The organism is Streptomyces sp. CG 926, from assembly GCF_003148825.1.
Lineage (GTDB): Bacteria > Actinomycetota > Actinomycetes > Streptomycetales > Streptomycetaceae > Streptomyces.
Genome location: NZ_QGGZ01000003.1, coordinates 392,066 through 448,487 on the forward strand (window position 1 = coordinate 392,066; position 56,422 = coordinate 448,487).

At 72.4% G+C, this 56,422-nt stretch carries 49 protein-coding genes, 1 tRNA gene and 1 pseudogene (2 of these 51 cut by a window edge); 22 read left to right on the forward strand and 29 right to left on the reverse strand.

Annotated elements, in window-relative coordinates:
• Positions 1-45: the 3' end of a PPOX class F420-dependent oxidoreductase gene (locus tag BCL76_RS10435; protein WP_109779201.1), read on the forward strand. Its footprint begins 366 nt before the window's first position; only the last 45 of its 411 coding nucleotides appear in the window; its start codon lies off the left edge, out of view; its stop codon occupies positions 43-45.
• Positions 46-60: 15 nt separating this feature from the next.
• On the opposite strand, the gene BCL76_RS10440 is transcribed toward BCL76_RS10435, so the two are convergent.
• The 9 genes from BCL76_RS10440 to pdhA (BCL76_RS10480) form a co-directional block, all read right to left on the reverse strand.
• Positions 61-825: a hypothetical protein gene (locus BCL76_RS10440; RefSeq protein WP_109779202.1), complete on the reverse strand. Its 765-nt coding sequence runs from the start codon at positions 823-825 to the stop codon at positions 61-63.
• Positions 826-969: 144 nt separating this feature from the next.
• Positions 970-1,560 (reverse strand): DUF4291 domain-containing protein, encoded by a 591-nt coding sequence (locus BCL76_RS10445; protein WP_109779203.1) that lies wholly within the window; start codon positions 1,558-1,560, stop codon positions 970-972.
• Entirely contained in the window at positions 1,557-2,114 is a 558-nt protein-coding gene (locus BCL76_RS10450) for a hypothetical protein (RefSeq protein ID WP_109779204.1), read from the reverse strand. Before BCL76_RS10450 ends, BCL76_RS10445 begins: the two co-directional genes overlap by 4 nt.
• A 13-nt stretch (positions 2,115-2,127) precedes the next feature.
• Complete coding sequence (locus BCL76_RS10455) at positions 2,128-6,753, reverse strand: putative T7SS-secreted protein (RefSeq protein ID WP_109779205.1); 4,626 nt, start codon at positions 6,751-6,753, stop codon at positions 2,128-2,130.
• Positions 6,753-7,310, reverse strand: a complete 558-nt coding sequence (locus BCL76_RS10460; RefSeq protein WP_109779206.1) for a hypothetical protein — start codon at positions 7,308-7,310, stop codon at positions 6,753-6,755. The genes BCL76_RS10455 and BCL76_RS10460 overlap by 1 nt, the downstream gene beginning before the upstream one ends.
• The gene (locus BCL76_RS10465; protein ID WP_309136820.1) at positions 7,310-7,663 is read right to left on the reverse strand and encodes an SseB family protein; all 354 of its coding nucleotides are present in this window, start codon (positions 7,661-7,663) and stop codon (positions 7,310-7,312) included. The genes BCL76_RS10460 and BCL76_RS10465 overlap by 1 nt, the downstream gene beginning before the upstream one ends.
• Before the next feature lie 236 nt (positions 7,664-7,899).
• The gene (locus BCL76_RS10470) at positions 7,900-9,318 is read right to left on the reverse strand and encodes a dihydrolipoamide acetyltransferase family protein (protein ID WP_109779207.1); all 1,419 of its coding nucleotides are present in this window, start codon (positions 9,316-9,318) and stop codon (positions 7,900-7,902) included.
• Between the two features lie 12 nt (positions 9,319-9,330).
• Positions 9,331-10,311 (reverse strand): alpha-ketoacid dehydrogenase subunit beta, encoded by a 981-nt coding sequence (locus tag BCL76_RS10475; RefSeq protein WP_109779208.1) that lies wholly within the window; start codon positions 10,309-10,311, stop codon positions 9,331-9,333.
• The gene (pdhA, locus tag BCL76_RS10480) at positions 10,311-11,513 is read right to left on the reverse strand and encodes a pyruvate dehydrogenase (acetyl-transferring) E1 component subunit alpha (RefSeq protein WP_030010543.1); all 1,203 of its coding nucleotides are present in this window, start codon (positions 11,511-11,513) and stop codon (positions 10,311-10,313) included. Before pdhA (BCL76_RS10480) ends, BCL76_RS10475 begins: the two co-directional genes overlap by 1 nt.
• Before the next feature lie 327 nt (positions 11,514-11,840).
• Here pdhA (BCL76_RS10480) and BCL76_RS10485 point away from each other — a divergent pair, with 327 nt between their 5' ends.
• Positions 11,841-12,503, forward strand: coding sequence for a response regulator (locus tag BCL76_RS10485; RefSeq protein WP_109779209.1), 663 nt, complete (start codon positions 11,841-11,843; stop codon positions 12,501-12,503).
• A 242-nt stretch (positions 12,504-12,745) separates the two neighbouring features.
• Here BCL76_RS10485 and BCL76_RS10490 read toward each other — a convergent pair whose 3' ends face one another.
• Positions 12,746-14,362 carry a protein kinase domain-containing protein gene (locus tag BCL76_RS10490; RefSeq protein ID WP_109779210.1) on the reverse strand — a complete coding sequence of 539 codons (1,617 nt, stop codon included), beginning with the start codon at positions 14,360-14,362 and terminating at the stop codon, positions 12,746-12,748.
• 229 nt (positions 14,363-14,591) lie between these two features.
• Here BCL76_RS10490 and BCL76_RS10495 point away from each other — a divergent pair, with 229 nt between their 5' ends.
• The 10 genes from BCL76_RS10495 to BCL76_RS10540 all read left to right on the forward strand — a co-directional run bounded on the left by BCL76_RS10495 (position 14,592) and on the right by BCL76_RS10540 (position 26,625).
• Complete coding sequence (locus BCL76_RS10495; RefSeq protein ID WP_109779211.1) at positions 14,592-16,256, forward strand: protein kinase domain-containing protein; 1,665 nt, start codon at positions 14,592-14,594, stop codon at positions 16,254-16,256.
• A gap of 187 nt (positions 16,257-16,443) precedes the next feature.
• Entirely contained in the window at positions 16,444-16,986 is a 543-nt protein-coding gene (locus BCL76_RS10500) for a hypothetical protein (protein ID WP_109779212.1), read from the forward strand.
• 118 nt (positions 16,987-17,104) lie between these two features.
• Complete coding sequence (locus tag BCL76_RS10505; protein ID WP_109779213.1) at positions 17,105-17,761, forward strand: PadR family transcriptional regulator; 657 nt, start codon at positions 17,105-17,107, stop codon at positions 17,759-17,761.
• Between the two features lie 25 nt (positions 17,762-17,786).
• On the forward strand, positions 17,787-18,551 hold the full coding sequence (locus BCL76_RS10510; protein WP_109779214.1) for an ABC transporter ATP-binding protein: 765 nt from the start codon (positions 17,787-17,789) through the stop codon (positions 18,549-18,551).
• 101 nt (positions 18,552-18,652) lie between these two features.
• Positions 18,653-21,409 carry an ABC transporter permease gene (locus tag BCL76_RS10515; protein ID WP_258309555.1) on the forward strand — a complete coding sequence of 919 codons (2,757 nt, stop codon included), beginning with the start codon at positions 18,653-18,655 and terminating at the stop codon, positions 21,407-21,409.
• Between the two features lie 107 nt (positions 21,410-21,516).
• A complete protein-coding gene (locus tag BCL76_RS10520) occupies positions 21,517-22,056 on the forward strand; it encodes a bacterial proteasome activator family protein (protein ID WP_030014634.1) in 540 nt (179 codons plus the stop codon).
• A 243-nt stretch (positions 22,057-22,299) separates the two neighbouring features.
• On the forward strand, positions 22,300-23,190 hold the full coding sequence (locus BCL76_RS10525; RefSeq protein WP_109779464.1) for an NTP transferase domain-containing protein: 891 nt from the start codon (positions 22,300-22,302) through the stop codon (positions 23,188-23,190).
• Positions 23,187-24,533, forward strand: a complete 1,347-nt coding sequence (locus BCL76_RS10530; protein WP_109779216.1) for a molybdopterin molybdotransferase MoeA — start codon at positions 23,187-23,189, stop codon at positions 24,531-24,533. Before BCL76_RS10525 ends, BCL76_RS10530 begins: the two co-directional genes overlap by 4 nt.
• Positions 24,521-25,621 carry a potassium channel family protein gene (locus BCL76_RS10535; RefSeq protein WP_109779217.1) on the forward strand — a complete coding sequence of 367 codons (1,101 nt, stop codon included), beginning with the start codon at positions 24,521-24,523 and terminating at the stop codon, positions 25,619-25,621. The genes BCL76_RS10530 and BCL76_RS10535 overlap by 13 nt, the downstream gene beginning before the upstream one ends.
• Positions 25,622-25,647: 26 nt before the next feature.
• Positions 25,648-26,625 (forward strand): NAD(P)H-quinone oxidoreductase, encoded by a 978-nt coding sequence (locus BCL76_RS10540; protein WP_109779218.1) that lies wholly within the window; start codon positions 25,648-25,650, stop codon positions 26,623-26,625.
• A gap of 137 nt (positions 26,626-26,762) precedes the next feature.
• On the opposite strand, the gene BCL76_RS10545 is transcribed toward BCL76_RS10540, so the two are convergent.
• The 3 genes from BCL76_RS10545 to pdhA (BCL76_RS10555) are packed head-to-tail and all read right to left on the reverse strand — an operon-like array spanning position 26,763 to position 30,276.
• Entirely contained in the window at positions 26,763-28,124 is a 1,362-nt protein-coding gene (locus tag BCL76_RS10545; protein WP_109779219.1) for a dihydrolipoamide acetyltransferase family protein, read from the reverse strand.
• Positions 28,124-29,092, reverse strand: a complete 969-nt coding sequence (locus BCL76_RS10550; RefSeq protein WP_109779465.1) for an alpha-ketoacid dehydrogenase subunit beta — start codon at positions 29,090-29,092, stop codon at positions 28,124-28,126. The genes BCL76_RS10545 and BCL76_RS10550 overlap by 1 nt, the downstream gene beginning before the upstream one ends.
• A 47-nt stretch (positions 29,093-29,139) precedes the next feature.
• A complete protein-coding gene (gene pdhA / locus BCL76_RS10555) occupies positions 29,140-30,276 on the reverse strand; it encodes a pyruvate dehydrogenase (acetyl-transferring) E1 component subunit alpha (RefSeq protein ID WP_030755153.1) in 1,137 nt (378 codons plus the stop codon).
• Positions 30,277-30,454: 178 nt separating this feature from the next.
• Here pdhA (BCL76_RS10555) and BCL76_RS10560 point away from each other — a divergent pair, with 178 nt between their 5' ends.
• Positions 30,455-31,030 (forward strand): Lrp/AsnC family transcriptional regulator, encoded by a 576-nt coding sequence (locus BCL76_RS10560; protein ID WP_109779220.1) that lies wholly within the window; start codon positions 30,455-30,457, stop codon positions 31,028-31,030.
• Positions 31,031-31,284: 254 nt separating this feature from the next.
• Here BCL76_RS10560 and BCL76_RS10565 read toward each other — a convergent pair whose 3' ends face one another.
• Together BCL76_RS10565 and BCL76_RS10570 are read right to left on the reverse strand one after the other, a co-directional pair.
• Entirely contained in the window at positions 31,285-31,887 is a 603-nt protein-coding gene (locus BCL76_RS10565; protein WP_109779221.1) for a TetR/AcrR family transcriptional regulator, read from the reverse strand.
• A complete protein-coding gene (locus BCL76_RS10570) occupies positions 31,884-33,467 on the reverse strand; it encodes a 3-hydroxyacyl-CoA dehydrogenase (protein ID WP_109779222.1) in 1,584 nt (527 codons plus the stop codon). Before BCL76_RS10570 ends, BCL76_RS10565 begins: the two co-directional genes overlap by 4 nt.
• 124 nt (positions 33,468-33,591) lie before the next feature.
• On the opposite strand from BCL76_RS10570, the gene paaN reads away from it, so the two are divergent.
• Positions 33,592-35,274: a phenylacetic acid degradation protein PaaN gene (gene paaN / locus BCL76_RS10575; RefSeq protein WP_109779223.1), complete on the forward strand. Its 1,683-nt coding sequence runs from the start codon at positions 33,592-33,594 to the stop codon at positions 35,272-35,274.
• Positions 35,275-35,347: 73 nt separating this feature from the next.
• On the opposite strand, the gene BCL76_RS10580 is transcribed toward paaN, so the two are convergent.
• Complete coding sequence (locus BCL76_RS10580) at positions 35,348-35,995, reverse strand: MerR family transcriptional regulator (RefSeq protein WP_109779224.1); 648 nt, start codon at positions 35,993-35,995, stop codon at positions 35,348-35,350.
• 100 nt (positions 35,996-36,095) lie between these two features.
• Between BCL76_RS10580 and BCL76_RS39640 the strand changes: the two are divergent.
• Positions 36,096-37,031 (forward strand): annotated as a pseudogene (locus BCL76_RS39640) (hypothetical protein); the annotation flags it as partial.
• Here BCL76_RS39640 and BCL76_RS10590 read toward each other — a convergent pair.
• The 3 genes from BCL76_RS10590 to BCL76_RS10600 all read right to left on the reverse strand — a co-directional run bounded on the left by BCL76_RS10590 (position 36,984) and on the right by BCL76_RS10600 (position 40,169).
• Positions 36,984-37,745, reverse strand: coding sequence for a TrmH family RNA methyltransferase (locus BCL76_RS10590; RefSeq protein ID WP_109779225.1), 762 nt, complete (start codon positions 37,743-37,745; stop codon positions 36,984-36,986). The pseudogene BCL76_RS39640 and the gene BCL76_RS10590 sit on opposite strands and share 48 nt — an antisense overlap.
• 586 nt (positions 37,746-38,331) lie before the next feature.
• Positions 38,332-39,510, reverse strand: coding sequence for an HTTM domain-containing protein (locus BCL76_RS10595; protein ID WP_258309557.1), 1,179 nt, complete (start codon positions 39,508-39,510; stop codon positions 38,332-38,334).
• The gene (locus BCL76_RS10600; RefSeq protein WP_309136821.1) at positions 39,507-40,169 is read right to left on the reverse strand and encodes a DUF5819 family protein; all 663 of its coding nucleotides are present in this window, start codon (positions 40,167-40,169) and stop codon (positions 39,507-39,509) included. The genes BCL76_RS10595 and BCL76_RS10600 overlap by 4 nt, the downstream gene beginning before the upstream one ends.
• 135 nt (positions 40,170-40,304) lie before the next feature.
• Here BCL76_RS10600 and paaA point away from each other — a divergent pair, with 135 nt between their 5' ends.
• The 6 genes from paaA to BCL76_RS10630 all read left to right on the forward strand — a co-directional run bounded on the left by paaA (position 40,305) and on the right by BCL76_RS10630 (position 45,314).
• Positions 40,305-41,366 (forward strand): 1,2-phenylacetyl-CoA epoxidase subunit PaaA, encoded by a 1,062-nt coding sequence (paaA, locus tag BCL76_RS10605; RefSeq protein WP_375137902.1) that lies wholly within the window; start codon positions 40,305-40,307, stop codon positions 41,364-41,366.
• Positions 41,363-41,647 carry a 1,2-phenylacetyl-CoA epoxidase subunit PaaB gene (gene paaB / locus BCL76_RS10610; RefSeq protein WP_030817166.1) on the forward strand — a complete coding sequence of 95 codons (285 nt, stop codon included), beginning with the start codon at positions 41,363-41,365 and terminating at the stop codon, positions 41,645-41,647. The genes paaA and paaB overlap by 4 nt, the downstream gene beginning before the upstream one ends.
• The gene (gene paaC / locus BCL76_RS10615) at positions 41,644-42,387 is read left to right on the forward strand and encodes a 1,2-phenylacetyl-CoA epoxidase subunit PaaC (protein ID WP_109779228.1); all 744 of its coding nucleotides are present in this window, start codon (positions 41,644-41,646) and stop codon (positions 42,385-42,387) included. The genes paaB and paaC overlap by 4 nt, the downstream gene beginning before the upstream one ends.
• Positions 42,381-42,887: a 1,2-phenylacetyl-CoA epoxidase subunit PaaD gene (gene paaD / locus BCL76_RS10620; protein WP_109779229.1), complete on the forward strand. Its 507-nt coding sequence runs from the start codon at positions 42,381-42,383 to the stop codon at positions 42,885-42,887. Before paaC ends, paaD begins: the two co-directional genes overlap by 7 nt.
• On the forward strand, positions 42,888-43,991 hold the full coding sequence (gene paaE / locus BCL76_RS10625) for a 1,2-phenylacetyl-CoA epoxidase subunit PaaE (RefSeq protein ID WP_109779230.1): 1,104 nt from the start codon (positions 42,888-42,890) through the stop codon (positions 43,989-43,991).
• Positions 43,992-44,171: 180 nt separating this feature from the next.
• The gene (locus BCL76_RS10630; RefSeq protein ID WP_109779231.1) at positions 44,172-45,314 is read left to right on the forward strand and encodes an acyl-CoA dehydrogenase family protein; all 1,143 of its coding nucleotides are present in this window, start codon (positions 44,172-44,174) and stop codon (positions 45,312-45,314) included.
• 12 nt (positions 45,315-45,326) lie between these two features.
• Here the strand turns inward: BCL76_RS10630 and BCL76_RS10635 are convergent, their stop codons facing one another.
• The 10 genes from BCL76_RS10635 to BCL76_RS10680 all read right to left on the reverse strand — a co-directional run bounded on the left by BCL76_RS10635 (position 45,327) and on the right by BCL76_RS10680 (position 55,456).
• Positions 45,327-45,671, reverse strand: coding sequence for a rhodanese-like domain-containing protein (locus tag BCL76_RS10635; protein WP_109779232.1), 345 nt, complete (start codon positions 45,669-45,671; stop codon positions 45,327-45,329).
• A 68-nt stretch (positions 45,672-45,739) separates the two neighbouring features.
• Entirely contained in the window at positions 45,740-46,501 is a 762-nt protein-coding gene (locus tag BCL76_RS10640) for a hypothetical protein (protein ID WP_258309559.1), read from the reverse strand.
• A gap of 335 nt (positions 46,502-46,836) precedes the next feature.
• Positions 46,837-48,237: a DUF2252 domain-containing protein gene (locus BCL76_RS10645; RefSeq protein WP_109779234.1), complete on the reverse strand. Its 1,401-nt coding sequence runs from the start codon at positions 48,235-48,237 to the stop codon at positions 46,837-46,839.
• Between the two features lie 57 nt (positions 48,238-48,294).
• A complete protein-coding gene (locus BCL76_RS10650) occupies positions 48,295-48,954 on the reverse strand; it encodes a response regulator transcription factor (RefSeq protein WP_109779235.1) in 660 nt (219 codons plus the stop codon).
• Positions 48,955-48,963: 9 nt separating this feature from the next.
• Positions 48,964-50,664: a sensor histidine kinase gene (locus BCL76_RS40300; protein ID WP_309136822.1), complete on the reverse strand. Its 1,701-nt coding sequence runs from the start codon at positions 50,662-50,664 to the stop codon at positions 48,964-48,966.
• 135 nt (positions 50,665-50,799) lie between these two features.
• A complete protein-coding gene (locus BCL76_RS10660; RefSeq protein ID WP_109779237.1) occupies positions 50,800-52,377 on the reverse strand; it encodes a YrhB domain-containing protein in 1,578 nt (525 codons plus the stop codon).
• Between the two features lie 18 nt (positions 52,378-52,395).
• The gene (locus BCL76_RS10665; RefSeq protein ID WP_109779238.1) at positions 52,396-54,030 is read right to left on the reverse strand and encodes a putative T7SS-secreted protein; all 1,635 of its coding nucleotides are present in this window, start codon (positions 54,028-54,030) and stop codon (positions 52,396-52,398) included.
• On the reverse strand, positions 54,030-54,671 hold the full coding sequence (locus BCL76_RS10670; RefSeq protein ID WP_109779239.1) for a hypothetical protein: 642 nt from the start codon (positions 54,669-54,671) through the stop codon (positions 54,030-54,032). The genes BCL76_RS10665 and BCL76_RS10670 overlap by 1 nt, the downstream gene beginning before the upstream one ends.
• Positions 54,668-55,156, reverse strand: a complete 489-nt coding sequence (locus BCL76_RS10675) for a hypothetical protein (RefSeq protein WP_181382502.1) — start codon at positions 55,154-55,156, stop codon at positions 54,668-54,670. The genes BCL76_RS10670 and BCL76_RS10675 overlap by 4 nt, the downstream gene beginning before the upstream one ends.
• A gap of 217 nt (positions 55,157-55,373) precedes the next feature.
• Positions 55,374-55,456, reverse strand: a tRNA-Leu gene (locus tag BCL76_RS10680).
• A gap of 293 nt (positions 55,457-55,749) precedes the next feature.
• Between BCL76_RS10680 and BCL76_RS10685 the strand changes: the two genes are divergently transcribed.
• Positions 55,750-56,422: the 5' portion of an FhaA domain-containing protein gene (locus BCL76_RS10685; RefSeq protein WP_109779240.1), read on the forward strand. 167 nt of this gene lie beyond the right edge of the window; only the first 673 of its 840 coding nucleotides appear in the window; it begins with the start codon at positions 55,750-55,752; its stop codon lies beyond the right edge, outside the window.

Below are 56,422 nucleotides of genomic sequence, written 5' to 3' on the forward strand. Positions count from 1 at the left end.
GTCCGCATCACCCCGACCAAGGTCCTCGGCAACGCGGCCAGGTAGGGCCCCGGTCACCTCTCAGGGGAGTTCGGGCCGGACCGCGGCCCAGGCGTCGACCGCCCGCGCCGAAGGGTCGGCGTCCGCGAGGTGGGGTCTGACGAGCACCAGCCACGGGATCAGGCTCTTGATCCGACGCAGATGCCGGATCCGGTGGTACGGAAGGTCCCGCCAGACCCGGCCCTGCGCCGCGGCCTGGTCCGGGCCCAGGTCCATCAGCGCCAGCAGCTCCCGGCACAGGGCGGCCGGGTCGCCGCCCCGGGCCGGTCCGAACTGCTCGATCAAGTAGACCTGTACGGAGGCACGTTCGGGCGCCCGCAACAGATCGGGCCCGCCTTCGGCCCGCGCGCAGCGGTGGGTGGCGGCCAGCGCGATCCGGCCCCAGCGCAGCCGGATCCCGTCCGGCAGCCGCTCGTCGCGCATCCGCACCCCGGCCAGGACGCGCAGGGTGCGCGGGTGCGGTTCGTCGCGCAGCGGTGGGTCGGTGGCCAGCCAGGCCTCCAGCTCCTCCAGCGCGTGTCCGTCGGGCGGCACCGAGGTCAGCACCTGCCCCCGGGTGAGCAGCGCGACCACGGCTCCCGCGAGGTGGACCTTCGCGATGTGCCCGGCGTCGAAGGAGCCGACGGCCCGGCCGCGGCGCTCGATGCGGCGCAGGGTGATCCTGGACTCCCCGGCGGCGTAGACCTGCCCGGCCCGTGCCACCCCGCCCACGCACCGGCCCACGCACACGCCGCCCGTGACGTCGGCCTCCTCGACGGAGTACACCTGCAATTCGGCGATGGACACCCGCGCCCCCTTCCCCGGGCGGAGATTACCTCCCGGGGCGGGCGAGGGGGCGACCTCGCACCGGACGCGGCCGGACGCCCGTCAGGACGCCCGTCAGATCGGGCGTCAGGTCGTGCGCCGGGTCATGCGCCTCGTCGTGGCGCGTCAGGCGATCCGCTCGACGAGGGCCGGGGGAAGCGGGTACACGCGCTCCTCGGGCAGCAGGGCCGCGGCCGCGTCGAGGTTCCCGCCCGTCACCGCGGCGTGGATCTCGTGCGCCGTGGCCGTGACGTCCCGGATGCCGCTGATCCAGTTCTCCACGTACCGCTCGACCGCGGGTCCCGAGAGGCCGATCTGGATCGCGCGGTGCGACAGCGGATTCAGGTGCAGATCCCGCTCGGGATCCCATTGGACGCGCACCGGGCTGGAACGAACGGCGGCGCGCCACTCCTCGACCGTCGAGAAGTGCGTCCTGTCGAAGTGGCTGAGGCAGGCGAGGGAAAGCGCCTCTTCGAATCCCTCCCGCGTGATGTCGATCGCCAGGACGCGCTCCTGATCGCTCTTCGTGGCCCATCCGCAGCGGTACATCATCCACAGGAACGACGGCTTGATCCACGTCATCCTGCCGCGCTTGAACGGATCCACGAAGGTGCCGGCCTCCAGGGCCGGTTCGGCGATGCGTGCCGGGTACGCCTGATAGACGGTGATGGTCCCGTCGTCGAACCGCGCCCGGACCTCGTGCGAAGCGCCGCTCATACGGCCGGCTCGCCGGCCCAGACCGGCGACTTGGCGATGACCGGGTCGGCCACCGTGCGCGCCCCACAGGCGTGCAGGAGCCAGCGCAGGTCCTCCCAGGCGAAGAAGGGCTCGCCCCAGGTGTCCGCCCACAGCCGCAGCCGGTCGGTCCCGCCGTCCGGCCGCGTCAGGTCCCACCAGGCCCAGCCCCGGACCTCCAGGTCCGGATCGAAGCGCGAGAGCCAGTTCTGCAGGTCCCAGGGCTCGCCGCCGGTGCGCTCGCGGTAGCGGTCCCGCCCCTCGGCCGCGAAGGCCTGCGGGGAGGCGCCGCCCCGGCAGACGGCGGGGAACCACGCGGGAATGCCGTCGACCGGCAGCTCGTCGTCGTCGAAGGACTCCGAAGCGGCGATCCCCAGAACGGCGTCCATGACGGCGCGCAGCCTGCCGGCGTACTGCTCCGGGTCCCCGTCCACCGTCACTTCGAAGAAGGCCAGGACCGGGGGCGCGGAATCGGCGTCCGGCCGGGCGGACACCCGGGCCCTCTCCTTTTCGAGGTCTTCGATTTCGTGCAGCATTCCGTAATCCTCACTAATGATCTTGTACGATCCTACCAGAGCCGGGAATGATGGCTTTTCGCATTTTCTCGATCACCTCACCCGGCAGTCCGTACAGGTCCGTCCCCCTGGTGGGGTCGGAGATTTCCGGATAGACCTGCTTCACCTGTTTCCATTCCTGTTTGGTGAAACCGAGCCCGTCCGGTTGTTCCTGCGGAACCGCGTGCGTGCGGATGTCGTCCACGAAACTCTTCGGTACGTCGAAAGCGACGATCTGGCCGCTGTCCCCCCGGAACTCCACGGTGTGCCGCAGGTCGCCGCTCATGTTCACGTACAGGTGGTTGTTCCCGTCGATCGTGACGTTGCCGTTCGCGTCGATGTGCACCCGTTGGCTGAGCGGATGCTCGGTCTGCTTGCGGTAGACGGTGACCGTGCACTCGTCCGGCGCCAGGCCGAGGTGGTCCGACCAGGTGTGGGGGTTGGAGACGTACGCCGCCGGGTTGGGCGCCGGGGCGAGCCCCAACGGGTCCTGGCTGAGGTACCGCGCCGTCTCCGGGTCGTAGGTGCGGAAGACGTTGTGGTGCAGACCCGATTCGGGGTCGAAGTACTGCCCCGGGAAGCGCAGCGGCGTGTACGTCGACGCGCCACGGTTCCAGGTCGTCGCTCCCCACAGGGTGGACCGGGTGCGCCAGGCGATGTCGCCCCGCTCGTCGACGAGTTCGGTGGGCGTGCCCACCAGGTCCGTGACGATCGAGAAGAAACGGCTGTCGATCTCCTCGCCGGACGCCCCGAGGATGCGTTCCGTCTGCGTCAGCGGGTGCAGCCCGCGGTGCTCCCAGGTCAGGACCACCGGGTGGGGAAGACCGGGCGACCGCGTGACCTGCTCGCAGAGGGTCGCGCCCTCCCAGGTGAAGAGCACCTCCTCCACGACCTCACCGGCCGCCGACAGCCGCTGCTTGGCGGCTCGCCGGCCCAGCGGGTCGTACAGGTAGCGCCACACCGTGCCGTCCGGGGTCGTGACCCCCACCAGCCGGTCCTCCGCGTCCCAGGCGTAGTGCCAGGTGTCCGGCTTGCGGGACGGACGGGTCTTGCGGCGCAGTACGACACGCCCCTGCGCGTCGTACTCGTAGCGGACACCTCCCGCGCCCGTGAGGCGGTTGCCGGTGTAGCTGCGCGGCCCGGTCGCCGCGTCGGCGTCCGGATGGGTGGCGGGCCAGGACGCGGACGTCTGGTTGCCGGCCTCGTCATAGGCGTAGCGCTCGGACCAGGCCCCCGCCTCCACCGCGGTCACCCGGGCGGCGGCGTCCAGGGTGAAGGAGCGGGGCCCGCCCAGCGCGTCGTCCACCGCGGTCAGGTGGCCGTCGGGCCGGTAGGTGTAGCCCCGGCGCTGGAGGGTGCGGCCGTCGTGGCCGGTCAGGTGCTGCTCGGTGAGGCGGCCGACCTCGTCGAAGCCGTGCCGGAGCGTGACGCCCCCGCCGATCCGGCGGGCCGTCTCACGGCCCGTCGCGTCGTGTTCGAAGGCCAGGGTCCGGCCGGAGGTCGTCAGACCCGCGCGACGGCCGGCGGCGTCGTAGGACCACTCGCCGACCGCACCGGTCGGCGTGGTGCGCCGCGTCGTCCGTCCCAGCTCGTCGTACGCGAAGCCGAGCGTCCGGCCGTCGACCGTCTCGGAGTGCAGCAGGCCCTCGCGGTTGCGGATCCGGCTCAGGGTCACGTCCGGGCCGACCGCCCGCGCCAGCTGGTCCGCGTAGTCGTACTCGTACGTGGTCACCGCGCCGGCGGCGTCCTTGCGGACGGTCAGGCCGAGCTCGTTGTACTGGTACCGGACCGTCTGCCCGAGCGCGTTGGTCCGCTCGGTGAGCCGGCCCGCGTCGTCGTACGCGTAGCTCAGGGTCCGGCCGTCGAAGTCCGTCTCGGCGGCCAGCCGACCCGCCGGGTCGTAGTCGTACGTCCAGGTCAGCCCATGCGGGCCGGTGACCTCCGTGAGCCGCAGTTCCAGGTCGTGCGCGAAGGAGTAGCGGGCCCCGTCGGGACCGGTCCGCGCGACCAGGGAGTCGAAGTCGCCGTACTCGTAGACCGACCGGCCGCCGGCCGCGTCGATGTGGCTGAGGCAGTTCCCCTCGCCGTCGTACACCCACGACTGCTCGCTGCCGTCGGGTTCCACCCGGCGCAGCAGCCGGCCCTCCACGCTCCACGTCAGCCGGGTGACTTGGCCGAGCGGGTCGGTAACGGTGGCCGCGCGGCCGAAGGCGTCGTACGTGTGCCGGGTGACCGCGCCCAGCGGATCGGCCGATTCGACGACGAGGCCCGCCGCGTTGCAGCGGAACGAGCTGGTTTCGCCCAGCGCGTTCGTCACCGAGGCGAGGTGGCCCCGTTCGTCGTACGTGAACCGGGACGTCGCACCGGAGGCGTCCCGCACGGAGACGGGGTTGCCGCGCTCGTCGTAGGTGCGGCGCACGGAGGTGCCGTCCGGCCGGGTGACGCGTTCGGGCAGGCCGAGGCCGTTGTACTCGATGCCGGTGCGGCGCCCGTCGGTGCGTTCGACGGAGGTGACGAGCCCGTTGTCGTCGTAGGTGATCCGGGTCGTCAGACCCAGCGGATCGGTGCGCGTCAGCAGCCGGTTGAAGGAGTCCCGGACGAAGCGGGTGGTGGCGCCGTTCGCGTCGGTCTCGGCGACGACCCGGGCCTTCTCGTCGACGACGTAGCGGCGCTGGTGCCCGAGCGCGCCGGTGACCGTGGTGACGCCGTCCTCGTACGTGAAGCGCGAGTTCACGTGTCCGTTCGTGCCGGACTGGGCGACGCAGCGGTCCCGTTCGTCGTACGCGTAGTCGAAGTGGCGGCCGTTGCTGTCGGTCCACGAGACGATCCGGGCGCGGTCGTCGTACCCGAACCGCAGGGGTAGACCCGAGGAGTTGACGACCTCGGTCAGATTCCCCTCGGTGTAGCGGTAGTCGAGGACCTTGGTTCCGTCCGCGAGGGACAGCGAGGTGATCCGGCCGTCGGCGGTGGTGAGCCGCACGCGGTAGCCGCCGCTGTGGCTGATGCCCGTAGGGGCGCCTTCCGCGTCGTACTCGTAGGCGATCCAGCCCCCGTTGCGGTCGTCCAGCTGGACCAGGGTGCCCTCGGCGGTGAAGTGCCGGACGTGGCCCGATTCCGGGTCGGAGACCGTGTACCCGCCGTCCGGCGCCACGGACAGGGGCAGGCGCCGGCCGTGCGTGGGCAGCACCGGCAGACCCGGCGCCGGGTGCGGATAGGCCAGGACACTGCCGTCCTCGCCCAGGAGGAGGACACCGGCGGCGTCGATCTCCAGGCGCTGGTCGACGGTGCTCGCCCAGCTCGGGCCGAACCAGCGGCCCGCCCGGTACGAGGACTCGTAGGAGCGGGTGAAGACCAGCGGCAGCGAGCCCGGCAGGACGAGGTCGGTCTGCGGCAGGACCATCCGCCCGGTCGCCACGTCGACCGGGTCGTCGACGCACGTCTTGTCGGTGGGGGTGCGCGACGGGCTGTCGGGGCCGTCGTTGTCGAGGTGGGTGCGACCCGGGCCCTTGAGGTCGTCGGCGTGCTTGGCGATCGACGCCGTCTTCTTCAGCGCGCCGAGGCCCTTGGAGCCGATCAGCTCGGGCAGCATCTTGCCGATGCCCTCGCTGGGGTCCTTCATGAACTCGTCGAGCATCTGCTTGCCCGCGCCCATGGGGTCGTTGACCGCCACGGCCAGGCCGGCGACCGTCGAGTTGAGGCTGGTCAGGTACTCGGCCGGATGGGTCAGGTTGTACGGGTCCATCGGGTTGACCGAGCGGACGAAGTTGACGAGACCCGCCGTGCCCTTGACCACGCCGCCCGCCAGATGGGTCTTGGCGAGCTCCAGGTAGTCCATCCCGTCCCCCAGCTGCTCGGCGTACGAGGGCTTGGGCGGAGCGGCGTCGCGGGCCGCGCGAACCGCCGCACGGGCCGTCTCGGCCACGTCGTTGCGCTGGGTACGCGCCTCGTCGAGCTTGTCCTGGGCGGCCTTGACGAGGGGCTCACCAGGATCGGTGAAGTCGTCGGACGGCCGCGGCGGCAGCGTTTCCTTCTTGTCCTCGACCGCGGCCTTGTAGTCGGTGATCGACTTGTTGTAGGCGGTGCGCGCGTCCTGCGAGACCTTCTTGGCCTTGTTGTAGTCCTCCAGGGCCTCCTTGGCCCGGCGCTGCGCCCATTCGACGGTGTCCGCGAAGCGGTTCATCGCGTCGGCGGCCTTGCCGAACGCCTCGGCCGCCTTGAACCAGCGCGGCGGCTCCTTGGCTATCGCGTCCCGGAAGGCGTCCGCGGACGCGCCCTTCAGCCCGTCGCCCTCCAGTCCCTTCAGACCGTTGCCGACCATGGTGAAGGAGGACGTGAAGTCGTTGAGGTGCGAGACCTGGGCGCGGATCTTCGACACGCTGCCGTAGACCAGCTTGTTCGGGTCCTCGGTCTGTCCGAGCTCCAGCTCCGAGACGTCCGCGCCGAGCTGGTTGGCGGCCGAGCGGCTCTTGTCACGGACCCAGTCACCGGCCTCGTCGAGCCCGACCTCCTCCGCCACGTCGGCGACCTTGTCGCCGGTCCACTCGATCGCGTCGCCGACGTCCTCGGCCCGGTCCTCGACCCAGTCCTCCGCCGAGTCCGGTACGAAGTCCCGCCAGCCCATCAGTTACCGCTCCCGCCGGCCTGGTCCAGCAGATCCTTGATCGAGCCGATCTTCCCGCCGGAGGTCAGCTTGTCGCCCGTGTCCGACCAGGTCTGCTTCATCTCCTGCCGGCTCTTCTCGAAGGACTCCGCGCTGTAGTCCGGCTTGTAGACGTCCGCCCGCCAGATGTCGTCCCAGCTCTTCTGCTCGATCTCGTCCTCGCTCGCGTGCGGGTTGCCGTACGCCGCGTTCGCCACGACCTTGAACGCGCCCTCCATGTACTGCTCTTCCTCCCACACGGTGCCCGCCGCGATCCCGAGGTTCCCGGCGAGGGTGCTCGCGTTCTGCACGAGGCTGCGCACGCCCCACTCCCAACGCTCGCAGAAGTCCTCGAAGTCGGTGGCCAGACCCATGTGTCCGGCTTCCATCCCCGTCATCGACAGGTCGGCGAAACCGGCTCCCTGCGAGGCACCGGCCGCGTCCCCCGACTCCCGCAACTCGGCGATGGCCTTGCGCAGACCGTCCTGGATGTTCCTGACCGCCGCCGGCGAGACCTCGAGGTCCCCGTCGCCCGCCATCAGACGGCGTCCGCGGAGTCGGGCCCGGCGTCCACGGCGCACGCGTCGGGGACGATGCCGACGACCGGCGGGAACAGCATCGAGCCGTCCTCGTCCGCCACGTTCACCGCGACCCCCGTCGGGCCCTCGGCCTCGGGGACCACCGCGTCGAGGAGCCGGGCACCCAGGATCGAGAGGTACTCCCACCCACCGGCGGCGTCATCGGCCGCCGCGCCGGTGCCGGTAGCGGCGCCGGCGCTTCGCATCGCCGCGAAACGCGCCAGGGCCTCCTCGTCCGTGAAGGCATAGATCCAGCGCACACCGCCCTGCCGGCCCGACATCAGCCCGCCCTCGGGGCCCTCCGACAACGGCACGAGCAGCGCGCTACGGCGAAATTCACCCAGCAAACTAACGGAGTGCCCCAATCCGCCTCGCATGGCGGCAATTTGCCCGGCAAGTCCCATCACGTACCCCATCCCCGAAGGGCAGTCGGCGCCCCCGATTCGCATACGTTACTTAGATACGCGCGGGGGTCCGAATGGTTCCGCCCAAACCGATGGCCGGTCTCCACGAGGGGGACCGGCCATCGGGTGGGACGTCGTACGTGCCGCTACGACCAGGTGATCAGGCGGCGGGGGTGCTCCAGGACCGACGCGATGTCGGCCAGGAAGCGCGAGCCCAGCTCGCCGTCGATCAGACGGTGGTCGAAGGACAGCGCCAGGGTGGTGACGTGGCGCGGCTTGACCTTGCCCTTGTGGACCCACGGCTGGAGCTTGATCGCACCGACCGCGAGGATCGCGGACTCGCCCGGGTTCAGGATCGGCGTACCGGTGTCGACGCCGAAGACGCCGACGTTGGTGATGGTGATGGTGCCGTTCTGCATGTCCGCCGGGGAGGTCTTGCCGTCGCGGGCCGTGGCGACCAGCGCGGACAGGGACTCCGACAGCTCGCCCAGGGTCTTGGCGTGCGCGTCCTTGATGTTCGGGACGATCAGCCCGCGCGGGGTGGCCGCCGCGATGCCCAGGTTGACGTAGTGCTTGAGCACGATCTCCTGGGCCGCCTCGTCCCAGGACGCGTTGACGTCCGGGTTGCGGCGGATGGCCACCAGCACGGCCTTGGCGATGAGCAGCAGCGGGTTGATCCGCAGCCCCGCGAGGTCCGGGTCGGCCTTGAGCTCCTGGACCAGCTTCATCGTGCGCGTCACGTCGAAGGTGATGAACTCGGTGACGTGCGGCGCGGTGAAGGCCGAGCCGACCATGGCCTGCGCGGTGACCTTGCGGACGCCCTTGACCGGGATACGGGTCTCCCGCGCCGAGGCGTCGACCGCGGGAGCGGCGGCCACCGCGACGGGCGCGGCCACGGCTGCCGGAGCCGCCACGGAGGCGGCTGCTGCCTGCGGGGTGATCGCCGCGGCGGCCGCCGCGTGGACGTCCTCCCGGGTCACGACCCCACCGTCGCCGGTGGGGACCACCGAGGCCAGGTCGATGCCGAGGTCCTTTGCGAGCTTGCGCACCGGCGGCTTGGCCAGCGGTCGCTCACCGGCCGGCTGCGCCGGGACCGCGGGGAGCGGCGCCGGGGCGGCCGGAGCGGCGGGAGCGGCCACCGGGGCCGCCGTACCGTTCTGCGCTGCCACGGCGGGCGCCGGGGCGGCCTTGCGCGGTCGGCGCTTGGTGGAGGCCTCGGAGACCCCGTAGCCGACCAGGACGGGCTGGCGGGCGGCCGGGGCGGCCTCGGCGGCGGCCGGGGCCGCTTCCACCGCGGCGGCGGCGGGGGCCGGGGCCTCGGCCTCGCCGGTCTGCACCGAGATGATGACCTGGCCGACATCGACCGTCGTGCCCTCCTCGAAGAGGAGCGCGTGCACGACACCGTCGAACGGGATCGGCAGTTCCACGGCGGCCTTGGCCGTCTCGACCTCGCACACGACCTGGCCGTCGGTGACCGTGTCACCGGGCTGGACGTACCACTTGAGGATCTCGGCCTCGGTGAGGCCCTCGCCCACATCGGGCATCTTGAATTCGCGGATGGTCATGACGCGGGTCTCCTAGTACGCCAGCGAGCGGTCGACGGCGTCGAGCACCCTGTCCAGGCCGGGCAGGTACTCGTCCTCCAGGCGGGCCGGCGGGTACGGGGCGTGGAAACCGCCCACGCGCAGGACCGGCGCCTCCAGGTGGTAGAAGCACCGCTCCGTGATGCGAGCGGCGATCTCCGCGCCCACGCCGAGGAAGACCGGCGCCTCGTGGACCACCACGAGCCGGCGGGTCTTCTCGACCGAGGCCTGGATCCCGTCGAAGTCGACCGGGGACATCGAGCGCAGGTCGAGGACCTCCACCGACTTGCCCTCCTCGGCGGCCGCGGCCGCGGCCTCCAGGCAGACCTTCACCATCGGGCCGTAGGCGGCCAGGGTCACGTCCGAGCCCTCGCGGCTCACCCGCGCCTTGTGCAGCTCACCGGGGATGGCGTCGAAGTCGACCTCGCCCTTGTCCCAGTAGCGGCGCTTCGGCTCGAAGAAGATCACCGGGTCGTCGCTGAGGATCGCCTGCTGGAGCATCCAGTAGGCGTCGCTCGCGTTCGAGGGGGAGACCACCTTGAGGCCCGGCACGTGCGCGAAGAGCGCCTCGGGGGACTCGCTGTGGTGCTCGACCGCGCCGATGCCGCCCGCGTACGGGATGCGCACGACGACGGGCATCTTGACCTTGCCCAGGGCGCGGGCGTGCATCTTCGCGAGCTGCGTGACGATCTGGTCGTACGCGGGGAAGACGAACCCGTCGAACTGGATCTCCACGACCGGCCGGTACCCGCGCAGGGCCAGGCCGATGGCGGTGCCGACGATGCCCGACTCGGCGAGCGGGGTGTCGATGACCCGCTCCTCGCCGAAGTCCTTCTGCAGACCGTCGGTGATCCGGAAGACGCCGCCGAGCTTGCCGACGTCCTCACCCATGATCAGGACCTTGGGGTCCTGCTCCAGCGCCTTGCGCAGCGACTCGTTGAGCGCCTTGGCGATCGACATCTTTTCGACAGCCATCAGTGACCCTCCTCGAAGGACGCGAGGTAGGCGGCGAACTGGGCGCGCTCCTCGTCGACGAGCGCGTGCCCGTCCGCGTAGACGTTCTCGAAGATCGCCATGGTGTCCGGGTCGGGCATGGCGCGCACGGCCTCGCGCACGCGCTTGCCCATCGCCTCGCTCTCCGCCTCCAGCTCCGTGAAGAACGCCTCGTCGGCGCCCCCGGTGGCCAGCAGGTGGGCCTTCAGACGCAGGATCGGGTCCTTCGCCTCCCAGGCCGCCGTCTCCTCGTCCCGCCGGTACTTCGTCGGGTCGTCGGAGGTGGTGTGGGCGCCCATGCGGTACGTGAACGCCTCGACCAGGGTCGGGCCCTCGCCGCGGCGGGCCCGGTCCAGTGCCCAGCGGGTCACGGCCAGGCAGGCCAGCACGTCGTTGCCGTCGACGCGGACGCCCGGGAAGCCGAAGCCCTGCGCGCGCTGGTAGAGCGGCACGCGCATCTGGCGCTCGGTCGGCTCGGAGATCGCCCACTGGTTGTTCTGGCAGAAGAACACCACGGGGGAGTTGTAGACGGCGGAGAAGGTGAACGCCTCGGCGACGTCGCCCTGGCTGGACGCGCCGTCGCCGAAGTAGGCGATGACCGCGGAGTCCGCGCCGTCCTTGGCCACACCCATCGCGTAACCGGTCGCGTGCAGCGTCTGCGAGCCGATCACGATCGTGTAGAGGTGGAAGTTGTTGGTGTTCGGGTCCCAGCCGCCGTGGTTCACGCCGCGGAACATGCCGAGCAGGTTGGTCGGGTCGACCCCGCGGCACCAGGCCACGCCGTGCTCACGGTAGGTCGGGAAGACGTAGTCCTCGTCGTTCAGCGCCCGGCCGGAGCCGATCTGGGCGGCTTCCTGGCCCAGGAGCGAGGCCCACAGGCCCAGCTCGCCCTGACGCTGCAGGGCGGTCGCCTCACCGTCGAAGCGGCGGGTCATGACCATGTCGCGGTACAGCCCGCGCAGGTCCTCGGTGGTGATGTCTGCGACGAAGGGGGCGAATTCCGCGTTGTCCGCGTTCTCGACCCGGTCCCCTTCGGGCGTCAGCAGCTGTACGAGCTGAGGTACGGCGTCCTGCGTCTGCGCGGTGGCAGCGGCGGGCTTGGCGGCGGCGTTCGCCGCGCCTGCCGCCCGCTTGGTGCCGCTGCTGCGTCGCGGCTTGCGCGCGGCAGTGCTCTCCACGGTCACGTGTGCTCCTCCGTCGGTCCGGCACCCGGGTTCTCCGGGGTCCAGTGCGGCTCACCTGTATCCGTAACGAGCGCACGGGGTGGGTGCGCGTCGCGTACGGGGATTCAGGCGTGACAGGTGTCCCGGCGAGTGCCCTGCGCAATGCACGTTACCCAGTGCGCCGCATAACTGCGAAACCCCGTTTGACCTGCGTTTTTGCTTGGATTTCCTAGTAAAAACGCAGCAACGGGAACAACCACTGGTCACAGCCTTGCAGGGGCCGGGAACAACGGCACGTTATCCCGGGTAACTCCGGCAGGGAAGGGGTGAGTGTGTGAAACTGACTTCGTGCGCGAAGACGGAAAAATCAAGGTATTCCTCCTGGACGACCACGAAGTGGTACGTCGGGGCGTCCACGAGCTCTTGTCGGTCGAAGAGGACATCGTGATCGTCGGCGAGGCCGGTACCGCCGCGGACGCCTTGGTGCGCATCCCCGCCACCCGTCCCGACGTGGCCGTCCTCGACGTCCGCCTCCCCGACGGCAGCGGTGTGGAGGTCTGCCGCGAGGTCCGCTCGCAGGACGAGGACGTCAAATGCCTGATGCTGACCTCCTTCGCGGACGACGAGGCGCTGTTCGACGCGATCATGGCCGGCGCCTCCGGTTACGTGCTCAAGGCGATCCGCGGCAATGAGCTGCTGAGCGCCGTACGCGACGTGGCCGCCGGGAAGTCGCTGCTCGACCCGATCGCGACCGCCCGCGTGCTGGAGCGGCTGCGCGACGGCGGCAGGACCGCCCGGGGCGACGACCGCCTCGCCAACCTCACCGACCAGGAGCGGAAGATCCTCGACCTGATCGGCGAGGGCCTGACCAACCGTGTCATCGGCGAGCGTCTGCACCTGGCCGAGAAGACGATCAAGAATTACGTCTCCAGCCTGCTCTCCAAGCTGGGCATGGAGCGCCGCTCCCAGGCCGCCGCCTACGTGGCCCGCCTGCAGGCCGAGCGCCGCTGACCCCAGGATCCTCGGAGCCCCCTTCCCGGTCGGTCCGGTTCACCGGAACGGCGCAGGTCGTCGAGCCCCATCGAGGTCGAACTGGAGTTCTTCGGTCCGATTCCGTATTTCATCGACGTCCAGGTCTTCGACCCCGTCCACACGCGTATCGAACTTCGGTTCGCCGGCGATACGGATACCGATACGGATACGGGGACGGGCCCGGCGGAATTGATTCCGCCGGGCCCGTCCCCGTATCCGTCTCACTCCTCCGAGTTGGTGCCCCCACCGCCGGGGCCACCGGCGGCGCCGCCGGCCGCGGTCTCCCCCGTGGGCTTCGTCGACGGCTTCGTCGACGGCGTCGTCGACGGGGTCGTCGAGGGCTTCGTCGACGGCGAGTTGCTCGGCGAGGCCGTGCCCGTCGGCGAGTGCGTCGCGGTGGGCGTCGGCGACTGGCTGAAGCTCTGCTGGCGACTACGGGTCGGCGCGGGCGAATTGTCGTTGGTGGCCGGGGTGTTGTCCTGCGTCTGCGGCGGCTGGGTGAGGTTCGGGGAGGCGGACTGGCTCGGCTGACCGCCCGGGGTGCTCTGGTTGGTCTCCGGCTTCTTCTTGTCGCCCTGGCCCACGGTGTTGACGGCGTAGGCCACGCCGCCCATGACCGCCACGATCGCGAGGACCGCGAACAGCCACCCCTTCCAACGGCTGCCGCCGCGCTCCTCGTACCCGTCGTATCCGTCGTAGCCGCCGTTGCCGGCCGGGCCGTGGCCGCCGGGGAAGGCCGAGCCGTCGTCCGGGTTCAGCGACGGCACCATCGGCTGCTGGAACTGCGAGGTCGAGGCGTGCGCCCCGTACTGCTGCTGACCGCCGTTCCCGGGCAGGGGCATGGCCGTGGTGGGAGAGGCACCGCCCCGCCCGTGCGGCAGGGTCATGGTGACCGGGCCGGTGCTCCAGGTGCCGGTGTTCGGCCCCTGGTCGTGCAGCATCTGGAGCGCGTACTGGACCAGCCCGCGCATCTCCTCCGCGCTCTGGAACCGGTCGTCCGGGTCCTTGGCGAGGGAGCGCATGACCAGACCGTCGAGCTCCTGCGGGAGGTGCCGGCCCTCCGGCAGCTGCGAGGGCGGCACCGGCGCGTCCTGGACGTGCTGGTAGACCACCGACAGCGGGGTCTCGCCGGTGAAGGGGGGCCGCAGCGCGAGCAGTTCGTAGAGCAGGCAGCCGGTCGCGTACAGGTCGGAACGGTGGTCGACGGCCTTGCCGAGGGCCTGCTCGGGCGACAGGTACTGCGGGGTACCCATGACCATGCCGGTCTGGGTCATCGTCGACTGGGCGCCGTGCAGGGCGCGGGCGATGCCGAAGTCCATCACCTTGACCGCGCCGGTCTCGGTGATGATGACGTTCGCGGGCTTGATGTCGCGGTGCACGATGCCGTGCTGGTGCGAGTACGCGAGGGCTTCGAGCACGCCCGAGGTGATGATGAGCGCCTGCTCGGGGCCCGGGGCCTCGGCACTGAGCAGGAGTTCGCGGATGGTGCGGCCCTCGACGAGCTCCATGACGATGTACGGGACGGTGTTCGGGCCGACCCGGTCCTCGCCCGAGTCGTACACGGCGACGACGGCGTGGTGGTTGAGTCCGGCGACGGACTGCGCCTCGCGCGTGAAGCGGGCCTTGGACACCGGGTCCTCGGCGAGGTCCGCGCGCAGCAGCTTCACGGCGACCGTGCGGCCCAGGCGGACGTCCTCGGCGGCGAACACCTCGGCCATACCGCCGCGGCCCAGCCGGTGCGTCATCCGGTAACGGCCGTCGCCCACCAGGCCGCCTGCGCCCCAGTGCTCAGGACCGTCGGTCATCCCGGCGCCGTTTCCATCGGGTTCGGGTGCCATCAGTCCTCGCCGTCGTATCTCTCGGCCGCCGCTCTGCGGTCGTGCTCTTCGTCGGTGCTCCGGTGAACGCTACAGCCTCGGAACCGGTCACCGTTCGGACAAGGCCCCCTGTGCACGTGTGGTCACGGAACGGGCACCTGGCTTGACGTGTGCTTGCCCTGCGGCAGACTGGGCGCCATATGCGCCCGGCCAGCGGCGTGGGGACACATCCCGAGGGGAAGCAACAGTCATGAGCCAGGACGGCACTCAGGGCCAGTACGCGGGCGGCTCTCTGGCCGGTGGCCGTTACCAGCTAAGGGACTTGCTGGGTGCGGGCGGTATGGCGTCCGTGTACCTGGCGTACGACTCGGCCCTCGACCGGCAGGTCGCCATCAAGACGCTGCACAGCGACCTCGGCCGCGAGCAGTCCTTCCGCGAGCGGTTCCGCCGCGAGGCCCAGGCTGTAGCGAAACTGTCGCACACGAACATCGTCTCGGTATTCGATACCGGCGAGGGCGAAGTGACGTTCGGCGGTGCCGCCGCGGGCGACGGCGCGGTGATGCCGTACATCGTCATGGAGTACGTGGAGGGCCGGCCGCTGGGCTCGGTGCTGGAGGAGGACATCCGCCAGTACGGGGCCATGCCGGCCGACAAGGCGCTGAAGGTGACGGCCGATGTGCTGGCCGCGCTGGAGACCAGCCACGAGATGGGGCTCGTCCACCGCGACATCAAGCCCGGCAACGTCATGGTGAACAAGCGTGGCGTGGTCAAGGTGATGGACTTCGGCATCGCCCGCGCCATGCAGTCGGGGGTCACCTCGATGACGCAGACCGGCATGGTCGTCGGCACCCCCCAGTACCTCTCGCCCGAGCAGGCGCTGGGGCGCGGGGTCGACGCCCGTTCCGACCTCTACTCGGTCGGCATCATGCTGTTCCAGCTGCTGACCGGGCGGATCCCCTTCGACGCGGACTCGCCGCTGGCCATCGCCTACGCCCACGTGCAGGAGGAGCCGGTCGCCCCGTCCTCCGTCAACCGGTCGCTGACCCCGGCGATGGACGCGCTGGTGGCGCGGGCCCTGAAGAAGAACCCGAACGAGCGTTTCCCCACGGCCGCGGCCATGGGGGACGAGGTCGCACGGGTACTGGGCTCCGGGCAGACCGGTGCGCCGGTCATCATCCAGGGCCAGGCGCCCCTGAGCAGCGGCGCGGGGGTGGCCTCGGCCGTGTTCCCGCCGGTGGAGTCCGGGTACCGGACGCCCCCGCAGTCGGTGCAGCAGCCGTACCAGGCTCCGCACACCCCGACGCCGGCCCCGTACGCGCCGACGCCGGCCCCGCAGCAGCACGCGCAGGGCGGCTACGCCTACCCGCACACGCCGGCGCCGCAGCAGCAGTACGCGCCGCAGACCCCGCCGCCGTACACGATCTCCCCCACCACGTCGGGCACGACCGCGGCCTCCGGCGGCGGCAAGCGGAACATGCCGGTGCTCGTGGGCGCGATCGCGGTGGCGTTGCTGGCCGTCGGCGGTCTGATCGCGGCGCTCTCCATGGACGGCGACAAGGACAAGGGCAAGGACACGACCGCGGACCCGGGTGCCTCCACGTCCGCCAGTACCTCCGCCAAGGCCGGGTTCAAGGGGCCGGACACCACGCGCACGATCGACCCGAAGAAGTGCACGGAGCCGGTGAAGCACTACAGCGAGTCCGGCAAGTACATGGCCCCGGACTTCAAGTACAAGAACCTGCTCTCGGTGAAGGAGTGCATCCAGGCCTCGGGCGGCAGGTACAAGATCGAGACGAAGGATGAAGCCGTGTACGGCAAGGACACGGTGCTGTTCCAGACCCCGGCCGCGGGCGACAAGATCGACAAGGAAGGCACGGAGTTCACGCTGACCGTGTCGACCGGCAACCCCGAATAGCGCGACGGACACCGCCGCACGGCGGCGCGGCAGGTACCGCGAGGCAGGTACCGCGGTCCGACACACCGGCATCCCGGGCACCCCGATGGGGCGTCCGGGATGCCGCTTTTGCCTCACTATGTAAATCTGGGCGCATATCTCTGACGCGCAGCGAGCAGCTCGTGGCTCGGGACGGGAGGGGCTCCCCGTGATCCAAGGCTTCCGCGCGCCGCACTGGCTGGCCTGCGCGGCCCTGGCGGCCGCCGCGCTCGCGCCCACCGCTTCCGCGTACGGCGGCCCCTTCCTGGCCCCGGCCCGACACTTCGCCTCGCCCGCGCTGCCCGCCCTGCCTGCCTTGCCCGTCCTGCCCGCCTCGCCCGACGACCCCCACGAGGAACTGGCCGGCAGCCTCGCCGGCGTCGGCCGTGAGCACCCCGGGCGGCCGGTGGGCGAGCCCGCCAACCCGGAGCTGATGGTGGCCTCCCGGCCCCGGCTGCCGACCCGTCCGCGCACCGAGCCCGCCACCCCCACCAACCCGACCTCTCCCGCCACTCCCGCCACTCCCACACCCCGCTCGACGAGCGCCGTCGCCGCCCCGAGCCCGCCCCCGGCGGTGGTCACCACCCTCGGCAACGGGACCAACGATCGGGCCGCCGACCTGGCCGCGCACATACTGCCGCTCGGCACCGGATTCGCCTTGATGGGCCTCGGCCTCGGCTACCTCGGGGTGCGCCTGCGCCGCGGGATGTGAGCGACCCGGACCATCCGCTCCCGGCCCGCCCCACGCCCGCTCCCGGCGCCGATCCCCCTTGCGGCGTACTCCTCAGGATGGTTGCAGGGAGTGAACATACTCGGTATACATACCGAGTATGTCGATCCGTCACGGGCTACTCGCCCTGCTGGAACGGGGTCCTCGGTACGGCTCTCAGCTACGCACCGAGTTCGAATCCCGCACCGGCTCCACCTGGCCGCTCAACGTCGGGCAGGTGTACACGACCCTCGCCCGTCTCGAACGGGACGGCCTCGTCGCCCCTGACGGCGAGGACGCCGCCGGCCACACCCTCTACGCCATCACCGACGCCGGGCGCACCGAGCTGCTCCAGTGGTACGAGCGCCCCGTCGACCGGGCCAACCCGCCCCGCGACGAGCTGTCCATCAAGCTCGCCATGGCGGTGGGCGCACCGGGCGTGGACATCCGCTCCGTCATCCAGTCCCAGCGCCACGCCACGATCAAGGCGATGCAGGACTACACCCGGCTCAAGGCCACCGCGCTCGCCGCGGTCGAGAGCGGCCGATCCCGTGAGCGCGACGACGTGGCCTGGCTCCTCGTCCTGGAGCAGCTGATCTTCCAGACGGAGGCCGAGGCCCGCTGGCTCGACCACTGCGAAGCCCGGCTCGTCCGGCTCTCCCTGCCGGCCGACCGGAGAGCCGCCGAACCCGAACCGCCCCAGGCCGCCACCGCCGAGACCCAGGCCCCGCCCACCACCACCCGGCCCCGTCGTACCGCTCGTACGCGTCGTGGCTGAACCACCGTTCCAGGGGGGACACTCCATGCCTGACCAGCCCCAGCCCCAGTCCAAGCCCCCGGCCCAGCAGCCCGTACTGCAGTTGGACCAGCTCGTCCGCACGCACGGCAGCGGCGCCACCGAGGTGCACGCCCTGCGGGGGATCAACCTCTCCGTGTTCCCCGGCGAACTCGTCGCCGTCATGGGCCCCTCCGGCTCCGGCAAGTCCACGCTGCTCACCCTCGCGGGCGGCCTCGACACCCCGAGCAGCGGCCGGGTGATCGTCGAGGGCACCGACATCACCACCGCGAGCCGCAAGCAGCTGGCCGCCCTGCGCCGCCGCAGCATCGGGTACGTCTTCCAGGACTACAACCTCATACCGGCCCTGACCGCCGCCGAGAACGTGGCACTGCCCCGGGAACTCGACGGGATCTCCGCCCGCAAGGCCCGCGCCTCCGCGGTCGCCGCGCTGGAGGAGATGGGCCTCGGTCAGCTCGCCGACCGCTTCCCCGACGAGATGTCCGGCGGCCAGCAGCAGCGCGTGGCCATCGCCCGCGCCCTCGTGGGCGACCGCCGCCTGGTCCTCGCCGACGAGCCGACCGGTGCCCTCGACTCCGAGACCGGCGAGTCCGTCCTCGCCCTGCTGCGCGCCCGCTGCGACGCGGGCGCCGCGGGGATCCTCGTCACGCACGAGCCGCGGTTCGCGGCCTGGGCCGACCGCGTGGTCTTCCTGCGCGACGGCAGCGTGGTCGACGAGACCCTGCGCAGCCACGCCGACTCCCTCCTCTCCGGGCAGGCGGCCGGCCAGTGACCACTGTGCTCCAAGGCTGGTACCACTCCTGGATAGCGGCCCTACGCATAGCCCGCCGCGACGCCTGGCGCGCCAAGGGCCGCAGCTCCCTCGTCCTCGCGATGCTCGCCCTGCCGATCATCGGGGTGAGCGCCGCCGACCTCACGCTGCGCAGCGCCGAACTCTCCACCGAGCAGTCGCTCTCCCGGATGCTCGGCACCGCCGACGCCGCGGTGAACGGCTCGTACACGGCCGGGCCCATCAACCAGAGCCCCGACGGCTCGTCCTCCGCGCCCGTCGGCGGCTACAAGGACTACGACCCCTCCAAGACCCCGCGGGAGAAGCCGGGACCGATCGAGGCCGCACTCCCGGCCGGGGCCCAGATCCTCAAGGACAGCGGCGGCTACGCCAAGGTCCGCACCACGCACGGGCTGCTCGACACCCACCTGCGTGAACTCGACACGCACAGCCCGCTGGTGGAGGGCATGCTCACGTTCGACCGCGGCCGGCGGCCCGAGGTTGCGGGCGAGGTCATCGCCACCCGGGCCTTCCTGAGGGACTCCGGTCTCTACGTCGGCTCCTCGGTCACCCCGCGCGGCGCCACCTCCCCGTACAAGATCGTCGGCTCCTACGAGCTGCCGGACGAACTCGAACGCCCCGAGATCATCGCCCCGCCCGGGACGCTGATGGCCCCGCTGAACAAGGCGGTGGCGGAGTCCGGCGGCCGCGCGGTGACCCCCGACGACACCTACCTGATCAAGGTCGGCGGCGCGGGTGTCACCTGGGACGCCGTCAAGGCGGCCAACGCCAAGGGCCTGCTCGTCATCTCCCGCGCCGTCATCCTCGACCCGCCCGCCGACTCCGACGTCCCGCTCTACAAGGACGAGCCGAAGTCGATGTTCGAGCGCGACGGCAACAAGGTCGTCGAAACGGCCATCCTGGCCACCGTCGCGGGCCTGGCCATGCTGGAGATCTGCCTGCTCGCCGGTCCGGCCTTCGCCGTCGGCGCCCGCCGCTCGCGCCGCCAGCTCGGCCTGGTCGGCGCCAACGGCGGCGACCGACGCCACATCCGCTCCATCGTGCTCTCCGGCGGCCTGGTCCTCGGCGCGGTCGCCGCCGTGATCGGCACCGTCATCGGCATCCTGCTCACCGTCGTCCTGCGGCCGGTGCTGGAGGACACCCTCGGCAACCGCTTCGGCGGCCTCGACTTCCGCCCCCTGGAACTGGCCGGCATCGCCCTGCTCGCCGTGATCACCGGTCTGCTCGCCGCGATCGTCCCCGCCGTCAACGCCTCCCGGCAGACCGTGCTGGCCTCGCTGACCGGCCGCCGCGGCGTCCGCAAGGCCAACCGGGTGCTGCCCGTCCTCGGCCTGATCGCCGTCGCCGCCGGCGCCGCGATCGCCCTGTACGGCACCACCTCCCGGCTCGGCAGCACGGTCGTGGCGGGCGGCAGCGCCATCGCCGAACTCGGCATCGTCGCCCTCACCCCCGTCCTGGTCGGCCTGTTCGGCCGGCTCGGCCGGTGGCTGCCGCTGTCGCCGCGGCTCGCGCTGCGCGACGCCGTCCGCAACCGCGGGCGTACGGCCCCCGCGGTGGCCGCCGTACTCGCCGCCGTCGCCGGCACCGTCGCCGTGGCGACGTACCAGCAGAGCAACGACGTCCAGATGCGCCAGGAGTACCGGGCCGATCTGCCGCACGGCACCGGACTGCTGGAGGCCAACGAGAACGCCGCGTACAAGGAGGTGCCCGCCCTGCGCGAGGCCCTCGGCAAGCAACTGCCGCTGACACAGCGGGCGGACATCGAGCGGCTGGTCGTCGGCAAGCCGAGCTGCGAGTCCTACGCCACGGACCCCGGCTGCGGGCGGGTGGAGATCATCACGCCCAAGGAGCAGCGCTGCCCGCTCTACGAGGACACCAAGGGCATCGACAGCTTCCCGCCGGAGCAGCGCAGGGAACTGCGCCAGGACTGGCGCTGCCAGGAGTCCCGGCACGGCACGCAGCACTCCGTCCTCGTCGGCGACGAGAAGGTGCTGAGCGTGCTCGCGGTCACCGACCCGGGCACCGTGGCCGCCCTCAAGGCCGGCCAGGCCGTCTCCTTCGACAAGCGCCAGGTCAAGGACGGCAAGCTCACCCTGCGGATCATCACCGACCCGGGGGAGGACGACATCATGCACGGGCGCTACGACGAGACGCCCGGTGAGGACAAGGCCCTCCCCGTCCATGTGGCCCCCGACTCGGTCGAGGGCTGGGGCATCGAGCTGATCCTGCCGCCCTCGGCGGCCAAGTCCGCCGGACTGGCCACCGCGCCCGTGGGCTCGTACTTCAGCCTCGACGGGATCCCGACCAGCGAGCAGCGCCAGAAGCTGGACGGGGAGATCGACCGGATGGCCGTGGAGGCCTCCCTGCGCATCGAGAAGGGCTACGAGGGCGACAACAGCCTCGTCATGCTCGCCCTCGCCATCTTCGCGGGGATCGTCACCATCGGCGCGGCCGGCATCGCCACCGGGCTGGCCCAGGCCGACGCCGAGGCCGACCTGAAGACGCTGGCCGCGGTGGGCGCGCCGCCGCGGGTGCGACGGACGCTGAGCGGCTTCCAGTGCGGGGTGGTCGCCCTGATGGGCGTCGTCCTGGGCTCGATCGCCGGGATCCTGCCCGCCGTCGGCCTGCGCCTGACGGAACAGCGGGTGGCGCAGACGCTCCACCAGGAGTCGATCGAGCAGGGCTTCTCGACGGTGACGGAAGCCGTGCCGTTCGTGCCGATCTCCGTGCCGTGGGAGACCCTCGGCGGGCTGCTCGTCGTGGTTCCGCTGGGCGCCGCCCTGCTGGCGGCCCTGGTCACCCGCTCCAGCGGCGCGCTGGCCCGACGGGCCGCGGGGTAGGCCCCGAGGCCCGGAACCGGTACCAGGCTGGTGCCCCCGTACAGGGTGGATCACGACTGTACGGGGGCACACCGTGTGAGTACGGAGGTGTGCGAGAGAATGACGGCATGGAGATGCCGAGGAGTGAACGGTCGCAGGACAGCCCCCCGCACGTTCTGATTGTGGGACAGGACGGGACGGCGGTCGGCGACGCCGATGACGAGTCGCGCGAGGTCCCGGTGACGGAAATGGTCGAACAGCCCGCCAAGGTCATGCGGATCGGCAGCATGATCAAGCAACTCCTGGAAGAGGTACGTGCCGCGCCTCTCGACGAGGCGAGCCGGGTCCGGCTCAAGGACATCCATGCCGCCTCGGTGAAGGAGCTGGAGGACGGCCTGGCCCCGGAGCTCGTGGAGGAACTGGAGCGCCTGTCCCTCCCGTTCACCGAGGAGGCCATTCCCTCCGAGGCGGAACTGCGGATCGCCCAGGCACAGTTGGTGGGCTGGCTGGAGGGCCTCTTCCACGGCATCCAGACGGCCCTGTTCGCGCAGCAGATGGCGGCGCGGGCCCAGTTGGAGCAGATGCGCCGCGCCCTCCCGCCGGGCGGCCCGCACGACGACGACGAGGACGGCGGCCACGGCGCGATCCGCTCGGGCCCCTACCTCTAGCCTCCGGCGGACAGCAGAAACAGCGGGGCCCACCCGGGCCCCGCTTTTTCGACCCCACCCTCTCAGCCCCGCCGGCGCCCAATCCAGCCCCGCCGGCGTTTGAGGCGCTTCTTTTCAGCCCCGCCGGCGTTTGAGGCGCCCCTTCAGCCCCGCCGGCGTTTGAGGCGCGGGGGTCCGGGGGCGGCGCCCCCGGCAACAGGCGCGGCTCCCGCCCAGGGACATGGCCGCCGCATACTCATGGGCATGAGCTACGACGCGATCGTGCTGGCCGGCGGCGCCGCTCGGCGACTCGGCGGGGCCGACAAGCCCGCGCTGAGCGTCGGCGGCCGCGCACTCCTCGACCGCGTCCTCGACGCCTGCCCGGACGCCCGCACCACCGTCGTCGTCGGCGGTCGTCGCCCCACCGCGCGACCGGTCCACTGGACCCGCGAGGACCCGCCCGGCGGCGGCCCGGTGGCCGCGCTCGACGCCGGGCTGCGCCGGACCACCGCCGAGCTGGTCCTCGTGCTCTCCGCCGACCTGCCGTTCCTGGACCGGGAGACCGTACGGGCCCTGCTGGAGGCCCCGTCCGCGGGCCCGGCGCCCGCGACCCCCGGCGCGGACGGGGCGATGCTGCGGGACCCCGACGGCCGGGACCAGCCGCTGGTCGCCGCCTACCGGGCCGAGCCGCTGCGCCGCGAGATCGCCCTGCTCGCCGCCGAGCACGGCACCCTCACCGGGCTCCCGCTGCGCGCACTCACCGCCGAACTGGACCTCGCCCGCGTCACGTCCCGGCCACTCGCCTCCTTCGACTGCGACACCTGGGACGATCTCGCCGTCGCCCGCGCCCGGATCAGGGAGCATGGAAGCGTGCTGGAGCAATGGATCACCGCCGTCAAGAGTGAGCTGGGCATCGACCTCACCGTCGACACCAAGACCCTGCTCGACCTCGCCCGGGACGCCGCCCACGGCGTCGCCCGGCCCGCCGCCCCGCTGACCACCTTCCTGGTCGGCTACGCGGCCGCCCACGCCGCCGCCACCGGCGCCGACCCCGCCCAGGCCGTCGCCGAGGCCTCCCGCAAGGCGGCCGACCTGGCGCTGCGGTGGGCCGACGAGGCAGCGGCCGACTCCGCCGAACAGAACGGCTCCGGATGACCCCCACGAACTCCGCCGAGCAGGCCCTCGACGAGGCCCTGGCGCTGGTCAGCCGTGCCCCCGAGAACGGCGTCACCGACAGCTCGGGCGGTGCGGGCGGTGCGGGCGGCGGCACGGGCGCCCACCGCGCGGCGGGCTGGCAGCGGGCTCGGGACACCGCCGCCCGCGCCGGGAGCGGGGTGCGGCCCCGTACCCGTCGCGTGCCCCTGGCGGCCGCCCTCGGCGAGGTCCTGGCCTCCCCCTTGGACGCGCTCACCGACCTGCCGTCCTTCGACACCTCCGCCATGGACGGCTGGGCCGTCGCGGGCCCCGGCCCCTGGAGCGTGCGCGCCGGCGCCGGCGTCCTGGCCGGCTCCGAGCGGCCGGAGCCCCTCACGGACGGCGAGGCCGTACGGATCGCCACCGGCGCCCGGATCCCCGCCGACGCCACGGCCGTCATCCGCAGCGAGCACTGCCGCGAGGCCGGCACCCAGCTCTTCGCCGACCGACCCGTGCTCACCGGCCAGGACATCCGCCCGCGCGGCCAGGAGTGCCGCTCCGGCGACCTGCTGCTGCCCGCCGGCTCCCTGGTCACCCCGGCCGTGCTGGGGCTCGCCGCTGCCGCCGGGTACGACGAGGTGACCACCCGGCCCCGCCCGCGCGTGGAGATCCTGGTCCTCGGCGACGAGCTGCTCACCGAGGGCCTCCCGCACGAAGGTCTGGTCCGCGACGCCCTCAGCCCCATGCTCGGACCCTGGATCGACCGCCTCGGCGCGGAGGTCATCGGCACGCGGCGGCTCGGCGACGACCCGGCGGGGGTCGAAGCCCTGCTGGAGGCCGTCACCACCAGCACCGCCGATGTCCTGGTCACCACGGGCGGCACCGCCGCCGGACCCGTCGACCACGTCCGCCCGGTCCTGCACAAGGCCGGCGCCGAACTGCTGGTCGACGGGGTGGCGGTACGCCCCGGCCACCCCATGCTGCTGGCCCGCATCGGGTCCGGGGCGCCCGACGAGAACGCGGTGCGCCATGTGGTCGGGCTGCCCGGCAACCCGCTGGCCGCCGTCTCCGGTCTGCTGACCCTCGCCGACCCCCTGCTGCGCGCCCTCGCCGGCCGCCGCAGGCGCCCCCGCTACACGGCGCCGGTGCAGAGCGACGTACCCGGCCACCCGTACGACACCCGGCTGGTGCCGGTCCTGCTCAGCGACGAGCACGCGGTGCCGCTGCGCTACCACGGACCTGCGATGCTGCGGGGTGTGGCCGCCGCCGACGCACTGGCCGTCGTACCGCCGGGCGGCGCGCGGTCCGGACAGGAACTGGAGATTCTCGATCTGCCCTGGGCTTCTGGAGGATGTTTCACGTGAAACTGCACGGCCAGGACTCCATGGCCCGTGGCGCCGACGAGAAACTCGTCTCCCGGCGCATCAAGTTGCCCAAACGCGTCGTCGAGAACCCGCTGACCCAGGTCACCAAGCGCCTGCTGATGGCCCTGTTCGTCCTCTTCCTGACCGTGTTCATCGTGTGGCTGGACCGGGGCGGCTACCACGACAACGCCAACGAAACGGTCGATCTCCTCGACTGCTTCTACTACGCGACGGTGACGCTGTCCACGACCGGCTACGGCGACATCGTGCCGTACAGCGACAGCGCACGATTGATCAACATCCTGCTGATCACCCCGCTGCGTGTGCTGTTCCTGATCATCCTGGTCGGTACCACCCTGGAAGTCCTGACGGAACGGACGAGGGAAGAGTGGCGGCTGAAGAGCTGGAGGAAGAACTTGCGTGAGCACACGGTCGTCATCGGCTTCGGTACGAAGGGCCGCTCGGCCCTTCAGACGCTGCTGGCCACCGGCCTCTCCAAGGAGCAGGTCGTCATCGTCGATCCCAGCGCCAAGGTGATCGACACGGCCAACGCGGAGGGGTTCACGGGCGTGGTCGGCGACGCCACCCGCTCCGACGTCCTGCTCCGCGCCGAGCTGCAGAAGGCCCGTCAGATCGTCATCGCCACCCAGCGGGACGACACGGCGGTCCTGGTCACCCTGACCGCCCGACAGCTCAACCGCGGGGCGAAGATCGTCGCGGCGGTGCGCGAGGAGGAGAACGCCCCGCTGCTGCGCCAGTCCGGGGCCGACGCCGTCATCACGAGCGCGAGCGCGGCCGGCCGACTGCTGGGCCTGTCGGTGCTCAGCCCGGCCGCGGGCACCGTGATGGAGGACCTCATCCAGCAGGGCAGCGGCCTCGACCTCGTCGAACGCCCCGCCCGCAAGGCCGAGGTCGGCAAGTCGGTACGGGACACCGAGGACCTGGTGGTGAGCGTGCTGCGTGGGCACCGGCTGCTCGCGTACGACGATCCGCACGCGAGCCCGATCCAGCTGACGGACCGTCTCATCACCATCGTGCGGGCGGTACCGCCGACTTCGCCCGCGGTGCGGCTGGGTCCTGCCGAGTAGCCGCGCCGTGGCGTAGCCTCCGGGCCATGCATGCGATCACCATCGAGCAGCCCGGCGGCCCCGAGGCCCTGGTCTGGGCCGACGTACCCGATCCGGTGCCCGGCGAGGGCGAGGTCCTCGTCGAGGTCGCGGCGAGCGCCGTGAACCGCGCCGACGTACTCCAGCGACAGGGGTTCTACGATCCGCCACCCGGCGCCTCGCGCCATCCGGGGCTGGAGTGCTCCGGGCGGATCGCCGCGTTGGGCCCGGGGGTGTCCGGCTGGTCCGTGGGCGACGAGGTGTGCGCCCTGCTGGCCGGCGGCGGGTACGCGGAGCGGGTGGCCGTGCCGGCGGGCCAGTTGCTGCCGGTCCCGGCGGGCGTGGACCTGGTGACGGCGGCCGCGCTGCCCGAGGTGGTCACGACGGTGTGGTCCAACGTCTTCATGGTGGCCGGACTCCGCCCCGGCGAGACGCTGTTGGTGCACGGCGGGTCCAGTGGGATCGGGACGATGGCGATCCAGCTGGCGAAGGCGGTGGGCGCGACGGTCGCCGTGACGGCGGGAGGCCCGGACAAGCTGGCACGCTGCAAGGAACTGGGCGCGGACATCCTGATCGACTACCGCGAGCAGGACTTCGTGACCGAGCTGCGCGAGGCGACGGACGGGGCCGGGGCGGACGTGATCCTGGACATCATGGGCGCGAAATACCTCGCCCGGAACGTGGACGCCCTGGCCGTGAACGGGCGGCTCGCGGTGATCGGGCTCCAGGGCGGGGTGAAGGCCGAGCTGAACCTCGGCGCGCTGCTGGCCAAGCGGGCGGCGATCACCGCCACCTCGCTGCGTGCCCGCCCGCTGGAGGAGAAGGCCGCCATCGTCGCCGCCGTACGCGAGCACGTGTGGCCGCTGCTCGCCGCGGGGCGGATCCGCCCGGTGGTCCACGCGACGTACCCGATGCGGGATGCGGCCGAAGCCCACCGCGTGCTGGAGTCCAGCGCCCACGTGGGCAAGCTGCTGCTCACGGTGTGAGGCCGGACGCGGCGCCACCACGGGGCTCCGCCCCCGAACCCCCGGTCCTCAAACGCCGGACGGGCTGAAATTCAGCCCCGCCGGCGTTTGAGGCGCGGGGTCTGGGGCGGAGCCCCAGGGCATCCGCCCGCGCCGAGCTACAGGCTGCGGAGCAGGACCGCCGGGGATTCGACGCAGTCCGCGACGTAGCGGAGGAAGCCGCCAGCCGTGCCGCCGTCGCACACCCGGTGGTCGAAGGTCAGCGACAGCTGGACGACCTTGCGGACCGCCAGTTGGCCCTCGTGCACCCACGGCTTGTCGATGATCCGGCCCACGCCCAGCATCGCCGCCTCGGGGTGGTTGATGATCGGCGTGGAGCCGTCGACCCCGAACACCCCGTAGTTGTTCAGGGTGAAGGTGCCGCCGGTCAGATCGGCCGGAGCCAGCTTCCCGGCCCGTGCGATCTCCGTCAGCCGGGCGAACTCCGCCGACAGGGACTCCGGGTTGCGGTGCTGCGCGTCCCGGACCACCGGGACCACCAGGCCCCGCTCGGTCTGCGCGGCGAAGCCCAGGTGCACCGACGGGAGCCGGACGATCTCCTTGGCCGCCAGGTCCACGGTGGAGTTGAGCTCCGGGTACCGGGCCAGGGCGGCCGTGCAGATCCGGGCCAGCAGCGCGAGCACCGAGATCTTGGGCCCGCCCACCGCGTTCATCGCGGCCCGGGCCGCCATCAGCTCGGTGGCGTCGGCGTCGACCCAGCAGGTGGCGTCCGGGATCTCCCGGCGGCTGCGCGACAGCTTCTCGGCGACCGCTCCGCGCACCCCCTTGAGCGGGATCCGCTCGCCCTGCGCCGACACCGCCGGGGCCACCGGGGCGGCCGGGGCCGGCTCGGGCGCCCGGAGCGCGGCCAGCGCCGCCTCGACGTCGGCCCGCAGGATCAGCCCCTCGGGCCCCGACCCCTTCAGCGCGCGCAGGTCGACCCCGCCGTCCTTGGCCAGCTTGCGCACCAACGGCGAGATCACGGGCACCGGTCCGGCGGGCACCGCCGGAGCGGCGGGCACCGCCGGAGCCACGGGGGCCACGGGGGCCACGGGGGCCACGGGGGCCACGGGGGCCACGGCGACGGGCGCCGAGACCGCGGCGGTGACGGGTCGCACCCGTCGCCGACGCGCCGGACGCGAGTGGTCCTCGCCGTAACCGATCAGGGGCCGGGGCACATTGCCGGAGCCCTCGGCCTCGGCCGCCTGGGCGGCCGGGGCCTCGGGGAGCGAGGACGCTCCCACCGCCACGGTGATCAGCGGTGCTCCGACGGGCAGTTCCGTGCCCTCCTCCCCGAACCGGGCGGTGACCACACCGCCGTAGGGGCACGGAACCTCCACCATCGCCTTGGCCGTCTCGACCTCGACCACCGGCTGGTCGATGGCGACGACATCGCCCACCGCGACCAGCCAGCGGACGATCTCGGCCTCGGTCAGGCCCTCCCCGAGATCGGGAAGCTTGAATTCCATTACCTGCGGCATCAGTTCTCCCACTGCAGGCGTGCCACGGTGTCCAGGATCCGGTCCACTCCCGGCAGGTGGTGCTTCTCCAGCATCGGCGGCGGGTAGGGGATGTCGAAGCCCGTCACCCGCAGCACCGGCGCCTCCAGGTGGTGGAAGCACCGCTCGGTGACGCGGGCGGCGATCTCCGCGCCCGGTCCGCCGAAGCCGCCGGCCTCGTGGACCACCACCGCGCGCCCGGTGCGGCGTACGGACTCCACGACCGTCTGCTCGTCGAAGGGGACCAGCGAGCGCAGGTCCACGACCTCCAGGTCCCAGCCCTCCTCGCGCGCCGCCTCGGCCGCCTCCAGGCACAGCGGCAGCGAGGGCCCGTAGGTGATCAGGGTCGCGCTCGTGCCGGCCCGCCGGACCAGCGCCTTGCCGATGCCCGGCACGGCCGCCGGCGCCTCGGGCCGCCAGTCGGCCTTCGACCAGTAGAGCCGCTTCGGCTCCAGGAAGACCACGGGGTCGTCGCTCGCGATCGACGCGCGCAGCAGGCCGTAGGCGTCCTCGACCGTCGCCGGGGTCACCACGTGCAGGCCGGGCGTGGCCACGTAGTACGCCTCGGAGGAGTCGCAGTGGTGCTCCACACCGCCGATCCCGCCGCCGTAGGGCACCCGGATGGTGATCGGCAGCGGCATCGCACCGCGGGTGCGGTTGCGCATCTTCGCCACGTGCGAGATCAGCTGCTCGAAGGCCGGGTAGGCGAAGGCGTCGAACTGCATCTCCACGACCGGCCGCAGCCCGTACATGGCCATGCCGACCGCCGCGCCCAGGATGCCCGCCTCCGCGAGGGGGGTGTCCGTACAGCGCTCCTCGCCGAACTCCTTCGCGAGCCCGTCCGTGATCCGGAAGACCCCGCCCAGCGTCCCGACGTCCTCGCCCATGACGTGGACCGTCGGGTCCTCGGCCATCGCGTCGCGCATCGCGCGGGTCAGCGCCTGCGCCATCGTCGCGGGCTTGGCCCCCGTCTTCGCGGACTTCGCCGCCACCGTCGTCACGCCTGGTCCTCGGCTTCCAGCTCTGCGCGCAGCATGGCCGCCTGCTCCCGCAGGCGATCCGTCTGCTCCGCGTACACGTGCGCGAACAGGTCCATCGGGTCCACCACCGGGTCCGCGTTCATCCCCTCGCGGAGCGCCGCGGCCATCACCTCGGCGTCCTCGCGCACCGCCTGGATCGCCGCTTCGTCGATGATCCCGCGGGCGGTCAGCTCGCGCTCCAGCAGGTCGACCGGGTCGTGCGCCTTCCAGGCCTCGACCTCGGCGTCACCGCGGTAGCGGGTCGCGTCGTCGGCGTTCGTGTGGGCCTCCATCCGGTACGTGACGGCCTCGATCAGGGTCGGGCCACCTCCGGACCGGGCCCGCCGGACCGCCTCGGTCAGCACCTCGTGCATGGCGGCGATGTCGTTGCCGTCGACCAGCCGGCCGGGCATCCCGTACCCCACGGCCTTGTGGGCGAGGGTGGGGGCGGCCGTCTGCTTGGCGAGCGGGACGGATATCGCGAAGCCGTTGTTCTGCACGAGGAAGACCACCGGGGCCTGCCAGACGGCGGCGAAGTTCAGCGCCTCGTGGAAGTCGCCCTCGCTGGTGCCGCCGTCGCCGACCATGGCCAGGGCGACGACGTCGTCGCCGCGCAGCCGGGCCGCGTGCGCCAGGCCCACCGCGTGCGGCAGCTGGGTGGCGAGCGGGGTCGAGAGCGGGGCGATGCGGTGCTCGCGCGGGTCGTAACCGGTGTGCCAGTCGCCGCGCAGCAGGGTGAGCGCCTGGACGGGGTCCAGCCCGCGCGCCACGGCCGCCAGGGTGTCGCGGTAGCTCGGGAACAGCCAGTCCTGGTCCTCCAGGACCAGGGCGGCCGCGATCTCGCAGGCCTCCTGGCCGACGGTGGAGGGGTAGACGGCGAGCCGACCCTGCTTGGTGAGCGCCGTCGCCTGGGCGTTGTAGCGCCGGCCGCGCACCAGCTCGGCGTAGTAGCGGCGCATCAGCTCCGGGTCGAGCCGGTCCGCCGCCTCGGTGCCCAGTACCCGGTAGGGCTCGGGGTCCGGAAGCAGCGGAGCGGCGTCCGTACGGGGGCTCCAGGCGGGCGGCTGGGTGGATCGGTGGGACGCACCGGCACCGGGCAGCTCTTGGACCGTCATGGCGGCGTACACCTCCTCGTGGGAAGCGGGCAGGGGGTGCCCCGGGTGTGAGGCCCCTCACCTACCGATTGTTCGGTTGTCCGCGCAATTTGGCTACAGGCGGCTCCAGGCTGTGGACAAACGGGCGCCGGGGCCCTGGGATGGATGCAGGACGTCCAGGAGAGGGAGGCATCGGGCAATGCCGGATGAACAAATGGCCGGAACGGGTCCCGCACCGGCCGCGCCGGGGGGCGCCCCGGGAGCCACGGGAGGCCCGCCCGTCGCACCCCGACCCCTGGATCCGATCGACCGGTCGATCATGCGACTGCTCCAGGCGGACGGCCGGGCGTCCATACGGTCGGTGGCGGAGCAGGTGCACGTCTCGCGGGCGAACGCCTACGCCCGGATCAACCGGCTCATCGACGACGGGGTGATCCGTGGGTTCACGGCCCGCGTCAACCACGAGCGCGCGGGTCAGGGCGCGTCCGCCTACATCACCTTGAAGATCGTCCAGAACTCCTGGCGCACGGTCCGCGAGCAGCTGCGCGAACTCCCCGGCGCGGCGCACATCGCGCTGGTCAGCGGCGATTTCGATGTCCTGCTGCTGGTGCACACGCCGGACAACCGGACCCTGCGCGAGCTGGTCCTGACCCGACTCCAAGCCATCCCGGAAGTCCTCTCGACCCGGACCCTGCTGGTCTTCGAGGAAACGGATCTGCTGTCCCCGGGCCCCGGCAACGGCCCCGTAAGCGGTCCGACGATCGCGGAGGAGTAGGCCCGTACGGGGGCTGCGCCCGAAGGGGTTACGCGGGCGTCCTGGCCGCCGGCGCGAGGGCCCGCCGACCGGTGGCCACACCGGGTCACCGCCGGGCCGATCGACGTCCGTCAGGGTGAGGAGCAGCCGCCCGTCGACGACCGCCTCCGTGTCCGGTTCACCGCCCGCGATCCGCAGCACCAGCCCGGCGTTCGGTGAGGGTGGGGAGGAAGGTGCTCATGCGGCATGCTCACACCCCGCCGACCGGGTGCGCCTCAGGAATGCGGCGGGTGGGGCGCGGTGCGCAGGCCGTCGAAGGCCATGTGGACGACCGCGTCCGCGAGCTGGTCGGTGCCCGTGCCCGAGTGCGGGCGGTACCACTCGACCAGGGAGTTGACCGTGCCGAAGAGCAGCCGGGTGGCCAGGCGTATGTCCACGTCGGCCCGCAGGTCGCCCTCCGCCGCGGCCGCCCCCAGCAGGTCCGCGACCTGGTGGTCGAACTCGCGGCGACGCTCCAGCGCCCAGCGTTCCGTGCGGGTGTTGCCGCGCACGCGCAGCAGCAGCGTCACGTAGGGCAGCTCGCCGACCAGTACCTCGACCGTGCGGCGCGTGACGTACTCGACGCGCTCGACCGCCCGGCCGCGTACCGCGCCCGGCTCCTCAAGGATCCCGAAGAGCCCGTCGAGGGCGCGGCTGACGGCCCGCCGCAGCAGTTCTTCCTTGCCCGCGACGTGGTGGTAGATCGAGGACTTCGAGATGCCCGCGGCCTTGGACAGGTGCTCCATCGAGGTGCCGTCGTAGCCGCGCTCGTTGAAGACCTGGACGGCGACGGACAGCAGGGTCTCGGGGGTGTAGGTGTCCCGCTTGGCCGTCGTCATTCGTTCTCCCCCGTGTCGCCCGTGTCGCCCGTGTCGCCCTGGTCGCCTTGGTCGGCCTCGTCGCCGCCGGGCTCGTCGCCGTCCTCGCCGCCGTCCTCGTAGCCCAGTTTGAACAGGGCGAGAGAGGGCGCGTAGCGGCCGCCGGGGACGCGTTCGTCGAGGTTGTGCAGCAGGTCGTAGGCCCAGTCCTGACCGAGCCGATCGTGCCATTCGGTCGGCCCCACCGGATAGTTGACGCCGAGCCGCATCGCGGTGTCGATGTCCTCGGCGGAGGCCGCGCCGCGGGCGACGGCGTCGGCCGTGAGGTCGATCAGCATCGCGACGGTGCGGGCGACGATCATGCCGGGGACGTCGCCGATCACGGAGACCTGCTTGCCCAGCTTCTGGAAGAGGCCGATCGCCTCGGCGAGGGTCCGCTTGCCGGTGTCCGCGCTCGCGGAGAGCGCGATCCGGGTGGCACCCCGGTAGTCCAGCGCCAGGTCGAAGTAGACGACGTCCGCGAACTCCACGGAGGTCTTGCCGTCCGCGAGGACCAGCTGGCCGTCGCCGGGCAGCTGGATGTACGGGCCGCCCTGCTCGGTGGCCACGACCGCGATCCCGGCCTCCTCCAGCAGGTCCACCAGGTCGGCGGCGGGGCCGAGGTCACCGACGACGGTGACCTTCGTCGGGGCCTCCTCGGGCGCGGCCGTGTGCGGGAGGGCGGGCTCGGCGTCCGGACCGTACGGGTACCAGCCGTGCCCGGTCTTGCGGCCGAGGCGGCCCGACTGGACGAGGCGGCGCTGGGCGAGGGAGGGGGTGAACTTCGGGCTGCGGAAGAAGGACTCCCACACCGAGCGGGTCACGGCCTCGTTGACGTCCTGGCCGATCAGGTCGGTCAGCTGGAAGGGGCCCATCTTGAAGCCGCCGCTCTCGCGGAGCACGGCGTCGATGGTGGCCGGGTCGGCGCCCTGCTCCTCGTACACCGCGAAGGCCTCGGCGTAGAAGGGGCGGGCGATCCGGTTGACGATGAAACCGGGGGTGTCGGCGCAGCGGACCGGCGTCTTCCCCCAGCCCAGCACGGTGCCGTACGCGAGCTCGGCGGCGGCCGGGTCGGTCGCGAAACCGCTGACCACCTCGACGAGCGGGAGCAGCGGGGCCGGGTTGAAGAAGTGCAGGCCGAGGAAGCGGCCGGGGTGGGTGAGTCCGGCGGCGAGCTCGGTCACGGAGAGGGAGGAGGTGTTGGTCGCCAGCAGCGCGTCCGGCGCGACCACCTCTTCGAGGGCGGCGAAGAGCGTCTGCTTCACGGTGACGTTCTCCACCACCGCCTCGATCACGAGGGCGGCTCCGGCGAGGTCCGCGAGGTCGCCGGCCGAAGCGATCCGGCCGATCGCCTCCTCGGCCTCGGCGCGGTCCAGCCGGCCCTTGGCGGCCATCCGGTCGACCCGGTCCTGGACCATGCCGACGCCGTCGGCGGCGAGGGAGGCGTTGATGTCGTAGATCAGCACGCGGTGACCTGCGAGAAGGGCGACCTGGGCGATGCCCTGCCCCATGGTGCCGGCGCCGACGACCGCCACAGTGCGGGACCGCTCGATTGCTGTCATGCCCTGATCCTCCCGCACACACTTGTCCACAGGTCCGCCGGGCCCTCTTGTCCCGACCGATCGTTCGGTTACTCTAACTCCAGTCTGCTCTTCTTCGCCCGGCTCAACGAGGAGTTGGTCCCTGATGGCCGCCGAGCTCACCGTCCCCCAGCTGTCCGCCAAGCACCGGCCCACCCTGGACCAGGCCCTGTCGGCGATCCGCAGCCGTGCCTACTGGTCCCCGCACCCCGAACATCCCAAGGCGTACGGCGAGACCGCGCCCGCCGACGGGCTCGCCGCCTTCGAGGCCCTCCGCGGCACGCGGCTGGACCTGGGCCAGCCCGGCACCGACGGCTGGACGGGCGCCGAGGTGTCCCCGTACGGCCCGGAGCTGGGTGTGGAGTACCCGCACGTGGACCCGGACGTGCTGCTGCCCGCGATGAAGGCCGGCATGGGTGCCTGGCGCGACGCGGGACCCGAGGCACGCGCCCTGGTCTGCATCGAGATCCTGGCCCGCATCTCCGCCCGGACCCATGAGTTCGCGCACGCGGTCATGCACACCAGCGGCCAGGCCTTCATGATGGCGTTCCAGGCGGGCGGCCCGCACGCCCAGGACCGCGGCCTGGAGGCCGTGGCCTACGCCTACGAGGAGCAGACCCGCGTCCCGGGCCAGGCCGACTGGTCGAAGCCGCAGGGCAAGAAGGACCCGCTGGAGCTCGGCAAGACCTTCACGGCCGTCCCGCGCGGTGTCGCCCTCATGATCGGCTGCAACACCTTCCCGACCTGGAACGGCTACCCGGGCCTGTTCGCCTCCCTCGCCACCGGCAACGCGGTGCTGGTCAAGCCGCACCCGCGGGCCGTGCTGCCGCTCGCGCTGACCGTCAAGGTCGCGCGGGAGGTCCTCGCCGAGGCCGGCTTCGACCCGAACCTGGTGGCGCTCGCGGTCGAGCGCCCGGGCGAGGGCATCGCCAAGACCCTCGCGGTCCGCCCCGAGATCAAGCTGATCGACTACACCGGGTCCACGGAGTTCGGCGACTGGCTGGAGACCCACGCCCGCCAGGCGCAGGTCTACACGGAGAAGGCCGGCGTCAACACCGTCGTCCTGGACTCCACCGACAACTACAAGGGCATGCTGTCCAACCTGGCGTTCTCGCTGTCCCTGTACAGCGGCCAGATGTGCACCACCCCGCAGAACCTGCTGATCCCGCGCGACGGCATCGCGACGGACGCCGGCCACAAGACCTACGACGAGGTCGTCGCCGACCTCGCCGCCTCGGTCGGCGGCCTGCTGGGCGACGACGCCCGGGCCAACGCGCTGCTCGGCGCGCTGGTCAACCCGGACGTCAAGACCCGGCTGGAGGCCGCGGCCGCGCTGGGCGAGGTCGCGCTGGCCTCCCGCGAGGTCGTGAACCCCGAGTTCCCGGACGCGGTGGTCCGTACCCCCGTCATGGTCAAGCTGGACGCGGCCAAGGCGGACCCGGAGGCCCCGTACCTCTCCGAGTGCTTCGGCCCGGTCTCCTTCGCGGTGGCCGTGGACACCACCGCCGACGCCCTGGAACTGCTGCGCCGTACGGTGCGGGAGAAGGGCGCCATGACGGTCGGCGCGTACACCACGTCGGCGGACACCGAGCGGGCGATCGAGGAGGTCTGCCTGGAGGAGTCCGCGCAGCTCTCCCTGAACCTGACCGGCGGGGTCTTCGTCAACCAGACCGCCGCGTTCTCGGACTTCCACGGCTCCGGCGGCAACCCGGCGGCCAACGCGGCCCTGTGCGACGGCGCCTTCGTCTCGAACCGCTTCCGGGTGGTCGAGGTCCGCCGCCAGGCGTAATCGCGTCACAGCGGTGCCGCGTCACAGCGGCACCGCAGGCAGACACCCGGCCCGGGTGGACCGCCCCCTCCTCCTACTCCGCCCGATCCTCGGCGAAGAGGCGGGAGGAGGCGTCCACCTGGGCCATCCTGCGTAGCGCCGCGAACATCGCGTCGCCCACCACCGTGCCCACGACCACCGCCTCGACCAGGTCGGCGCGGTCCGCCCGGCGGGCGGTGTACTCCAGGTCCGCCCGGGCCACCCGCTCGGCCGCCTCGGCGTAGTCGTCGAGCAGTTCGGCGAAGGCACCGTGGCCCGCCCGCGCGGGTGAGGCGAGGGCGGCCACGAGGGCGTGGAACGCCTTGTTCCCGGCGTGGACGCGCCAGCCGCGCGCCTCGATCAGCCGCGTCACCTGTTCCCGGGCCAGCACCACCTCGGCGTCGTCGTCACCGCCGCCGGCGCCGTATTCGGGCACCAGCCGCCGGGCCGCCTCGCCGAGCAGCTTGTGCACCGGCTGCTGCTTGTCGTCGATGGCCACGAGCACGTCCCCGATGGCCGCCACCGACAGCCCGCCGACCTCCAGCAGCGCACGGATCAGCCGTAGCCGCCGTTCGTGCCCGTCGTCGTAGCTGGCCTGGTTGGGGCTGCTGAGCTCGCCCTGCGGCAGCAGCCCCTCCCGGACGTAGTACTTGATCGTCGGTACCGGGACCCCGGTACGGCGGCTCAACTCTCCGATGCGCATGACGTGTTCACTCGATTCTTCTTGCCCTGCCCCCGCACATCATAGATAGTGGCGCTATCAGATAGTGGTGAGCGCCACTATCCATTCCTTGGGGGGATCCATGTCCGCGTTACGTACCTGGCACCGTCCACTGACCGTGTTCGCCGGCGTGATGGTGGTGTGGGCCGTCGGATCGGCCGTGGGTCTCGCCGTCGACGACCGGGTGCTGGTCGGCGCCCCGATCTGGGCCAAGCCCTTCAAGTTCGCCGTCTCCTTCGTCGGCTACGCGCTCAGCCTGGCCTGGATGCTCTCCCTGGCCGTCGCCGCCCGCCCCCGCCTACGCAGGCCCGCCTGGTGGGCCGGCACGGTCGTCGTCGCGGCGAGCATGGTGGAAATGCTGCTCATGACGGTCCAGGTGGTCCGCGGCAGGCAGAGCCACTTCAACCAGGGAACGCCCCTCGACGCCCGGATCTACGGCGCCATGGCCCTCACCGTCGTCGTGCTGTGGACGGCCACCCTCGTGATCGCCGTCCTGCTCTTCCGGTCCCGCGTGGTCGACCGGGCCACCACCTGGGCGATCCGGATCGCCGCGGTCCTCGCCCTCGCGGGCGCGGGACTCGGCTTCCTGATGACCAGCCCCACCGAGGCACAGCTCGCGGCCGACGACGTGCCCGTGGCGGGCGCGCACAGCGTGGGAGTGCCGGACGGCGGACCGGGCATGCCGCTGACCGGCTGGGCCGGCACCGGCGGTGACCTGCGCATCCCGCACTTCTTCGGCATGCACGCGCTGCAACTGCTCCCGCTGCTCGTGCTCGTCCTGGCCGCCCTCGCCGGGCGCTTCGCCCTGCTGCGCCGAGAGCGGGTGCGCCTGCGGCTGACCCTGGTCGCGGCCGCGGTCTACACGGCGGTGTTCGCGCTGGTGACCTGGCAGGCGCTGCGCGGCCAGGCGCTGGTCCACCCGGACGGGGCGACGCTCGGCGCGGCCGCGGCGATCCTGGTCGGGGGTGCCCTAGGAGTCCTCGCCGCCCTGTCCGTGGGCCGGGGGGCCGCCCCAGTGGAAGAGGGTCATGGCCACGCTGGTGGCGAGGTTGTAGCTGGAGACCTGGGGACGCATCGGCAGGGAGACGAGGTGGTCCGCCCGGGCGCGCAGCTCCGGTGAGATCCCGTGGCGCTCCGAGCCGAAGGCGAGCAGGGCGTCGTCCGGCAGGGCGAGGGCGCGGATGTCCGCGCCTTCGGGGTCGAGCGCGTAGAGCGGCCCGGGGGGCAGCTCGTCCAGGGCGAGGCGCTCGACGGTGGTGGCGTAGTGCAGGCCGGCCCCGGCCCGGACCACGTTCGGGTGCCAGGGGTCGAGGTCGCCACGGGTCACCACGCCGGTGGCGCCGAAGCCGGCGGCGAGCCGGACGACGGCGCCGACGTTGCCGAGGTTGCGGGGGTTGTCGAGCACGACGACGGGAGCCGGCCGGGGCAGCCGCCCCAGCCCTGCGATACCGGCGGCCCGGTCGGGTCGGACGGCGAGGGCCGCGACCCCGGTGGGGTGCACGCGGGGCAGCACCTCCTTGAGGTCGGCCCGCCGCGCGAGCCGCACCACGGCGGCCTCGACATCCGGAGCCAGCTCACGGGCCAGCGCCCGTACCGCAGCGGGGTCCTCGGCGATGACCGTCCGCACGTCGGCCCCGAACCGCAAGGCGTGCTTCAGCGCGTGGAACCCGTCCAGCAGCACGAGATCCCCCGCCTGCTCGGCCTCCCGCCATTCCCGCACCGTGTCGTCCATACCCCGACCCTACGATCCACCGACCCCCACCCACCGCACGGGCCACGCTCAGCCGAATCCAGCCCCGCCGGCGCTTGAGGCGCGGGGCCCGGGGGCGGAGCCCCGCCATTCAGCCCCGCCGGCGTTCGAGGCGCGGGGTCCGGGGGCGGAGCCCCGCCATTCAGCCCCGCCGGCGCTTGAGGCGCGGGGTCCGGGGGCGGAGCCCCGCCATTCAGCCCCGCCGGCGCTTGAGGCGCGGGGTCCGGGGGCGGAGCCCCGCCATTCAGCCCCGCCGGCGCTTGAGGCGCGGGGTCCGGGGGCGGAGCCCCGCCATTCAGCCCCGCCGGCGCTTGAGGCGCGGGGTCCGGGGGCGGAGCCCCGCCATTCAGCCCCGCCGGCGCTTGAGGCGCGGTGTCCGGGGGCGGAGCCCCGCCATTCAGCCCCGCCGGCGCTTGAGGCGCGGGGTCCGGGGGCGGAGCCCCGCCATTCAGCCCCGCCGGCGCTGGAGGCGCGGGGCCCGGGGGCGGAGCCCCGCCATTCAGCCCCGCCGGCGCTTGAGGCGCGGGGTCCGGGGCGGAGCCCCGTGGAACGGCGCCGCATGGCACCGTCAGCGCGGCCCCGGCACCGCCACGGGCACCGGCTCGGCGGCATCCGGCACAGGCTCCACCGCCCGCGCCCGCCGGCCGCCCGGGCCCCGCGCAGCGACCCGTACCCCCAGCCACACCAGAAAGCCGGTCGGCAGGAACACCGCGTCCGCGGCGATCATCGCCAAGGAGAAGAACGGCAGCCCCAACAGCACCGCGATCCCCGCGTGCTCCAGCATCATCAGCGCCAGCAGCACGTTCTTGATCCGCCGGTTGAACAGCGTGAACGGGAACGCCACCTGCACCGCCACCGTCCCGTACGACAGCAGCATCACCAGCGTCCCGCTCCCCGCCATCAGCGCCGACAGCGCCGGCCACGGGGTGAAGTAGTCCAGCCCCAGCGGGTAGTACAGGGCCGTCCCGTCCTGCCAACGGGACCCCTGGATCTTGTACCAGCCCGCCGTCGCGTAGATCAGACAGACCTCCGCCATGATCACCAGCATGCCCGCGTTGTGCAGCAGGTTGGCCAGGACGTCCAGTACCGCCCGCCCCTCGCCCTGCGGCTCGTAGCGGTCGACCAGCCACCACAGCCCGCACACCACCCACACCGCCGCGAACGCCGCCAGCCAGCCGTTGCCGAACCGGCCGGTCGCCGCGCCGAAGGCGAACACCACGCCCAGCACACCCCACAGCACCGGTCCGGCCGCCCCGGCCGTCGCCGTGCCGCGCGTACGGGCCCTGCGCGCGTCCAGCGACCAGACCTGCGCGCACCGGGTCAGCACCAGGTAGATCGCCATCAGGTGGATGACGTTGTCGCCGCCGTCGCCCATGAACACGCTGCGGTTCTGCAGCGACAGCACGCCGACCATGAAGAGCACGGACGTCGCGCGCGTCCGCCAGCCCAGCAGCAGCCCCACGCTCGCCAGCACGGACACCGCGTAGACGAGCTCGAACCACAGCGTCGAGTCCGACCACATCAGCACCGTGAAGGCGTGGTTGGAGTCGATCAGCCGCTCCGCGAGACCCCAGCTCCACGGCCCGTCCGGCCCGTACAGCTCGGCCCGGTTCGGGAACTCGCGCAACAGGAAGAAGAGCCAGGTCGCGGCGAAGCCGATACGGACCACGGCGCTCTGGTACGGGCCCAGCGCCTGCCCGGTGACCCGCGCGGCCGCCCGGCCCGCCGCCTCGCGGGCGCGCCTCACAGCGTCCACCACGGCAGCTCCCGGTAGTAGGTCTGGGTGTCGGTGGTCTCGGTGCTCCACTTCGGCGCGGGCACCGCCGTGGTCGCCGAGCGCAGCTGGATCCGCAGGATGGTCGCGTCCCGCAGCCCGGGGGTGAGCCGGTTCACCGCGATCCGCCGCAGGTACTCCTCGGACAGCTGCCCGCGCTCGCCGTTCGGCCTGTTGTCCTCGTCGTGGGAGCCGGTGAAGAAGTCCCAGGCCCGCCGGAGCTCGTTCTGCCGGGTGTGGCTCGGCAGCAGGCTGTGCCGGATGGCCTCGCCGTCCTCGGCGCTCAGGTCGCGCCAGGGGGTGGTGACCAGCTCGCCGTCCTCGGCCCTGATATCCGCGCGCGCCTCGACCGCGATGTTCTGCTGGAGCGGGTTGGGGGCGAACAGCTTCCAGTTCTGTTCGAACTCGGGGTAGATCCAGCTGTCGATCGTCTTCGCGTGCTGTTGGCTGACCGTGTTGCTCGGGGCCACGTGCAGGAAGACGAGCACGAGGTGGGTGCAGGCGGCCGCCGCGACCACCCCCAGGGCCAGGGCTGCCACGACCCGGTACGGGGTGGAAAGACCGGCTATTCCGGGCGCCCGCGGGGGTGGCGGAGCGGCCCCTTCGGCGGGCTCGTGCTCGTTCGAATCCATCCCCACCCGATCGTCCGGCGTCCACAGGGTTGACCTCAGAGGTTGACACCCTACGGGCCGCCGTCTCACCATTGAAGCGTATGAACCGAACGATCGGTCGGTCGGGCGGACAGCGGACTCTGGCAGGGGGCCGGAATGGTGGCAGTGACCCCGGAGACGGGGCCGGACACGGCTCTCGGGACAGACAGGACGGACGGGACAGGCATGACTGCTGACCTGGGCGCACAGCTCGCGGCGGCATTCGACGCGGCCGTGGCGGCCGACGAGCGGGTGGAGCCGCGCGACTGGATGCCGGACGAGTACCGCGCCTCCCTGGTGCGCCAGATGGCGCAGCACGCCCATTCCGAGATCATCGGCATGCAGCCCGAGGCCAACTGGATCACCCGCGCGCCCTCGCTGCGCCGCAAGGCGATCCTGATGGCCAAGGTGCAGGACGAGGCGGGCCACGGGCTGTACCTGTACAGCGCGGCCGAGACCCTCGGGACCAGCCGCGACGAGCTGCTCGACAAGCTCCACTCGGGCAAGCAGAAGTACTCCTCGATCTTCAACTACCCCACCCTGACCTGGGCGGACGTCGGCGCCATCGGCTGGCTCGTGGACGGCGCGGCGATCACCAACCAGGTGCCGATCTGCCGCTGCTCCTACGGGCCCTACGCGCGCGCCATGGTCCGTATCTGCAAGGAGGAGTCCTTCCACCAGCGCCAGGGGTACGAGCTGCTCCTCGCCCTCTCCCGCGGCACCGAGGCCCAGCACGCGATGGCCCAGGACGCGGTGGACCGGTGGTGGTGGCCGTCGCTGATGATGTTCGGCCCGCCGGACGACGAGTCGGCGCACTCGGCCCGGTCGATGGCCTGGCGCATCAAGCGGCACTCGAACGACGAACTGCGCCAGCGGTTCGTGGACATCGCCGTCCCGCAGGCCGAGTCGCTCGGCCTGACCCTGCCCGACCCGGACCTGAAGTGGAACGAGGAGCGCGGACACCACGACTTCGGCGCCATCGACTGGGCCGAGTTCTGGGACGTCCTCAAGGGCAACGGCCCCTGCAACGAGCAGCGGATCGGCCAGCGGCGCGCGGCCCACGAGGAAGGCGCCTGGGTGCGTGACGCGGCCGCCGCGTACGCGCGCAAGCAGACGGCACAGCAGGTGGCACAGCAAGCGGCGAAGCACGCCGGACAGAACGAGGAGGCACGGGTATGACGCAGAACTGGCCCCTGTGGGAGGTCTTCGTGCGTTCGCGCCGCGGCCTCTCGCACACGCACGCGGGCAGCTTGCACGCTCCCGACGCGGAGATGGCCCTGCGCAACGCCCGCGATCTCTACACCCGGCGCAACGAGGGCATCTCGATCTGGGTGGTGCCCTCCACCGAGATCACCGCCTCCTCGCCCGACGAGCGGGACCCCTTCTTCGCGCCGTCCGCCGACAAGCCGTACCGGCACCCGACCTTCTACGACATCCCGGAGGGGGTGAGCCACCTGTGACCAGCACCGACACCACGCGCCTCACCGGCGCCACCGCCGCCGCCGCGCTCGCGCTCGGCGACGACGCGCTGATCCTCTCCCACCGCCTCGGCGAATGGGCCGGACACGCCCCCGTCCTGGAGGAGGAGGTCGCGCTCGCCAACATCGCCCTCGACCTGCTCGGCCAAGCCCGGATCCTGCTGTCCATGGTCGGCGACGAGGACGAGCTGGCGTACCTGCGCGAGGAGCGGGCCTTCCGCAACCTCCAGCTGGTCGAGCAGCCGAACGGCGACTTCGCCCACACCATCGCGCGCCAGCTCTACTTCTCCTTCTACCAGCACGAGGTCTACGGGGAGCTCGCCCGCGGCGACGGCCCGTTCGCGCCGCTGGCGGCCAAGGCCGTCAAGGAGACCGCGTACCACCGCGACCACGCCGAGCAGTGGACCCTGCGGCTCGGCGACGGCACCGAGGAGAGCCGCAGCCGTATGCGGGCCGCCCTCGACGCGCTGTGGAAGTTCACCGGCGAGATGTTCCAGCCGGTGGACGGCCAGGGCGGCCTGGACCTGGCCGCCGTGGAGGAGCGCTGGCTGGCCGCGCTGACCGACGTACTGGGACGGGCCGGCCTCGACCTGCCCCAGGGGCCGCGCACCGGCGCCTGGGCGGCCGGCGCCGGCCGGCAGGGCCTGCACACCGAGTCCTTCGGCCGGATGCTCGCCGAGATGCAGCACCTGCACCGCAGCCACCCGGGGGCCTCATGGTGACCGCCGACGCCGGAACGACCCGCCTGGAGGCGGAGCTGGCCGCGCTGGCCGGCTCCGTCCCGGACCCGGAGCTGCCCGTGCTCACCCTCGGCGAGCTCGGCGTGGTACGCGGGGTGCGGATGCACGAGGACGGCCACGCCGAGGTCACCCTCACCCCCACCTACACCGGCTGCCCCGCCATCGAGGCCATGTCCGCCGACATCGAGCGGGCCCTGACCGGCCACGGCATCCCCGAGGTGCGGGTGACGACCGTGCTGGCCCCCGCCTGGTCCACCGACGACATCAGCGCCGAGGGCCGGCGCAAGCTCGCCGAGTTCGGCATCGCCCCGCCCCGGCCGCACGCGGCCGGCGGGCCGGTCCCGGTGACCCTGTCGGTCCGCTGCCCGAACTGCGGATCGACCGACACCGAGCTGCTCAGCCGCTTCTCCTCCACCGCGTGCAAGGCGCTGCGTCGCTGCACCGCCTGCCGCGAACCGTTCGACCACTTCAAGGAGCTCTAGATGGCCGCCCCCCGCCACGGCGCGTTCCACCCGCTGACGGTGGCGGCTGTCGACCGACTCACCGACGACTCGGTGGCACTGACCCTGCGGGTTCCCGAGGAGCTGCGCGAGGACTACCGGCACGCCCCGGGCCAGCACCTGACGCTGCGCCGCACCGCCCCCGAGGGCGGCGCCGAGGTCCGCCGCACCTACTCGATCTGTTCTCCGGCGCCGTCCGCGGACGGACCGGGCCCCGAGCAGCTGCGGGTCGGGGTGCGGCTGGTGGAGGGCGGTGAGTTCTCCACCTTCGCGCACAAGGAGATCGCCGCCGGTGACGTGCTGGAGGTCATGGTCCCGGCCGGGCGCTTCACGCTGGAACCGACCACCGCCCCGGCCTCGGGCCACTACGCGGCGATCGTCGGCGGCAGCGGCATCACGCCGGTGCTCTCGATCGCGGCGAGCCTGCTGGCCGCCCGGCCCGACGCCCGGTTCTGCCTCGTGCGCAGCGACCGTACGGCGGCCTCGACGATGTTCCTGGAGGAGGTCGCCGACCTCAAGGACCGCTATCCGGCACGGTTCCAGCTGGTGACGGTCCTCTCCCGGGAGGAGCAGGAGTCCGGGCTGCCCTCCGGGCGGCTGGACGAGGAGCGGCTGGCGTCCCTGCTGCCCGCGCTGCTGCCGGTGCCGGAGGTGACGGGCTGGTTCCTGTGCGGCCCGTACGGCCTGGTGCAGGGCGCGGAGCGGGCCTTGGGCGGGCTCGGCGTCGCACGGACCCGGGTGCACGAGGAGATCTTCCACGTCGAGGACACCGCGCCGACGGCCCGTCCCGCCGGTGCCACGGCCCCCGCGACCGGGCGGGTCACGGCGCGGCTCGACGGCCGCTCGGGCACCTGGCCGGTCCAGGACGGCGAGTCCCTGCTGGACGCGGTGCTCCGCAACCGCGCGGACGCCCCGTACGCCTGCAAGGGCGGGGTCTGCGGCACCTGCCGGGCGTTCGTGGTCTCGGGCGAGGTCCGGATGGAGCGGAACTTCGCGCTGGAGGCCGAGGAGACGGAGGCCGGGTTCGTCCTGGCCTGTCAGTCGCACCCGGTCACCGAGGAAGTGGAGATCGACTTCGACCGCTGAGGCGGGACGACGTCCCCTCGATCAGGCCCCTGTCCCAGGACAGGGGCCTGACCCGTCTTCAGGGCCTGTCCGTCCACAAGGCCTGTCCATTTACCAGAACCTGTTCTATCTTGACGCACCGTCAGACGCGACATCGTCGGACGCGACACCGTCAGACCTGAACGCGCGGGAGGACAGGCAGTGGACTTCACCTTCACCGAGGAGCAGCAGGCCGCCGTCGAGGCGGCCCGGGCCGTCTTCGCGGATGTCGCGCCCGACGGCGTGCCCAGCCCCGCGCTGACCCCGGGGGCCGTCGCCGAGGACTTCGACCGCCCGCTGTGGGCCAAGCTCGCCGCGTCGGACCTGCTGAGCCTGGTGCTCGCCGAGGAGCACGGCGGAGCGGGCCTGGACGCCGTCGCCCTGTGCCTGGTGCTGCGCGAGGCCGCCAGGGTGCTGGCGCGGGTCCCGCTGCTGGAGCACTGCGCCACCGCCATGGCCGTGCAGGCCCACGGCAGCCCCGAACTGGCCGCCGCCCTGCTGCCCGGCGCGGGGAACGGCACGCTCGTGCTCACCGCCGCCGCCCACGGACGCTCCGGCCACGACCCGGCCGAGCTCGCGGTCGTCGCCCGCCGAGAGGGCGAGGAGTGGATCCTGGAGGGCACCCAGACCGCGGTCCCCTGGGCACACGGCGCGGACTGGATCGCCGTACCCGCGCACACCGGCGAAGGCGAGGCCGTCCTCGCACTCGTCCCCCGGGCCGCCGAAGGACTGGCCCTCGCCGAGCAGGTCTCCACGAGCGGGGAGCGGCTCGCCGAACTCGCCCTCGACGGCGTACGGGTGGACGCGACGCACCTCATCGAAACCCCGGGAGCCTGGGAGCGGCTACGCCAGCTCCTCGCCACCGGGACCTGCGCGCTGGCGCTCGGACTCGGCGAGAACGTCCTCACCATGACCAGCGGGTACACCGCCAAGCGCGAGCAGTTCGGCTTCCCGGTGGCCACCTTCCAGGCCGTCGCCGTCCAGGCCGCCGACCGGTACATCGATCTGCGCGCCATGGAGGTCACCCTGTGGCAGGCCGCCTGGCGGCTCGACGCGGGGACCGGCGGCGCCGGTGGTCCGCTGCCGAGCTCCGGTGATGTCGCGGTCGCCAAGATCTGGGCCGCGGAGGGTGTGCGCCGGGTCGTGCAGACCGCCCAGCACCTGCACGGCGGATTCGGCGCCGACACGGACTACCCGCTGCACCGCTACCACGCCTGGGCCAAACAGCTGGAGCTCCAGCTCGGCCCGGCCGCCGCGCACGAGGAGGCCTTGGGCGACCTGCTGGCCGCCCACCCCCTCGCCTGAACCGGCTCCTCGTCAGAGGACGAAGGCCGGGTTCCCGTTGTCCGTCACCATCGGGCGCCCGGCACCGTCCCAGGCCTGCATCCCGCCGTCGACGTTCACCGCGTCGATCTCCTGGCGCACCAGGTACTGGGTGACCTGCGCGGAACGCCCGCCGACCCGGCACATCACGTACACCCGGCGGCCGTCCTCGACAGCCTCGGTCAGCTCACCGAAGCGGGCCACGAAGTCGCTCATCGGGATGTGCAGAGCACCCTCGACGTGGCCGGCCGCCCATTCGTCGTCCTCACGGACGTCGAGAACAAAGCCTTCGGAGGGCACCGCGGTGGCGTCCACCGAGGGAAGCGGCCCGAAGTTCATAGCTGTCGCCTTCTCTCTTCACGAATCTGCTGCCAACCTATCCGACCACCCGGTACGGGCGAACCGGCTCACTCGGCGGCGAGCTCCGCCGCCAGCTCCGCCTCGCGCTCGCAGACCTGCGCGAGCAGCTGCTCCGCGATCTCCTCCAGCAGCCGGTCGGGGTCCTCGGGCGCCATCCTCAGCATCGACCCGATCGCACTGTCCTCCAGCTCCTTGGCCACGAGCGACAGCAGCTCCTTGCGGCGTGCCAGCCATTCCAGCCGGGCGTACAGCTCGTCGCTCTCGCCGGGGACCGCCGCCTCGGGCGCCGGTCCGGCCGCCCATTCCTCGGCCAGCTCGCGCAGCAGCCCCTCGTCGCCGCGCCCGTAGGCCGCGTTGACCCGCGCGATGAACGCGTCACGGCGCTCCCGCTCGCCTTCCTCCTGCGCGAGGTCGGGGTGGGCCTGACGGACCAGCTCACGGTAGAGGCGGCGCACCTCCTCCGAGGGCCGCACCCGCTCCGGCGGCCGCACGGGCCGGTCGGTCAGCATCGCGGAGGCGTCGTCGGAGATCCCGTCCGAGCCCAGCCAGTCGTGGAACAGCTCGTCCACCCCGGGCATCGGCATGACCAGCGAGCGCGCTTCCTTCGCCCGCCGCAGGTCCTCGGGATCGCCGCTGCGGGACGCCTTCGCCTCGGCGATCAGGGCGTCCAGTTCGTCGAGCCTCGTGTACATGGGGCCGAGCTTCTGGTGGTGCAGGCGGGAGAAGTTCTCCACCTCCACGCGGAAGGTCTCCACCGCGATCTCGAACTCGATCAGCGCCTGCTCGGCGGCCCGCACGGCCCGCTCCAGGCGCGCCTCCGGGCGCTCCCCACCGGTGACGGAGGAGTCACCGGATGCACCGGGGACTGTCTGCTCAGGCTGCTCGGTCTGCTCGCTCACCCGGCCAGCCTACGGCCCGCCCGCGCGGGCGATGTTTCACGTGGAACATCGCCCGCCGTGACAGGGCCCGCCACGGCTCCGGCCGGACCGCTCAGGCCCTGGTCGGAGCACCCGCGGGGCACCCACAGGCAGCCACGGACGCCCCGCAGGCGTGTCCGCGTACGAGCCGCCACCGACCGTCCGCCGACCCGCGGAGCACCGTCCGCGAGCCCACGGAGCACCGTCCGCCGGCCCGCGGAGCACCGTCAGACCCCGATCTCCGCCGCGATCCGGCCGGCCCGTACCGCGGTCAGCAGATCGGCGTGATCGGCCTCGGTGCGGTCGGCGTAGGCCACGGCGAAGGTCGCCATCGCCTCGTCCAGCTCGTCGTTCTTCCCGCAGTACCCGGCCAGCAGCCGCGGGTCGACGCTGTGCGCGTGCGCCCGGGCCAGCAGAGCGCCGGTCATCCGCCCGTAGTCGTCGATCTGCTCGACGGCCAGCGCCGCCGGATCCACGCTGCCCTTGCGGTTGCGGAACTGCCGCACCTGGAAGGGCCGGCCCTCCACCGTGGTCCAGCCCAGCATGATGTCGGAGACCACCTGCATCCGCTTCTGCCCGGCCACCACCCGAAGGCCCTCGTGCTGCTCGGGAGCCGGCGCGAAGCCCAGCCCGGGCAGGTGCGGCAGCAGCACCGAGGGCCGCGCCTCCTTGACCTGGAGCACCAGCGGCTCGCCCCGGTGGTCCAGCAGCAGGACCACGTACGAGCGGGTGCCGACGCTCCCGGTGCCCACCACGCGGAAGGCCACGTCCTGGATCGCGTACCGGGCCAGCAGCGGCAGCCGGTCGCCCTGGAGCGTGTGCAGGTAGGGGCCGAGCGAGGCCGCCACGGCCGCCGCCTCCCCGTCCCCGACCCGGCGCAGCACGGGCAGCGCGTCGACGAAGCGGCGGCCGCCGTCGGGCCCTATCTCGGTGGACTTGGCGGCGAACCGCGCGGAGGTGTTGTTGCGTGCCTTCTCCGAGACCCGCTCCAACGTGCCCAGCAGATCGCGGGCGTCGGTGTGCGAGACCAGTTCCTCGTCGGCGATGGCGTTCCAGGCGTCGAGCGCGGGCAGCTTGGCGAGGAGCCGCATGGTGCGCCGGTAGGCACCGACCGAGTCGAGCGCGGCCGCCCTGCAGGTGTCCTCGTCCGCGCCCGCCACCCGGCCCGCCAGCACCAGCGAGGCCGCCAGCCGCTTCACGTCCCACTCCCACGGGCCGAACACGGTCTCGTCGAAGTCGTTGAGGTCGATGACGAGCCGCCCGCGCGCGTCCCCGTACAGACCGAAGTTCGCCGCGTGCGCGTCGCCGCAGATCTGCGCGCCGACCCCGGTCACCGGACCACCGGACAGGTCGTGGGCCATCAGCCCGGCCGCCCCGCGCAGGAACGCGAAGGGGTTCGCGGCCATCCGGCCCACCCGTATCGGCGTCAGTTCGGGCACCCGCCCGGCGTTGGACTCCTCCACCGCGCGCACCGCGTCCGGCCGGTCGGCCGGCGCCGTGAAGGCGGCGTGCGCCGACCGCGGCAGGCGGGCGCGCAGGGCCTTGCCCTCCTCCTTCGGCGAACCGGCCGCCACCCTCGGCGCGAAGCCCGCCACGTCCGGAATCCGCTGACCCGCAATCGCCGCCATCGACGCCGCCCCCACCCGTTCACTTCATTGATCGCTTCTCGAACGGGCTGACCGTATCTACAGCCCGGCGTCCCTGGCCAGCAGCGCCGCCTGCACCCGGTTCTCGCAGTCCAACTTCGCCAGGATCCGGCTCACGTACGTCTTCACCGTCGCCTCGCTCATGTGCAGCCGCCGGCCCGCCTCCGCGTTGGACAGGCCCTCGCCCAGCAGCGCCAGCACGCCGCGCTCACGGTCGCTGAGCTCCGCCACCTGACGCCGGGCCACCTCCCCGCGCACCACGGCCTTCCCGGACGCCAGCTGGTCCACCACGTGCCGGGTCGCGCCCGGCGAGAGGTACGCGTCCCCGGCGGCCGCCGCCCGGACCGCCCCGATCAGCTCGCCGGGCGCCGAGTCCTTCAACAGGAATCCCGCGCCGCCCTCGCCCAGCGCCCGCAACACGTTCTCCTTCTCCCCGAAGGTGGTCAGGATCAGCGCCCGCACCTCCGGCACGGCCCGCCGCAGCTCGCCCAGCGCCGAGAGCCCGTCCATCACCGGCATCTGGATGTCCAGCAGCATCACGTCGGGCGCGTGCGAGCGGGCCAGGTCCACCGCCTCCCTGCCGTTCGCCGCCTCCGCGACGACCTCGATGTCCGGCGCCGAGGTCAGGATCATCCTGATCCCGGCCCGGATCAGTGGCTCGTCGTCGGCGATCACCACTCTGATCACTTCGGCTGTCACCCCGCGCTCCTACTGCTTGACCTCGTACTCCTGCTTTTCCACGAGCTTGCCGTCCCTGAAGCAGAACCGGAAGATCCGGTCCGTTCCCAGGGCGCCCGGCTGATCCTCTGCCAACAGGGCCAGACAGTCCGAGCCCGCGGGCCTCGGCGGCCCCTTCCTGGCGGCCCCGGCCGTCATGAAGTTCTCCCCGGACGGCAGCCGGTCCCGGACGGACTGCTCGGTCTCGCCCACGTGCACGGCGTCGAACTCGTCCCGGTCGATCATCGCGTCACTCGCCGAGTCGATCAGCAACACCACCCCGGCACCGAACACGATCACCAGCAGCACCACCGCCGCGAAGGCGATCCCGCAGCCCACCGCGACCCCACCGGACCGGCTGGGCATGCGCACGGCCAGCTCCCGGTCCACCGCCTGCCAGTCCATCGGCTGCTCGCCGCCCCGCCCGGCCGGCGGACCGCCCGCGTACGCGTGCGCCTGCTGCCCGAAGTCGTCGGCGACGTCCACCACTCCGGCCGGCTCCGCCCCGTACGGCAGGACCCCCGCCACCCGGAACCCGCCGCCCTCGGCGGGGCCCGCGTGCACCATCCCGCCGACCAGCCGGGCCCGCTCGCGCAGCCCCGTCAGGCCCTGCCCGCCCGACACCACCTCGTCGGCCGCCGGACCGGCCGACGGCCCGTTGGCAATCTCCACGACCAGCGAGTCGTCCTCGAAGCGCAGCTCCACCGCGATCGGCGCCCCCGGCGCGTGCTTGTACGCGTTCGTCAGGGCCTCCTGCACGATCCGGTACGCGGCGTGGTCGCACGCCGCGACCAGCGGCCTCGGCCGGCCCGACGTGGTCATCCGGACATCGGTCCCCGAGCCCCGGGCCGCCTCCACCAACCCCGCGACACCGGCCACCCCGCGCGCCGCGGGCTGGGCCTCCTCCACGGGCGCGGGCGCCTCCACCCCGTCGCGCAGGATGCCGACGACCTCGCGCAGCTCGTGCATGGCGGCCACCGAGGCCTGCCGCAGCACGCCCACCGCCTCGCGCTGACGGTCGGTGAGCTTCGGGTCCACCTCCAGCGCACCGGTGTGCACGGAGATCAGCGCCAGCTGGTGCCCGAGGCTGTCGTGCATGTCCTGGGCGATGCGCTGGCGCTCGCGCAGCCTCGCCTGTCCGGCGACCATGGCCCGCTCGCGCAGCAGTTGTCCGTTGCGCTCCTGGAGCGCGCGCAGCAGGGTGCGCCGCTGCGACCAGTACCGGCTGGCCAGACCCGGCATCACGGTCGTCGCCAGGAACATCAGCGCGGAGAACACGATCACGAGCAGCGGCTGCATCTGTGCCTGCTGGTCCACCACGCTGCAGCCGATCGCCGCCACGAAGGCCAGCGTGAAGGCGGCCAGCGCCCGGCCCACCCCGACGATCCGCCGGCCGGCCGACCAGCCCAGCAGGGGCAGGACGAAAAAGGCCCCGGGCACGAAGGTGACCACGCCCGAGGCGAGCACGAGGGTGCTCCCCGGCAGCCTGCGGCGCATCAGCGTGAACGCGACCGCGACCACGGCTCCGAGCAGCATGCGTCGCCCGGAGGCGTTGCTGACCTCCTCGACGCCCAGGCCGAAGAGGGCGATCACGCCGCCGAGAGCCAGGTCCCCGACCAGCATCCGCCGGGTCCAGGGCTCCGGACCCCTCAGCCAGTCCCAGCCGGCACGCGTCTTCGCCTTCGCATCCACCCGCCCGACCCTAGACACCCGCGCCCCGGGCCGGCTGCCCTCTTTCGTCGCGCCCCGCACGACGAAAGTCGAACCCCGCCCCGCCCCGCGGTCGGCCCGCGGCGGGCCGGGGCGCGGCGGGGCGGCCGCGTCGCTTCACCGATACCGGACCACGCGCACACCGGACTCGTGGAAGCCGTCCAGGTCCCGCAGCTCCTCGGCGGCGGAGTCGATCAGCCCCACCATCCCGGACTCGCTGTGCAGCCCGGCGAGCAGCAGCCCGGTGCTCTCCCGTCCCCGCGCGTCCAGCCGCCGTACCCACACCAGGGCCCGGCCCCCGGCCGGCAGGGCCCTGAGGCCCTCGACCGCCGCGACCACCGTCGGATGCTCCGAGACGGACAGCACCGGCCCCAGTGCCGCCATCGTGGAGGTGAACCAGTCGGCCTTGTCCGGCGCGGGCACCGGCCCCGCGGGCCGGTCCCGGTCCCATGCGGCCAGGAAGCCCCAGGGGTCGGAGTTGGGCAGCAGGAACGGATCCTGCGGTCCCTTCGGCACGACCACCGCGGCGTCGAGCATCGCGTGGCGCCAGTCACCACTGCGCAGCGCGGCCGTCGTCTGGCAGGCGAAGAGCCACCCCCGGGCGGTCTCGTCCTCGGCTGCCGGCTCCACCAGCTCGACCGGTTCGGCGTACGTCTCCCGCAGCCACCGCTCGGCCTTCTCCCGGGCCGTGGCCAGATCGGGCGCGGTCCGCCCCGGCCCGGCCCCCGGTGCGACCCGGGCGAAGACCAGCTGCAGCACCCCGACCTGGTCCAGCCGGGCCAGCCCACCGGTCATCCCGTCCAGGAACACCACCTGACCGTCGTTGTTGTGCGCGTAGACCAGGTGCCCGCTGACCTCGGTGCCGCCGATGACGCGCCGCACCCACACCACGCCCTGGGTGTCCGGTCCGGTCTCCCCGGCGCGCGCGATCACCTCGTCCCAGCTCGCGCACCGCAGCTCGCGGGCGGTGGGGAAGTGGCGGCGCAGCAGCAGCTCCCACCAGCCGGGCGCCTCGTGCGCGGGCTGCCACGGCAGGGGTGACGAGGGGCCGCCCGCGATCGCGGCGGCCGTCGTGACCACGCAGCCGCGCGCGTTCAGCCGCCTCGCCTGCGTCTGCGGATCGCGCTCGACCGGGTCGTGCGTGTACGCGGAGGCATCGCCCCACGGATCGTTCGACGCGGGGTGGAAGGGCTCCCCGTAGTCCTTGGGCACCACGAGCGACGCCGCCAGCATCGGGGTGCGCGGGTAGCCCGGCTGCTCGATGGTCCGGCAGGCGAACAGCCAGGTCCCGGCGTCCTCGGCGACGGGCTCGATGCCCACCAGCTCGACGAGCCCGTGATAGGTGGACAGCAGCCACTCCAGCGCGGTCTGCCACGGCTCGGCCTTCGAGGTCTTCGCGGCGCCGGCCCGGTCCCAGCCGCCGTGGCGCACGTAGGCGAGGTACTCGTCCAGGGGCAGGTGGGTCGGCGGGAAGTCCACCCGGGACCCGTCCTTGGGCACGATCACCAGTTTGTTGAACGGACCCACCATCGGGTCCCCGGCGTCGATGCTCTCCTGGGTGTCGTACCGGACGATCCAGGCCAGCTCGTGCTCCTGCGTGAGCTCCGGCCTCAGCACGATCGTCCACGGCTCCGAGGCGAACGCCTGGTCGAGGCGGATCCGGGCCGCTTCGACGGCCTCGTTCAACGTGAGCATTTCTGATTCCTGACGACGCTAGCGGTACGGGACATGGGCGATCTCGCTGATGTTGTGGGTCTCCAGTGTGGCCAGCTTCCCCGTCTGGCCGTCCAGGAAGACGACGCCGTGCGGGGTGTTCACCGCGTTGAAGACGTGACCGGCCATGCCGTGGCGGGAGATCGCGACGACGCTGCGCGAGTCCGGCCCCCGCGCCTCCAGGTCCTTGACGATGTCGTCGTAGCTGCCGACGACCTTCTTGGCGCTCGGTTCCACACCGAGTTCCTTGTACGGGATGTCGCCGGGCCCGGTCTTCGGCGCGGCCGAGACCTCCGCGCCGTCCAGCCGTCGGTCCAGGGTGACCACGTTGTTGGTGCAGTTGTACTGGTAGCCCGGCATGTTCGTGTTGTTCATGTCCTTGAGCCACGGGTACTGGTCGTCGATGAACTTCTGGGCGTCCTTCTTCCCGACGGAGTCGGCGTGGATCGAGGGCCGCTCGGTCACGCCCTTGGTCGGCTTCGCCAGATGCGACCAGGCCGACGGCTTCGTCGCCGCCGCCTCCGCGACCCGCACGCCCGCCCGGGCGCCGCCGAACCCCTTGGTGCCGAGGAGTTCCGGTACGAGCCGGCCCAGGCCCTCCGACGGGTCGTCCTTGAAGCTGTCGATCAGCGCGCCCGGGATCCGCTCCGGGTGGGCGGCCGTGGAGACCAGGCCTGCCAGCGTCATGTTGAGGTTCTGCTGGTACTCGGCCGGGTGGGTCAGGTTGTACGGGTCCATCGGGTTCAGGCCGCGCGCGAAGTTGAGCAGGCCCGCCGTGCCCTTGACCACACCGCCGACGAAGTGGTTGAGCTCCACCGCCTGGGCACCGTAGTGGTCGGTGATCCCGGCCAGGGCCCGGTCCGTCGCCGAGGGCTCCTTCGGGGCGTGCGCGAGCGCGGCTTCCAGCGCCTTGGCCACGGCCCCCGCGGCCTCGTCGCGCTGTTTGCGGGCCTCGCCGAGGATCTCGTGGGCCCGCCTGCCCTCGGCCTTGCCCACGTCGACCGGCTTCTGTGGCTCCGGTCCGGGATCCCGGCCGGCGTCCGCGGCCTCCTTGTAGGTGCCGACCTTCGCGGCGTAGTCCTCGTGAGCGTCCTTGGCGGCCTTGACGGCCGCCTTGTACAGGTCGATGGCCTGCTGCGCCTGCTTCTGCGCCCACTCCACGGTCTCGGCGTACCGGTTCAGCGCGCCCGCCGCCGCCTCGCAGGCGTCGGAGGCGTGCAGCCAGTCCGTGGGGTGCATCGCGAACTTCTCCCGGAAGGCGTCGGCGGCCTGCCCCTTCCAGTGGCCCGGGTCCAGCGCCCGCATGCCCTGTCCGACCTTGTCGAACGCCCCCTGGAAGTCCGTCAGGTGCTTCGCCGACTCCCGGATCTTCGTCGGCTTGCCGTGCACCAGCTCGTTCGCCTGCTCGGTCTGGCCGAGCTGCTGCTCGCCGACCGAGGCACCCAGGTTCGAGGCGACGTCGTCGCCCCAGTCCTCGACCTTGTCCGCCCAGTCGTCCGCCCCGACGTAGTCCAGGCCCGCGCCGATCCCGTCGGTGGCCTTGTCGACGCCCTGACCGACGACCTTCTTCGCGCCCTCCCAGCCGTCGTCCAGCTTCTCCAGGCCCTTGTCCAGGAGCCCGCCCCAGTCCGCCATCAGCGCTCACCGCCCGAGGGCCGCGCCGGCGGCTGCGGCGCCGGTCCGACCCAGTCGTCGACCGCCCCGTCCACCTCGTCCCGCAGCCCCGTCGCGTCGATGATCTGGTTGCCGAGGAACACGTCCGAGCTGTTGACGTCCCGTACCGCGCCCTTCCAGGCCTCCGTGCTGTTCTCCCGCGCCCGCTCGAAGGACTCCTCGCTGTAGTCCGCGTCCCGGATCTGCGTGTACGCGTTGTCGGAGAGGACCTCGCCCCAGTCCTTCTCGATGACGTCCTTCTCCGAGGCGTACGGATTGCCCATCGCGGAGTTGGTCAGCACCTTGAAGCTGCCCTGGATGTACTGGTCCTGCTCGTGCATCACACCCGCCGACAGACCGACGTCGAACGCGAACCGGTTGCCCTGCTGCACCAGCGCCCGTACGCCCCACTCCCAGCGCTCGCAGAAGGTCTTCATCGATGCCGTCAGGGCGTCGCTGCCGCTCTCCATCCCCGACAGCGCCAGATCCGAGAAGCCCCGGCCCATGCTCGCCGAGCCCACCATCCCGAGCTCCTCGAGCTCACCCAGCGTGTCCGTGATGCCCTTCGCTATCTGTCCCAGCGCCTGTTTCGAGACATCTACGTCCGCCCCGTCCCCGCTCACACCTGCTCCTCCCGTCGGTCCCCGTCGAGCGCCGCACCGTCCGGCACCAGCCCTCGCACCGGCGGGAAGACGATCCCGTCCGGCCCGGCCGCGTCCAGCGCCACCCCGCACGGGAAGTCCAGCGCCGGGATCACCTCGTCCAGCAGCCGCGCCCCGACGATCCGCCGGTACGGCCACTCCCGCTCCGCCTCACCGCGGGCGTCCGCGAACCGGGCCAGCGTCTCCATCTCCGAGAACGCGCAGATCCAGTCCAGCCCGCCCAGCTCGGCCGTCCACAGGCCGCCCCGCTCGTCCAGGGGCACCAGCACCACCCGGCTACGGAAGTCCGCCAGCCGCTCCAGCACCGCCTCACGGGCCGCTTCGGCGTCCACGGCGGCGGCGCTCTCCGGCTCGTCCGCCGGCGGGGCCGGCTCCACCGGAACCCCCGCGTCCACCCGCTCGGTCGCGGCGGCGCGCAGCCGCCCCCACTCCTCGTCGAAACCCACCCAAAGACTCCTCAGTACCGGCCGGATGGGGTGATCGTGCACGCCTTCCGGCCACAACTGGTCTCACAATTCGGACAGTTGGCCCACCCTAACCCTGCCTTCCGGCAGGAGCACAGGTCGGGGGTCCCAAGGAGGGAGGTACGTCACACATACGTCCGGGGCGGGGAAACACGAAACGGCCGCCACCGCTTTCGCAGTGACGACCGTCTCGTCGATGTGGGCGAGGGGGGATTTGAACCCCCACGTCCCGAAGGACACTGGCACCTGAAGCCAGCGCGTCTGCCGTTCCGCCACTCGCCCGAGCAGCTCCCCAGTGGATCTTCCCTTTCGGGCCTTTCCCCTGGCGACGTCGAAACATTAGCACGGGAAACGGGGTGGATTCACATCGCTTTCCGGGCGCCCCCGCACCCCGCTGTGGACGGCCCCTCCCGCACTCCGCTCCCGGTGCGGGACACTGTCCCTGGAGCGCCCCTACGATCGCTTGTGAGGACCAACACTCGTCCTCACAGGAACGATGGGGAACCACCCGAATCCGCCACGCGTGGATACGATCAGTAAGCAGTACAGGGCGACAGCGACGGAGGAGGTGCCCCATGGGAGTTCTGAAGCGGTTCGAGCAGCGACTCGAAGGTCTGGTGAACGGCACCTTCGCCAAGGTGTTCAAGTCCGAGGTCCAGCCGGTGGAGATCGCCGGAGCCCTCCAGCGGGAGTGCGACAACAACGCCACCATCTGGAACCGCGAGCGGACCGTCGTCCCCAACGACTTCATCGTCGAGCTCAGCGCCGGTGACTACGACCGCCTGAGCCCCTACTCCGGGCAGCTCGGCGACGAGCTCGCGGGCCTCGTCCGCGACTACGCCAAGCAGCAGCGCTACAGCTTCATGGGCCCCATCAAGGTCCACCTGGAGAAGGCCGACGACCTCGACACCGGGCTCTACCGGGTCCGCAGCCGTACCCTCGCCTCCAGCACCTCCCAGCCGCAGGCCCCCCAGGGCGGGCAGCAGGGCGGTCAGGCGGCCCCGGGCGGCTACGGGTACCCCCCGGTCTCGGCCCCGCCCATGCCCAGCGCCCCGCCCCCGGGCGGACCCGGCGCTCGGCGGCCCGCTCCGGGCGTACCCGCCGGACCGGCCCCCGCGGCCGGCCCGGGTGGCCCGCGGCGCCACTGGATCGAGATCAACGGCACCCGCCACCAGATCTCGCACTCCACGCTCGTACTCGGCCGAAGCACGGAAGCCGACGTGCGGATCGACGACCCCGGCGTATCCC

Excerpts from the sequence above, each read along its gene's own strand:
- BCL76_RS10445 (WP_109779203.1), bottom strand. The coding sequence starts at position 1,560 with ATGAGCGGCGCTTCGCACGAGGTCCGGGCGCGGTTCGACGACGGGACC.
- BCL76_RS10450 (WP_109779204.1), bottom strand. The coding sequence starts at position 2,114 with ATGCTGCACGAAATCGAAGACCTCGAAAAGGAGAGGGCCCGGGTGTCC.
- BCL76_RS10455 (WP_109779205.1), bottom strand. The coding sequence starts at position 6,753 with ATGGGCTGGCGGGACTTCGTACCGGACTCGGCGGAGGACTGGGTCGAG.
- BCL76_RS10460 (WP_109779206.1), bottom strand. The coding sequence starts at position 7,310 with ATGGCGGGCGACGGGGACCTCGAGGTCTCGCCGGCGGCGGTCAGGAAC.
- BCL76_RS10470 (WP_109779207.1), bottom strand. The coding sequence starts at position 9,318 with ATGACCATCCGCGAATTCAAGATGCCCGATGTGGGCGAGGGCCTCACC.
- BCL76_RS10475 (WP_109779208.1), bottom strand. The coding sequence starts at position 10,311 with ATGGCTGTCGAAAAGATGTCGATCGCCAAGGCGCTCAACGAGTCGCTG.
- BCL76_RS10490 (WP_109779210.1), bottom strand. The coding sequence starts at position 14,362 with ATGGCACCCGAACCCGATGGAAACGGCGCCGGGATGACCGACGGTCCT.
- BCL76_RS10495 (WP_109779211.1), top strand. The coding sequence starts at position 14,592 with ATGAGCCAGGACGGCACTCAGGGCCAGTACGCGGGCGGCTCTCTGGCC.
- BCL76_RS10505 (WP_109779213.1), top strand. The coding sequence starts at position 17,105 with ATGTCGATCCGTCACGGGCTACTCGCCCTGCTGGAACGGGGTCCTCGG.
- BCL76_RS10510 (WP_109779214.1), top strand. The coding sequence starts at position 17,787 with ATGCCTGACCAGCCCCAGCCCCAGTCCAAGCCCCCGGCCCAGCAGCCC.
- BCL76_RS10515 (WP_258309555.1), top strand. The coding sequence starts at position 18,653 with ATGCTCGCCCTGCCGATCATCGGGGTGAGCGCCGCCGACCTCACGCTG.
- BCL76_RS10520 (WP_030014634.1), top strand. The coding sequence starts at position 21,517 with ATGGAGATGCCGAGGAGTGAACGGTCGCAGGACAGCCCCCCGCACGTT.
- BCL76_RS10525 (WP_109779464.1), top strand. The coding sequence starts at position 22,300 with ATGAGCTACGACGCGATCGTGCTGGCCGGCGGCGCCGCTCGGCGACTC.
- BCL76_RS10530 (WP_109779216.1), top strand. The coding sequence starts at position 23,187 with ATGACCCCCACGAACTCCGCCGAGCAGGCCCTCGACGAGGCCCTGGCG.
- BCL76_RS10535 (WP_109779217.1), top strand. The coding sequence starts at position 24,521 with ATGTTTCACGTGAAACTGCACGGCCAGGACTCCATGGCCCGTGGCGCC.
- BCL76_RS10540 (WP_109779218.1), top strand. The coding sequence starts at position 25,648 with ATGCATGCGATCACCATCGAGCAGCCCGGCGGCCCCGAGGCCCTGGTC.
- BCL76_RS10545 (WP_109779219.1), bottom strand. The coding sequence starts at position 28,124 with ATGCCGCAGGTAATGGAATTCAAGCTTCCCGATCTCGGGGAGGGCCTG.
- BCL76_RS10550 (WP_109779465.1), bottom strand. The coding sequence starts at position 29,092 with ATGGCGCAGGCGCTGACCCGCGCGATGCGCGACGCGATGGCCGAGGAC.
- pdhA (WP_030755153.1), bottom strand. The coding sequence starts at position 30,276 with ATGACGGTCCAAGAGCTGCCCGGTGCCGGTGCGTCCCACCGATCCACC.
- BCL76_RS10560 (WP_109779220.1), top strand. The coding sequence starts at position 30,455 with ATGCCGGATGAACAAATGGCCGGAACGGGTCCCGCACCGGCCGCGCCG.
- BCL76_RS10565 (WP_109779221.1), bottom strand. The coding sequence starts at position 31,887 with ATGACGACGGCCAAGCGGGACACCTACACCCCCGAGACCCTGCTGTCC.
- BCL76_RS10570 (WP_109779222.1), bottom strand. The coding sequence starts at position 33,467 with ATGACAGCAATCGAGCGGTCCCGCACTGTGGCGGTCGTCGGCGCCGGC.
- paaN (WP_109779223.1), top strand. The coding sequence starts at position 33,592 with ATGGCCGCCGAGCTCACCGTCCCCCAGCTGTCCGCCAAGCACCGGCCC.
- BCL76_RS10580 (WP_109779224.1), bottom strand. The coding sequence starts at position 35,995 with ATGCGCATCGGAGAGTTGAGCCGCCGTACCGGGGTCCCGGTACCGACG.
- BCL76_RS10590 (WP_109779225.1), bottom strand. The coding sequence starts at position 37,745 with ATGGACGACACGGTGCGGGAATGGCGGGAGGCCGAGCAGGCGGGGGAT.
- BCL76_RS10600 (WP_309136821.1), bottom strand. The coding sequence starts at position 40,169 with ATGGATTCGAACGAGCACGAGCCCGCCGAAGGGGCCGCTCCGCCACCC.
- paaA (WP_375137902.1), top strand. The coding sequence starts at position 40,305 with ATGGTGGCAGTGACCCCGGAGACGGGGCCGGACACGGCTCTCGGGACA.
- paaB (WP_030817166.1), top strand. The coding sequence starts at position 41,363 with ATGACGCAGAACTGGCCCCTGTGGGAGGTCTTCGTGCGTTCGCGCCGC.
- paaD (WP_109779229.1), top strand. The coding sequence starts at position 42,381 with ATGGTGACCGCCGACGCCGGAACGACCCGCCTGGAGGCGGAGCTGGCC.
- paaE (WP_109779230.1), top strand. The coding sequence starts at position 42,888 with ATGGCCGCCCCCCGCCACGGCGCGTTCCACCCGCTGACGGTGGCGGCT.
- BCL76_RS10635 (WP_109779232.1), bottom strand. The coding sequence starts at position 45,671 with ATGAACTTCGGGCCGCTTCCCTCGGTGGACGCCACCGCGGTGCCCTCC.
- BCL76_RS10645 (WP_109779234.1), bottom strand. The coding sequence starts at position 48,237 with ATGGCGGCGATTGCGGGTCAGCGGATTCCGGACGTGGCGGGCTTCGCG.
- BCL76_RS10660 (WP_109779237.1), bottom strand. The coding sequence starts at position 52,377 with ATGCTCACGTTGAACGAGGCCGTCGAAGCGGCCCGGATCCGCCTCGAC.
- BCL76_RS10665 (WP_109779238.1), bottom strand. The coding sequence starts at position 54,030 with ATGGCGGACTGGGGCGGGCTCCTGGACAAGGGCCTGGAGAAGCTGGAC.